This window comes from Bacillus sp. 22-7 (genome assembly GCF_010628845.1).
Lineage (GTDB): Bacteria > Bacillota > Bacilli > Bacillales > Cytobacillaceae > Cytobacillus > Cytobacillus firmus_B.
The window spans coordinates 1-43,067 of sequence record NZ_NJQY01000041.1 but is presented as its reverse complement, the minus strand read 5'-3'; the positions used below and the strand labels follow the sequence as shown (position 1 = coordinate 43,067).

The 43,067-nt window shown below is 44.3% G+C and carries 39 protein-coding genes and 1 riboswitch; of the genes, 31 read left to right on the top strand and 8 right to left on the bottom strand.

The annotated features are described in order from the left end of the window. The first annotated feature begins 589 nt into the window (after positions 1-589). The 14 genes from CE058_RS23270 to purD all read left to right on the top strand — a co-directional run bounded on the left by CE058_RS23270 (position 590) and on the right by purD (position 14,577). Complete coding sequence (locus tag CE058_RS23270) at positions 590-1,111, top strand: DUF2179 domain-containing protein (RefSeq protein ID WP_163145176.1); 522 nt, start codon at positions 590-592, stop codon at positions 1,109-1,111. Beyond that, a complete protein-coding gene (locus CE058_RS23265) occupies positions 1,108-1,314 on the top strand; it encodes an NETI motif-containing protein (RefSeq protein ID WP_163145175.1) in 207 nt (68 codons plus the stop codon). Before CE058_RS23270 ends, CE058_RS23265 begins: the two co-directional genes overlap by 4 nt. Before the next feature lie 88 nt (positions 1,315-1,402). Next, a riboswitch (purine riboswitch) is annotated at positions 1,403-1,504 on the top strand. Between the two features lie 139 nt (positions 1,505-1,643). Beyond that, positions 1,644-2,132 carry a 5-(carboxyamino)imidazole ribonucleotide mutase gene (purE, locus tag CE058_RS23255; RefSeq protein ID WP_163145173.1) on the top strand — a complete coding sequence of 163 codons (489 nt, stop codon included), beginning with the start codon at positions 1,644-1,646 and terminating at the stop codon, positions 2,130-2,132. After that, on the top strand, positions 2,125-3,273 hold the full coding sequence (gene purK, locus CE058_RS23250) for a 5-(carboxyamino)imidazole ribonucleotide synthase (protein ID WP_163145172.1): 1,149 nt from the start codon (positions 2,125-2,127) through the stop codon (positions 3,271-3,273). Before purE ends, purK begins: the two co-directional genes overlap by 8 nt. A 3-nt stretch (positions 3,274-3,276) precedes the next feature. Continuing rightward, positions 3,277-4,569: an adenylosuccinate lyase gene (gene purB, locus CE058_RS23245; RefSeq protein WP_048010482.1), complete on the top strand. Its 1,293-nt coding sequence runs from the start codon at positions 3,277-3,279 to the stop codon at positions 4,567-4,569. 102 nt (positions 4,570-4,671) lie between these two features. Beyond that, positions 4,672-5,397: a phosphoribosylaminoimidazolesuccinocarboxamide synthase gene (gene purC / locus CE058_RS23240; protein WP_163145171.1), complete on the top strand. Its 726-nt coding sequence runs from the start codon at positions 4,672-4,674 to the stop codon at positions 5,395-5,397. Further along, the gene (gene purS, locus CE058_RS23235; RefSeq protein WP_009336741.1) at positions 5,385-5,639 is read left to right on the top strand and encodes a phosphoribosylformylglycinamidine synthase subunit PurS; all 255 of its coding nucleotides are present in this window, start codon (positions 5,385-5,387) and stop codon (positions 5,637-5,639) included. Before purC ends, purS begins: the two co-directional genes overlap by 13 nt. Next, the gene (gene purQ, locus CE058_RS23230; protein ID WP_163145170.1) at positions 5,636-6,322 is read left to right on the top strand and encodes a phosphoribosylformylglycinamidine synthase subunit PurQ; all 687 of its coding nucleotides are present in this window, start codon (positions 5,636-5,638) and stop codon (positions 6,320-6,322) included. Before purS ends, purQ begins: the two co-directional genes overlap by 4 nt. Continuing rightward, complete coding sequence (purL, locus tag CE058_RS23225) at positions 6,306-8,522, top strand: phosphoribosylformylglycinamidine synthase subunit PurL (protein ID WP_163145169.1); 2,217 nt, start codon at positions 6,306-6,308, stop codon at positions 8,520-8,522. The genes purQ and purL overlap by 17 nt, the downstream gene beginning before the upstream one ends. Then, complete coding sequence (gene purF, locus CE058_RS23220) at positions 8,507-9,904, top strand: amidophosphoribosyltransferase (RefSeq protein WP_048010478.1); 1,398 nt, start codon at positions 8,507-8,509, stop codon at positions 9,902-9,904. Before purL ends, purF begins: the two co-directional genes overlap by 16 nt. Before the next feature lie 128 nt (positions 9,905-10,032). Next, positions 10,033-11,058: a phosphoribosylformylglycinamidine cyclo-ligase gene (gene purM / locus CE058_RS23215; protein ID WP_163145168.1), complete on the top strand. Its 1,026-nt coding sequence runs from the start codon at positions 10,033-10,035 to the stop codon at positions 11,056-11,058. 13 nt (positions 11,059-11,071) lie between these two features. Beyond that, on the top strand, positions 11,072-11,653 hold the full coding sequence (gene purN, locus CE058_RS23210; protein WP_048010476.1) for a phosphoribosylglycinamide formyltransferase: 582 nt from the start codon (positions 11,072-11,074) through the stop codon (positions 11,651-11,653). Positions 11,654-11,687: 34 nt separating this feature from the next. Beyond that, positions 11,688-13,223 (top strand): bifunctional phosphoribosylaminoimidazolecarboxamide formyltransferase/IMP cyclohydrolase, encoded by a 1,536-nt coding sequence (gene purH / locus CE058_RS23205; RefSeq protein WP_163145167.1) that lies wholly within the window; start codon positions 11,688-11,690, stop codon positions 13,221-13,223. An 85-nt stretch (positions 13,224-13,308) separates the two neighbouring features. Next, positions 13,309-14,577, top strand: coding sequence for a phosphoribosylamine--glycine ligase (gene purD / locus CE058_RS23200; protein ID WP_163145166.1), 1,269 nt, complete (start codon positions 13,309-13,311; stop codon positions 14,575-14,577). Here the strand turns inward: purD and CE058_RS25285 are convergent. Both CE058_RS25285 and CE058_RS23195 read right to left on the bottom strand, forming a co-directional pair. After that, a complete protein-coding gene (locus CE058_RS25285; protein WP_335582802.1) occupies positions 14,555-14,668 on the bottom strand; it encodes an EYxxD motif small membrane protein in 114 nt (37 codons plus the stop codon). The two genes, purD and CE058_RS25285, sit on opposite strands and share 23 nt — an antisense overlap. 209 nt (positions 14,669-14,877) lie before the next feature. Next, the gene (locus CE058_RS23195; protein WP_048010473.1) at positions 14,878-15,162 is read right to left on the bottom strand and encodes a YgaP family membrane protein; all 285 of its coding nucleotides are present in this window, start codon (positions 15,160-15,162) and stop codon (positions 14,878-14,880) included. 200 nt (positions 15,163-15,362) lie between these two features. Here CE058_RS23195 and CE058_RS23190 point away from each other — a divergent pair, with 200 nt between their 5' ends. From CE058_RS23190 to CE058_RS23150, 9 genes are all read left to right on the top strand, one after another. After that, positions 15,363-17,105, top strand: a complete 1,743-nt coding sequence (locus tag CE058_RS23190) for an adenine deaminase C-terminal domain-containing protein (RefSeq protein ID WP_197087719.1) — start codon at positions 15,363-15,365, stop codon at positions 17,103-17,105. Positions 17,106-17,198: 93 nt separating this feature from the next. After that, entirely contained in the window at positions 17,199-18,245 is a 1,047-nt protein-coding gene (locus CE058_RS23185; RefSeq protein ID WP_163145165.1) for a DUF3048 domain-containing protein, read from the top strand. Between the two features lie 40 nt (positions 18,246-18,285). Then, positions 18,286-18,594 carry a YerC/YecD family TrpR-related protein gene (locus CE058_RS23180; RefSeq protein WP_048010470.1) on the top strand — a complete coding sequence of 103 codons (309 nt, stop codon included), beginning with the start codon at positions 18,286-18,288 and terminating at the stop codon, positions 18,592-18,594. Between the two features lie 410 nt (positions 18,595-19,004). After that, positions 19,005-19,691, top strand: a complete 687-nt coding sequence (gene pcrB / locus CE058_RS23175; RefSeq protein ID WP_163145164.1) for a heptaprenylglyceryl phosphate synthase — start codon at positions 19,005-19,007, stop codon at positions 19,689-19,691. A 77-nt stretch (positions 19,692-19,768) separates the two neighbouring features. Beyond that, complete coding sequence (pcrA, locus tag CE058_RS23170; RefSeq protein WP_163145163.1) at positions 19,769-22,000, top strand: DNA helicase PcrA; 2,232 nt, start codon at positions 19,769-19,771, stop codon at positions 21,998-22,000. Positions 22,001-22,040: 40 nt separating this feature from the next. Next, positions 22,041-24,047 carry an NAD-dependent DNA ligase LigA gene (gene ligA, locus CE058_RS23165; protein ID WP_163145162.1) on the top strand — a complete coding sequence of 669 codons (2,007 nt, stop codon included), beginning with the start codon at positions 22,041-22,043 and terminating at the stop codon, positions 24,045-24,047. 15 nt (positions 24,048-24,062) lie between these two features. Beyond that, complete coding sequence (locus tag CE058_RS23160) at positions 24,063-25,232, top strand: CamS family sex pheromone protein (RefSeq protein WP_163145161.1); 1,170 nt, start codon at positions 24,063-24,065, stop codon at positions 25,230-25,232. A 365-nt stretch (positions 25,233-25,597) separates the two neighbouring features. Then, positions 25,598-27,145, top strand: coding sequence for an L-glutamate gamma-semialdehyde dehydrogenase (gene pruA, locus CE058_RS23155; protein ID WP_163145160.1), 1,548 nt, complete (start codon positions 25,598-25,600; stop codon positions 27,143-27,145). Positions 27,146-27,261: 116 nt separating this feature from the next. After that, on the top strand, positions 27,262-27,813 hold the full coding sequence (locus CE058_RS23150; protein WP_163145159.1) for a cysteine hydrolase family protein: 552 nt from the start codon (positions 27,262-27,264) through the stop codon (positions 27,811-27,813). Between the two features lie 68 nt (positions 27,814-27,881). Here the strand turns inward: CE058_RS23150 and putP are convergent, their stop codons facing one another. Together putP and CE058_RS23140 are read right to left on the bottom strand one after the other, a co-directional pair. Continuing rightward, on the bottom strand, positions 27,882-29,351 hold the full coding sequence (putP, locus tag CE058_RS23145; protein WP_163145158.1) for a sodium/proline symporter PutP: 1,470 nt from the start codon (positions 29,349-29,351) through the stop codon (positions 27,882-27,884). 441 nt (positions 29,352-29,792) lie between these two features. After that, positions 29,793-30,632: an STAS domain-containing protein gene (locus CE058_RS23140; RefSeq protein ID WP_163145157.1), complete on the bottom strand. Its 840-nt coding sequence runs from the start codon at positions 30,630-30,632 to the stop codon at positions 29,793-29,795. Positions 30,633-30,936: 304 nt separating this feature from the next. Here CE058_RS23140 and aceA point away from each other — a divergent pair, with 304 nt between their 5' ends. Both aceA and CE058_RS23130 read left to right on the top strand, forming a co-directional pair. Further along, positions 30,937-32,226 carry an isocitrate lyase gene (aceA, locus tag CE058_RS23135; RefSeq protein WP_163145156.1) on the top strand — a complete coding sequence of 430 codons (1,290 nt, stop codon included), beginning with the start codon at positions 30,937-30,939 and terminating at the stop codon, positions 32,224-32,226. 206 nt (positions 32,227-32,432) lie between these two features. After that, entirely contained in the window at positions 32,433-32,867 is a 435-nt protein-coding gene (locus tag CE058_RS23130; RefSeq protein ID WP_163145155.1) for a YueI family protein, read from the top strand. A 156-nt stretch (positions 32,868-33,023) separates the two neighbouring features. Here CE058_RS23130 and CE058_RS23125 read toward each other — a convergent pair whose 3' ends face one another. Next, positions 33,024-33,380, bottom strand: coding sequence for a cupin domain-containing protein (locus tag CE058_RS23125; RefSeq protein ID WP_163145154.1), 357 nt, complete (start codon positions 33,378-33,380; stop codon positions 33,024-33,026). A 223-nt stretch (positions 33,381-33,603) separates the two neighbouring features. Between CE058_RS23125 and gatC the strand changes: the two genes are divergently transcribed. The 5 genes from gatC to CE058_RS23100 all read left to right on the top strand — a co-directional run bounded on the left by gatC (position 33,604) and on the right by CE058_RS23100 (position 38,834). Further along, complete coding sequence (gene gatC / locus CE058_RS23120; protein WP_009335962.1) at positions 33,604-33,894, top strand: Asp-tRNA(Asn)/Glu-tRNA(Gln) amidotransferase subunit GatC; 291 nt, start codon at positions 33,604-33,606, stop codon at positions 33,892-33,894. Positions 33,895-33,907: 13 nt separating this feature from the next. Continuing rightward, positions 33,908-35,365, top strand: coding sequence for an Asp-tRNA(Asn)/Glu-tRNA(Gln) amidotransferase subunit GatA (gatA, locus tag CE058_RS23115; protein WP_163145153.1), 1,458 nt, complete (start codon positions 33,908-33,910; stop codon positions 35,363-35,365). A 12-nt stretch (positions 35,366-35,377) separates the two neighbouring features. Beyond that, a complete protein-coding gene (gene gatB, locus CE058_RS23110; protein WP_163145152.1) occupies positions 35,378-36,805 on the top strand; it encodes an Asp-tRNA(Asn)/Glu-tRNA(Gln) amidotransferase subunit GatB in 1,428 nt (475 codons plus the stop codon). A gap of 381 nt (positions 36,806-37,186) precedes the next feature. Further along, positions 37,187-37,747, top strand: a complete 561-nt coding sequence (locus CE058_RS23105) for a thioredoxin family protein (protein WP_163145151.1) — start codon at positions 37,187-37,189, stop codon at positions 37,745-37,747. A 19-nt stretch (positions 37,748-37,766) separates the two neighbouring features. Then, positions 37,767-38,834: an NAD(P)H-dependent flavin oxidoreductase gene (locus tag CE058_RS23100; RefSeq protein ID WP_163145150.1), complete on the top strand. Its 1,068-nt coding sequence runs from the start codon at positions 37,767-37,769 to the stop codon at positions 38,832-38,834. Positions 38,835-39,127: 293 nt separating this feature from the next. Here CE058_RS23100 and CE058_RS23095 read toward each other — a convergent pair whose 3' ends face one another. Continuing rightward, the gene (locus tag CE058_RS23095) at positions 39,128-40,060 is read right to left on the bottom strand and encodes a manganese-dependent inorganic pyrophosphatase (RefSeq protein WP_163145149.1); all 933 of its coding nucleotides are present in this window, start codon (positions 40,058-40,060) and stop codon (positions 39,128-39,130) included. Between the two features lie 165 nt (positions 40,061-40,225). Between CE058_RS23095 and CE058_RS23090 the strand changes: the two genes are divergently transcribed. Then, the gene (locus tag CE058_RS23090) at positions 40,226-40,990 is read left to right on the top strand and encodes a metallophosphoesterase family protein (protein WP_163145148.1); all 765 of its coding nucleotides are present in this window, start codon (positions 40,226-40,228) and stop codon (positions 40,988-40,990) included. Between the two features lie 127 nt (positions 40,991-41,117). Here CE058_RS23090 and CE058_RS23085 read toward each other — a convergent pair whose 3' ends face one another. Next, positions 41,118-42,143 carry an STAS domain-containing protein gene (locus tag CE058_RS23085; RefSeq protein WP_163145147.1) on the bottom strand — a complete coding sequence of 342 codons (1,026 nt, stop codon included), beginning with the start codon at positions 42,141-42,143 and terminating at the stop codon, positions 41,118-41,120. A 109-nt stretch (positions 42,144-42,252) separates the two neighbouring features. Further along, positions 42,253-42,912, bottom strand: coding sequence for a DUF421 domain-containing protein (locus tag CE058_RS23080; protein ID WP_163145146.1), 660 nt, complete (start codon positions 42,910-42,912; stop codon positions 42,253-42,255). Positions 42,913-43,067 lie beyond the last annotated feature (155 nt).

Here is a 43,067-nt window from a genome sequence, read left to right as displayed (position 1 = left end):
GAGTAGGACGCTGCCGGGCAATTGAAAGAGCACCTGATGGGTGCTCTTTTTTGTGTGTAATTATAGATATCTGAATCAACTGGCCTCTTCCTTTTATTGAAAAATGCAGATATGCGTCACTTTTTTCTGGTTATGCTTCACTTTGATACGTATTTGCATTACTTTTAGGCATATATACGTCAGGCTCAATTTTTATGCGCCACTCCTTATTCCGCCGACTGTTTTACAAGTTAAATCTGTTCTCTTCAAAGACAAATTACCCAAATGTAAGATAAACTTCACGATATGTTAGATAAAAATGAAAACTTGTTAGATAAAAGTCCATACATGCTAGATAATCTCCAAAACCTGCTAGATAAACCTGTTACGAACCTCTCTCCTTCATATAGCCTCAATAAGATCCATAAACAGATAAGCCGTTTCATTCCACTCGAAAAAGGATAACCTATACACAAAGAATCAATTTTTGAAAAAAGGTTATCAAAAGCCAATTTCTTTTGTACAATAGTGACTTAATGGGGAGAGGACACTCATTTGCCTCTTAATTCCCTATGAAGGAGGACTTGCATTGCTGGAAAACAGTTTTATTATGGTCGCTATTATTCTGATCATTAATATCGTATATGTATCATTTTTTACCATCAGGATGATTCTGACGCTTAAGGGGCAGCGTTACCTAGCAGCTTTTATAAGCACCATCGAAGTTGTTATCTATGTCATTGGACTGGGGCTGGTTCTGGATAACCTGAATGAAATACAAAATCTGATTGCTTATGCAGTCGGTTATGGAATCGGCGTTATTGTTGGCATGAAAATTGAAGAGAAGCTGGCTCTTGGCTATATTACCGTAAATGTAATTACAAAGGAATATGACAGAGACCTGCCAAAAGCTTTAAGAGATAAAGGGTATGGCGTCACAAACTGGGCTGCCAATGGACTTGAAGGCGATCGGATGGCCCTGCAGATCCTGACACCAAGAAAATATGAATTAAAGCTTTATCAGACGATTAAAGAACTGGATCCTAAGGCCTTCATCATCGCTTATGAGCCAAAAACAATTCATGGCGGCTTCTGGGTGAAATCTGTTAAGAGAGGAAAGTTATCTCAATGAGCAAAGGCAAGAACAAAATGTCATTCGAAGTTCAGGGGAATGAAACGATTGACCAGTGCCTGGAAAGAATTAAAAAGGCAGGATATATACCTGTTAGAAGGACTGAGAAGCCTATTTTTAAAGAAGTTAAGACAGGCGGAAAGGTCGATTATGAGCCGGCTGGCCGGCAGATTGTTTTTGAAGCAAAACTAGTAAAAGATTAAAACACGAACATTAATTGTCTGACTTTTAGTATTGTTCGATTTTTCAATTGACAGAGTATCAGGTATGTTGTTAATATGGTGGTAGTTAATAAAACGTGAATAAACCCCTCGTATAATAATGGGAATAGGGCCCATAAGTTTCTACCCGGCAACCGTAAATTGCTGGACTATGAGGGAAAGCTGATATGCCCGGCATGTAGAAGGAATGGTTCCTGCCGTTTGCAGGTGTCTTCCTTACGGTTCTTTTTAGCCCGGACAGATTACTTTCTCTCATATTAAGAGAAGGGTCTGTGCGGGTTTTTTATATTGGACGATTTGGAGGAGAAGGAATGAGCGCACAAGCAGCAGTCATAATGGGAAGCAAGTCAGATTGGGAGACAATGAAGCACGCTTGCGGAATTCTGGAAGAACTTGAAATCCCGTTTGAAAAGAAAGTTGTTTCAGCCCATCGGACTCCAGATCTTATGTTTGAATATGCTGAGCAGGCAAGGAACAGAGGCATTAAGGTTATTATTGCGGGTGCAGGCGGAGCGGCGCATCTGCCTGGAATGGTAGCAGCGAAAACAACACTTCCTGTCATTGGAGTACCAGTGCAATCAAAGGCTCTAAACGGACTGGATTCATTGCTGTCCATTGTTCAGATGCCTGGCGGTGTCCCGGTTGCAACGGTTGCGATTGGAAAAGCCGGAGCTACTAACGCCGGCTTGCTGGCAGCACAAATACTTGGCGCTTTTGATACAGCCATTGCAGAACGTCTTCAGTCAAAAAGAGATAAAACAAAACAGGAAGTACTAGAAAGCAGTGATGAACTTGTCTAATAAAACCATTTTACCAGGACAAACAATTGGAATTATTGGCGGGGGACAGCTTGGGAGAATGATGGCACTGGCAGCAAAAGCTAATGGCTTCAGGATTGCCGTTTTGGATCCGGCAGAAGACTCTCCTTGCGGTCAGGTTGCGGATATTAAAATCATTGGCGAATACGGTCATTTAGATTCTATAAAAGAGTTAGCTGACGTCAGTGACGTTGTGACATATGAATTTGAAAACATCAGTGCGGAAGCTCTTGAGTGGCTATGTGCAAATGCGCATGTCCCACAGGGAAGCGAGGTGCTGGAGATTACCCAGGACCGGACAAAGGAAAAAGCAGCCATTCAAAAAGCTGGCTGCGAGGTAGCGCCATATGCGGTCATTACGACTGAAAAAGACATTTATGATAATATAGAAAAGCTTGGCTATCCAGCCGTATTAAAGACTTCCAGAGGCGGATATGATGGAAAAGGGCAAGTTGTGATAAAGAGCGGGCAGGATATTAAGAAAGCTGCACAGCTCCTTGAGAATGGCGAGTGTGTCCTAGAAAAATGGATCGTTTTCGAAAAGGAAATATCGGTTATTATCTGCCGGAATATTTCGGGTGAAAAAGCGGTATTCCCAGTCGGGGAAAATGTCCATAAAGAAAACATTCTGCACCAGACCATTGTGCCGGCCATGATCACAGCTGATGCTGAGGAACGGGCAGTAAAGGCAGCAAACCGGCTGGCAGAAGCTTTAAGCCTTGTCGGTACACTGGCAGTCGAAATGTTTCTGACAAAAGACGGACAGATTTATATTAACGAACTTGCGCCTCGTCCGCATAACTCAGGCCATTATTCGATTGAAGCTTGCGAAACCTCCCAGTTTGAACAGCACATCCGTGCGGTTTGCAATTGGCCGCTTGGCAGTACGGAGCTATTAAAACCGGCTGTTATGGTAAACATACTAGGAGAGCACCAGGAGCCTTTAATTAAGAAAATTCCTGAATTGGATGACTGGAAGATACACTTGTACGGAAAAAAGGATGCCAAATATAAACGCAAGATGGGCCATGTCACGCTTTTGCGGAACTCAGCCGAAGAGGCAATTGAAGAAGCAGAAAAAAGCGGCATTTGGACCCCTGTGAAGGAAAAGATCGGAGGATAAAACATGATTGAACGTTATACGAGACCGGAAATGGGAGCTATCTGGACAGAAGAGAACCGCTTTCAGGCTTGGCTTGAGGTGGAAATTCTTGCCTGTGAAGCTTGGGCGGAATTAGGAGATATTCCGAAAGAAGATGTTCAGAAAATCCGTGAGAATGCTTCTTTTAATATTGACCGCATTAAAGAAATCGAAGAGGAAACACGACATGATGTTGTCGCTTTTACTCGCGCGGTATCTGAATCTCTTGGCGAGGAGCGCAAATGGGTTCATTACGGGCTTACTTCCACAGATGTGGTTGATACGGCGCTTTCCTACTTAATCAAGCAGGCGAATGATATTCTTCTAAAAGATATTGAACGCTTTGTGGAAATCCTGAAAAACAAAGCACAGGAACATAAGCATACAGTGATGATGGGCCGTACGCATGGTGTTCATGCAGAACCGACTACATTCGGTTTAAAGCTTGCACTATGGTATGAAGAAATGAAACGTAATCTTGACCGCTTTAAAGAAGCAGCCGCTGGTGTGGAATTCGGTAAAATCTCTGGTGCCGTCGGAACATATGCAAACATCGATCCGTTCGTTGAAAAATATGTGTGTGAAAAGCTGGGCATCCAGCCAGCGCCAATTTCTACACAAACACTTCAGCGTGACCGTCATGCACATTATATGGGTGCGCTTGCGCTTGTGGCCACTTCAATTGAAAAATTTGCGACGGAGATCCGCGGCCTGCAAAAAAGCGAAACGCGAGAAGTGGAAGAGTTTTTCGCCAAAGGCCAAAAGGGATCTTCAGCAATGCCGCATAAACGCAATCCAATTGGTTCAGAAAATATGACGGGTATGGCAAGAGTGATCCGCGGCTATATGATGACTGCGTATGAAAATGTAGCATTATGGCATGAGCGCGATATTTCCCACTCATCAGCTGAAAGAATCATCCTGCCTGATGCAACGATTGCGCTGAACTATATGCTGAATCGTTTTGGAAATATTGTTAAGAACTTAACCGTTTTCCCTGAAAACATGAAACGCAATATGGACCGTACACTGGGGCTGATTTACTCTCAGCGTGTTCTTCTTGCCTTGATTGACAAGGGTATGACTCGTGAAGAGGCATATGACACTGTTCAGCCGCGGGCCATGGAGGCATGGGAAAAGCAGGTACAGTTCCGCAGCCTGATCGAGCAGGACGAGACCATTACATCAAAGCTATCCGAAGCAGAAATAGATGACTGCTTTGACTATAACTACCACATCAAGCATGTGGATACCATTTTTGACCGTCTGGGTTTATAAAAAAATAAAGAGGTAAAGAGCAGTCTTTACCTCTTTATTAACGGGAAAATTCCCAATCTTCTTAAATTAAGTCCGGTATCTAAATAAGGGAGGCTCTCCGCAATGGAAAAAGGAGCATTGTTATACGAAGGCAAAGCCAAAAAGGTATATCAGACAAACGATGAAAATATTGTCTGGATTGAATATAAAGATTCTGCAACAGCCTTTAATGGGGAGAAAAAAGCGAGCATCAGCGGCAAGGGCCGGCTGAATAATGAGATTACCAGTTTGCTATTTTCAAAGCTTCAGGAGCTGGGGATTGATTCTCATTTTATTAAAAAGCTTTCGGAGACAGAACAGCTTGTGAAAAAAGTGGATATCATTCCGCTTGAAACAGTGGTCCGTAATGTTGCGGCGGGGAGCTTTTCTAAGAGATTGGGAGTTGAAGAAGGGAAAGAATTATCAAGACCGATTGTTGAGTTCTACTACAAAGATGATGAGCTTGGTGATCCGCTGCTGACAGAAGATCATATTGAAGTTCTTCAACTGGCTGATAAGCAGGAAGTAGAGCTTTTACAAGAAAAAGCACTACAAGTTAATGCCGTTTTAAAAGACTTTTTCAAAGACCTGGGCATTAAACTAGTAGATTTCAAGCTGGAGTTTGGTAAAGATGAATCAGGCCAAATTTTTCTGGCTGATGAGATTTCGCCAGATACCTGCAGGCTATGGGATATTGAAACAAATGAAAAGCTGGATAAAGATGTTTTTCGCAGGGACCTTGGAAATTTAACTGATGCATATGAAAATATTTTAGCGAGACTGGGAGGCCAAACAGTATGTACAAAGTAAAAGTTTTCGTCACATTAAGAGAAAGTGTTCTAGATCCTCAAGGAACAGTTGTAAAAAACTCTCTGCATTCCATGAACTACAGCGAAGTGTCTGATGTTCGCATTGGAAAATACATGGAGCTGACAGTGGAAAAAAGCGACCGTCCTGTTGAAGAAGCTGTAAAGGAAATGTGTGAGCGCTTATTGGCTAATGTTGTGATTGAAGATTATCGCTTTGAAATTGAGGAGGCTGTTGCTCAGTGAAGTTTGCTGTGATCGTATTTCCAGGGTCGAATTGTGACATCGATATGTATCATGCAGTAAAGGATGAGCTTGGAGCGGAAGCCGAATATGTCTGGCACGACGCGGAGAGCTTAGACGAATATGACGGAATTCTTCTTCCCGGCGGTTTCTCTTACGGAGATTATCTCCGTTCGGGTGCTGTTGCACGCTTCAGCAATGTCATGAGAGAAGTAGTGAAGGCCGCAGAAGCAGGCAAGCCAGTATTGGGGGTCTGCAATGGATTTCAAATTCTGCTTGAAGCTGGCCTTTTGCCTGGGGCAATGAGAAGAAACGACAGCCTGAAATTCATTTGCCGCACGGTCGAATTGAAGGTTGAAAACAATGGAACGATGTTTTCATCCTCATACGAAAAAGGCGAGGTAATCAATATCCCAATCGCCCATGGCGAAGGTAACTATTATTGTGACGAAGCAACTTTAGAGGCTTTAAAGGCAAATAATCAGATTGTCTTTACTTATAACGAAACAAACCCAAATGGCAGCCTGGAAAACATCGCAGGCATTGTCAATGAAAAGGGAAATGTACTCGGCATGATGCCGCACCCTGAAAGAGCCGTTGATGAGCTTTTAGGGGGAGCAGATGGTCTGAAACTTTTTCAATCAATCGTAAAACAATGGAGGGAAGCACATGTCGTTAATGCTTGAGCCAAGTCCGGAACAGTTAAAGGCACAGAAGGTATACAAAGAGATGGGATTGTCTGATGACGAATTTGCGATGATTGAAAAGATTATCGGGCGTTTGCCAAATTACACAGAAATCGGTTTGTTTTCGGTTATGTGGTCAGAGCATTGCAGCTACAAAAACTCAAAGCCCGTTTTAAGCAAGTTCCCGACAACAGGAGAGAAAGTACTTCAGGGACCAGGGGAAGGAGCTGGAATTGTTGATATCGGCGATGGGCAAGCAGTTGTTTTTAAAATCGAAAGCCATAACCATCCGTCTGCAATCGAGCCTTACCAGGGGGCAGCAACAGGTGTCGGCGGGATTATCCGCGATGTATTTTCAATGGGAGCAAGACCGGTCGCGCTCCTCAACTCTTTACGCTTTGGAGAATTGGATACTCCTCGTGTACGGTACCTTTTTAAAGAAGTAGTCGCAGGCATTGCGGGATACGGAAACTGCATCGGCATCCCAACTGTTGGGGGAGAAGTGCAGTTTGATTCTTCCTATGAAGGAAATCCGCTTGTAAACGCGATGTGTGTCGGCTTAATCGACCATAAGGATATCAAAAAAGGCCAGGCCCACGGAGTAGGCAACACAGTCATGTATGTTGGTGCAAAAACGGGCCGTGACGGTATCCATGGTGCTACTTTTGCATCTGAAGAATTAACAGACCAATCAGAATCAAAACGCCCGGCTGTCCAGGTTGGCGATCCATTCATGGAAAAGCTTCTGCTTGAAGCATGTCTTGAACTGGTCCAGTCTGACGCACTTGTCGGCATTCAGGATATGGGAGCTGCAGGCCTGACAAGCTCTTCTGCTGAAATGGCGAGCAAAGCGGGATCCGGAATTGAAATGAATCTTGACCTTGTTCCTCAAAGGGAAACAGGCATGACTGCATATGAAATGATGCTTTCCGAGTCTCAGGAGAGAATGCTGATTGTCGTGAAAAAAGGACGCGAGCAGGAGATCGTTGATTTATTTTCCAAATATGATCTGGAAGCCGTTTCTGTCGGTAAGGTAACCGATGATAAAATGCTCCGCCTGACTCATCAGGGAGAAGTGGTGGCAGAGCTGCCGGTAGATGCGCTTGCAGAGGATGCGCCGGTATATCATAAGCCATCAAGCGAGCCGGAATATTACCGTGAGTTCCAGGCAATGGAAAATGAAATTCCTGGGGTTGAAGATTATAAAGAAACATTAGTAAAGCTCCTCCAGCAGCCGACAATCGCCAGCAAGGAATGGGTTTATGACCAGTACGACTATATGGTCCGCACGAATACAGTAGTGGCACCTGGATCAGATGCTGCAGTCATCCGCATCCGCGGCACCCGCAAAGGATTGGCCATGACGACAGACTGTAATTCACGTTATATGTATCTTGATCCTGAAACAGGCGGAAAAATTGCTGTGGCTGAAGCAGCAAGAAATATCATTTGCTCCGGCGGTCAGCCTTTGGCAATCACAGATAATCTGAACTTCGGAAATCCGGAGAAGCCTGAAATCTTCTGGCAGATCGAAAAAGCGGCAGACGGAATCAGTGAAGCATGCCGCACATTAAATACACCAGTTATCGGCGGAAACGTCTCTTTATATAACGAAACAAACGGAACAGCTATTTACCCAACGCCTGTCATTGGAATGGTCGGGCTTGTAGATGACATTGATCATGTGACAACACAATCTTTTAAAGCAGCTGGGGACTTAATTTATCTGGTTGGCGAAACAAAGGACGAATTCGGCGGCAGTGAGCTGCAGAAGATGACATACGGCAGGATTTTCGGAAAAGCGCCTGAACTGGATCTTGAAAAAGAAGAAAAGGCACAGGAACAAATTTTAAATGCCATTCGTTCGGGAATTGTTGCATCTGCCCATGATGTGGCAGAAGGCGGGCTGGCTGTAGCTGCTGCGGAAAGCCTTATCGGATCAACAGGTCTGGGAGCGGATATCAAAGTATCAGGAAATGCGACTTCAGCTTTATTCAGTGAATCACAATCCCGTTTCTTGCTATCTGTTAAGAAAGAAAATCAGGAAGCTTTTGAAAGTTTAGTAGATGCGACACTAATTGGTGAAGTAACAGATGCACCTGTACTATATCTCTCCAACGAAGAGGGCCTATTGCTTGCCGAACAGGTTGATGTTCTGAAGCAGGCCTGGAAAGGAGCTATTCCATGCTTGCTGAAATAAGAGGACTGAACGAAGAGTGCGGTGTTTTTGGAATCTGGGGGCATCAGGATGCCTCCCAGATCACGTATTACGGGCTTCACAGTCTGCAGCACCGCGGCCAGGAAGGCACCGGGATGGTTGTTACGGATGGAAAGAAGCTGAAAGGCATGAAAGGTGAAGGCCTTGTTACGGAAATTTTCACATCAGATGCCATGAAGGAGATGGACGGGAAGGCGGCAATCGGACATGTACGCTATGCGACTGCCGGAGGGGGCGGATATGAAAATGTCCAGCCTCTCTTGTTCAACTCACAAAGCGGCAGTCTTGCTCTTTGCCATAACGGAAACCTGGTGAATGCGACTGCATTGAAGCATCAGCTTGAAGGGCAGGGCAGCATTTTTCAAACGAGCTCGGACACAGAGGTGCTGGCTCACTTGATTAAGCGTGCAGGGTTTTCATCCCTAAAGGACCGTGTCAAAAATGCGTTATCCATGATTAAAGGAGCTTATGCTTTTCTGATTATGACCGAGACAGAACTGATGGTTGCACTTGACCCGAACGGCATGAGGCCGCTCTCACTTGGCAAGATCGGCGATGCTTATGCAGTTGCATCTGAAACCTGTGCTTTTGATGTGGTCGGGGCAGAGTTTATCCGCGACATTCTGCCGGGAGAGCTGCTGATTATTGATGATAATGGATTCCGATCCGAAATGTTTGCCATGGCCTCTAATATTGCCATGTGTACGATGGAATATGTTTATTTCTCCCGTCCGGACAGCAATATCAACGGGATCAATGTGCATACTGCCCGGAAAAATCTTGGGAAGCAGCTGGCTCTTGAAGTGCCGATTGAAGGTGATGTTGTAACGGGTGTGCCGGATTCCAGCATTTCCGTTGCGATTGGATATGCTGAAGCGTCTGGCATTCCATACGAGATGGGGCTGATTAAAAATCGCTATGTGGGACGCACATTTATCCAGCCATCCCAGTCGCTGCGTGAGCAGGGTGTGAAAATGAAGCTGTCTCCGGTACGCGGTGTGGTAGAAGGCAAGAGAGTCATCATGGTGGATGACTCGATCGTCCGCGGAACAACAAGCAGACGGATCGTTACCATGCTGAAGGAAGCTGGTGCGACTGAGGTGCATGTGCTGATCAGCTCTCCGCCGATTAAGAATCCATGCTTCTATGGGATCGATACATCGACAAAGGAAGAATTGATCGCCGGCAATCATTCTGTTGAGGAAATTAGAGAAATCATTGGTGCAGATACCCTTACCTTCTTAAGTACAGAGGGAATGGTCAAAGCAATTGGACGAAAAGACGGACAATGCCTGGCATGCTTTACAGGACAGTATCCGACGGAGATTTATCCGAGTACATTGCATCCTTATGAAAAGGTATAGATATGAAACTTGGCCGGTATTTTGCTCTTTTTGTCCGGTAAATCATCATTTTTGACCGGTAAAAGCACAGTGTTGGCCGATAAAATACAAAATCGGCCTTTATTTTTCCAACCAAGAGGTGAAAAGGAATGGCAAATGCATATAAACAGGCCGGAGTAGATATTGAAGCTGGCTATGAAGCAGTTTCCCGCATGAAAAAACACGTACAGAAGACGATGCGTCCTGGTGTGCTTGGCGGTTTAGGCGGATTTGGCGGCATGTTCGATCTTTCAGAACTGAACCTGAAGGAACCGGTTTTAGTTTCGGGTACAGATGGTGTCGGTACGAAGCTGATGCTCGCTTTTATGATGGATAAGCATGACACGATTGGGGTTGATGCGGTCGCCATGTGTGTAAATGATATTGTCGTACAGGGAGCAGAGCCTCTTTACTTCCTGGATTATATCGCATGCGGAAAAGCAGCGCCTGAACGGATTGAAGCGATTGTGAAAGGCATTGCAGCTGGTTGCGAACAGGCTGGGTGTGCCCTCGTAGGCGGTGAAACAGCCGAAATGCCTGGCATGTACAGTGTGGAAGAATATGATCTTGCCGGCTTTGCTGTCGGTGCCTGTGAAAAATCGAACCTGATTAATGGTGCGGACATCAAGGCAGGAGATGTGCTGATCGGTCTTGCATCCAGCGGGATTCACAGCAATGGCTACTCACTTGTCAGAAAGCTGTTTTTTGAAAAAGCGAATATGTCCTTAACAGATCATGTAGAAGAATTAGGCTGTACTTTAGGGGAAGAGCTGCTTCGCCCGACAAAAATTTACGTAAAGCCGCTTCTGTCAGCTATGAAGCAGTTCAAGCTGAAGGGTATGGCACATATTACAGGCGGCGGATTTATTGAAAATATCCCGCGCATGCTGCCTGAAGGTCTTGGCGCCCAGCTTACTGAAAGCAATTGGGAAGTGCCGCCGGTATTTACGGTGATGGAGAAGATCGGTGGACTTGAGCGCAAGGAAATGTACAACATTTTTAATATGGGAACAGGCATGGTGATTGCAGCGGACAAAGATAATGCTGATGAACTGATCGCCTATTTTAATGAAATTGGTGAAACAGCCTATCTGATGGGGACAGTAACGGATCAGGAAGGAATTGAAATTCTGTAACTTGGAGGAAGTCATGAAAAAAATCGCAGTGTTTGCTTCCGGAAGCGGAACGAACTTTCAGGCTATTGCCGATGCTGTAAAAAAAGGTGATTTGCAGACTGAGATTGTCTTGTTCGTCTGTGATCGGCCAGGTGCATACAGCATTGAACGTGCAAAAAACGAGCAAGTTCCGCAGTTTGTTTTTTCAGCAAAAGACTATGCTGGCAAAGCAGAGTACGAAAGAGCGATTTTGCAAAGGCTGCAGGAGAGCGGTGCCGAGTATATTATTCTCGCAGGTTATATGAGGCTGATTGGCCCGACGCTTTTGAAACAGTTTGAAGGCAGGATCATTAATATCCATCCTTCTCTTCTTCCCGCTTTTCCAGGTAAGGATGCAATTGGCCAGGCGTTATCTGCCAATGTGAAGGTAAGCGGTGTGACGGTTCATTTTGTCGATGAAGGGATGGATACTGGGCCGATTATTGCTCAGGCGCCAGTTGAAATAAATGCGGGTGAATCGCTGGAAAGCCTTCAAAAGAAGATACATGAAGTCGAGCACAAACTATATCCGCAGGTTTTGCAAAATCTTTTCTATGCTAAAATGGTAGAGAGTTAAAGTATATCACTCAACAGAGTCAGGGGGAGCGAACATGAAGAAACGTGCATTAATCAGTGTTTCCGACAAAAATGGCATAACAGAATTTGCTCAGCAGTTAAGTGAACTGGGTTTTGAAATTATCTCAACTGGCGGTACAAAAAAAGCACTTGAAGAGAGTGGAGTCCCTGTTATCGGCGTAAGTGATGTGACAGGCTTTCCGGAAATTTTGGAAGGGCGTGTAAAAACATTAAATCCAATGATTCATGGCGGGCTGCTGGCTAAGCATGGCGAAACAGGCCATAAACAGCAGCTTGAGGAACATGGGATCCAGCCTATCCAGGTTGTGTGCGTGAATTTGTATCCGTTCCAGCAAACCATAGCTAAACCGGATGTGACAGTGGAGGATGCGATAGAGAATATTGATATCGGCGGCCCGGCCATGCTGCGTGCTTCCGCCAAGAATCATGAATATGTAACGGTGGTGGTGGATCCAGTCGATTATGAAACAGTTCTTTCACAGCTGAAAGAAACCGGAGAGGTTCAAAAGGAAATCCGCCGCAGACTTGCTGCAAAGGTATTCCGCCACACAGCTGCCTATGATGCGATGATCGCTGAATATATGACAGATTTGGCAAATGAAGAAACGCCTGAAAAATTAACGGTTACGTATGAACTAAAGCAAACCTTGAGATATGGGGAGAATCCGCATCAAAAGGCTGCTTTTTACCGTAAACCGCTTGGTTCTGAATTTTCGATTGCGAACGCTGAACAGCTTCACGGCAAGGAGTTGTCTTACAACAATATCAACGATGCAGATGCAGCTCTCCAAATCGTAAAGGAATTCTCAGAGCCGGCAGCAGTTGCTGTTAAGCATATGAATCCTTGTGGAGTGGGAACCGGAGAAAATGTTTTTGATGCTTTTTCAAAAGCTTTCGCAGCTGACCCTGTTTCAATTTTCGGCGGAATCATTGCCTTAAACAGAGAAGTGGATGCAGAAACAGCTAAAAAGCTTTATGAGATCTTCCTTGAGATCATTATTGCGCCATCCTTCTCAGAGGAAGCGCTTGAAATTTTAAAAGGGAAAAAGAATCTGCGCCTGCTGACCATTCCTTTTGAAGGCAAAAAGAAAGCGGAGATGAGATTGTCCGCTATTGAAGGCGGCTTGCTGACGCAGGAGTATGATCTATTCACTCTTAAAGATGCCGAAGTAAAAGTAGCAACAAAGAGGGAGCCGACAGAAGAAGAGTGGAAAGCACTGAAGCTGGGCTGGAAAGTCGTCAAGCATGTGAAATCCAATGCGATAGTCGTCAATGATTCAAACATGACACTTGGAGTTGGTGCCGGGCAGATGAACCGCGTAGGCTCTGCCAAAATTGCGCTTGAACAGGCAGGAGACAAAGCGAACGGAGCTGTAATGGCATCGGATGCCTTTTTCCCAATGAACGATACCGTTGAAGTCGCAGCCAAAGCAGGCATTACAGCCATCATTCAACCGGGGGGCTCCATCCGTGATGAAGACTCCATCAAAAAGGCCGACGAGTACGGAATTGCCATGGTCTTTACAGGCGTACGGCATTTTAAGCATTAAACGAAAAGCGGAAGCGCCTCGACAGGAAGGCGCTGAGCTAAACATTACGAAAAGCGGAAGCTGACATTTTACGGAGGTGGGCGTAATGAAGGTATTGGTTATTGGAAGAGGCGGACGTGAACATGCAATTTGCTGGAAGATGAATCAAAGCCCTTCAGTTGAACAGGTTTTTGCGGCTCCGGGAAATCCGGGAATGGAAGATTCAGCACAGCTGGCTGCCATCCAGGAAAACGATCAGGAAAAGCTTGTGCAATTTGCTCAGGAAAATGAAATTGACTTGACTGTAATCGGTCCGGAAGTGCCGCTGCTAGAGGGACTGGCAGACCGATTTGAAGAAGTCGGCTTAAAGGTATTTGGACCAAAAAAAGCTGCAGCTGAAATAGAAGGCAGTAAGTCTTTTGCCAAAGAGCTTATGAAGAAATATGCTATCCCTACTGCCGAATATGGAGTATTCAGCAACTATGAAGAAGCGAAAGCCTATATAGAAGCAAAGGGCGCTCCCATTGTTCTGAAAGCAGATGGGCTAGCAGCCGGAAAAGGCGTAATAGTGGCCATGACTATGCAGGAAGCATTGTCCGGGATTGAGGAGCTATTATTAAATGAGAAGTTTGGCCAGGCTTCTTCTACAGTTGTAATTGAAGAATTCCTTGAAGGGGAAGAATTCTCTTTAATGGCCTTCGTGAACGGAGAAACCGTCGTTCCGCTGGAAATTGCCCAGGATCACAAGCGCGCTTTTGATGGAGATCAGGGCCCGAATACAGGCGGAATGGGTGCTTATTCACCCGTACCGCATATTGGTGATGAAACAATTGCAAAGGCTGTTGAACAAGTTTTGAAGCCGGCAGCGAAAGCAATGGTTCAGGAAGGCCGAAGTTTTACCGGAATTTTATATGCAGGTCTGATTAAAACAACAGCAGGCCCGAAGGTAATCGAATTTAATGCCCGCTTTGGAGATCCTGAAACACAGGTGATTTTACCGCGCATGAATTCGGATCTGGCGGGGGTAATGCTGGCAGTCCTAAATGGGGAGCAGCCTGAAATCGAGTGGGGTGAGGAAGCAATCGTCGGAGTGGTTGCTGCTTCAAAGGGCTACCCTGAAGCATACGAAAAAGGAGCTGTTCTTCATGGACTGCATTCGCTTAAAGATGTTTTTGTCTTCCATGCCGGCACTGATCGAAACAGCTCAGGTGAGTATGTGACAAATGGAGGCCGCGTGCTGCTGGCAGGCGCCAAAGCGTCTACACTGAAAGAAGCGCAGCAAAAAGTATACTCTGAAATGGAAAACCTTCACTGCGAAGGTGTCTTCTACCGCAAGGATATTGCCGATAAAGCTATCGCGCACGTCCTTTCTTAGTCTTCCGGATATACACAAACAGAAGTGCTACAATGCTTCCGATTATGGCAGCCAGCACAAATGTCATATCCATTACGTATTCCCAGAACATATAGTCAGCTCCTTTCTATAGTACAGCCCCCAAATAGGGGGCTGAATTTTTTATAACATTGAATTTATATCTTTGCACTTCGAGAACTGTCTAGCTCCAGCGCCTACCCCCTCGAGGTCACAAGCCACTCCTCCCAAAAAGGCAAAGGACGCCTTTCCGGGAGGATCGTCTTGTGCTTGTCGGGGGTGGGCAAGGCGCTTCCGCTTTTCTTAAGACGGGTTATAAGGCAGTATCTCCTCAACAGCCTCATCATTATTATTGTGATTTACTCTCTTTTCCTGAACCATGTCCTGGCCTCTTTCAAAAAGTGCTGTCAATGGGCAAAAGCGGACAATCCCCTCAGCCACTTTCATGCCTCCCAGCATGGCCATTACAAGATAAGAGTCCCGCCAAGGTCTCTTTACAAGCTTTGAGGTGCTCCAGGCCAGTACGGTTAATCCGACTGTTATGCGTATTAAGGCATTTACAATGCCGATATTTGATTTTACATGCATAGGTCCCACCACTTTCACGAAATTTTTACAATCTTTTACTGATTCTTTAATGCGTTAAACAGTGAAATATGTTACTATAGTAAAACAAGAGAAAATGAAAGGGCTTTCTTTATTGATATAAAGCCATTTAACTCATTGTGTTCATACTAAAAACAGAATCTTTATATATAGATATAGATATCAACAAGGGAGGGAGTATAGTGCTGGAACAGCGTTACCGTTGGAAAAACAGGCACTTGCGTGAACATGTTTCCGTATTGGACGGAAAACTTTCACCGACGATATTACTTAAGAACGCGCGTTATCTGAATCAGGCGCTTCGCAAATGGATAACAGCAAATATATGGATTCATGGCGACCGTATTGTTTATGTGGGCGAAAAGCTGCCGGAAAAAACAGATCAGTGTGAGGTCATTGATTGTACAGGACTTACGCTCGTACCCGGATATATTGAGCCGCATGCCCATCCATTTCAATTATATAATCCCCATTCCCTGGCGAGCTATGCATCGCAGTTTGGGACAACAACCCTGATTAATGATAATATGGTGCTTGCTTTACAGCAGGATAAAAAGAAAGCGTTTTCTTTTTTGAAGGAAATGAGAAACATGCCTGCAACAACCTATTGGTGGTGCCGATTTGATGCACAAACAGAAATTCAGCACGAAGAATCTGTTTTTTCCCATGGAAACGTTAAATCGTGGCTGGAACATGATGCGGTGCTTCAGGGAGGTGAGCTGACAGGCTGGCCGAAGCTATTGGATGGCGACGATATGATGCTCCATTGGATTCAGGAAACAAAGCGGATGAGGAAAAAGATTGAAGGCCATTTTCCGGGTGCATCCGAAAAGACGCTGGCAAAGCTTATGCTGCTTGGTGCTGATTGTGACCATGAGTCAATGACAGGTAAAGATGTCTATAATCGCCTTTTACAGGGATATACTGTATCTCTCAGATATTCTTCCATCCGTCCGGATCTGCCAGTTTTATTGGAGGAAATGCATGAAATGGGCATTGATCAATATGATCGGATGGTCTTCACTACAGACGGTTCCTTTTCTTCCTTTTATGAGCAGGGAATTATTGACCATATGATCCGCATTGCCATAGATAAAGGAGTGCCGGTAATTGATGCGTATAATATGGCAACCATTAATGCGGCCCGTCATTATGGAATCGATTATTTACATGGCTCCATCGCGACAGGAAGGGTTGCCAATATCAATTTCCTCTCAGATGAAAACGAACCAACTCCTATATCCGTTATTGCCAAAGGGGAATGGGTGAAGAGAGACGGTGAAAACCAGCATGCCTATAAGCCTGTAGCATGGGAAGATTACGGCTTTGAACCACTGGAGATTGATTGGGAGCTGACGGCAGATGATATGCAATTCTCCATGCCTTTCGGGATAAAACTCGAGAATGCTGTTATTACGAAGCCATACTCCATCACGATTGACGTATCATCCGAAGAGCTGGAGAAAGATCATGATGAATGTTTCTTCATGCTTGTTGACCGGAATGGAAAATGGCGAATAAATACCATTCTTAAAGGCTTCTCGCAAAGCCTGGATGGAATGGCAAGTTCATTTTCCAATACCGGTGACATCATCTTAATCGGCAAAAGCAAACAGGAAATGCTGAATGCTTTTAACCGGCTGAAAGAAATTGGCGGAGGCATTGTCATATCTGAAGGGGGAAGGATTGTCCAGGAGATGGAGCTCCGCTTAAAAGGTGTAATGTCCCATAAAAATGTGGAGGAATTAATGCAGGAAGAGAAACAGCTTGTGCATTATTTGCGTGATCAAGGATACAGACATGAAGATCCAATGTACACGCTGCTCTTTTTCTCTTCAACCCATCTGCCTTATATCAGGATTACCCAGCAGGGAATGTATGATGTCATGAATAAAACGGTACTCTTTCCAACGATAATGCGTTAAAATATGAAAGAGGTGTAATAGATAGAGATTAAAACTGCTCAAGGGAGCTAACATAGAATCCGCATCAAAAGCTAAAATCACACGGGGTGAAAAATGTTAAAAAGATGGATAGCTGTATCAGCAGCGGCAATGCTTCTCGTTTCTGGATGCAGTAAAGAAAAAGCAGAGGAGCCGGCAAAGCAGGAGGCGGAAGAAGCCACAAAAGGTGTCAGCTCTGAAAAAGAACTTCCATTTCAATATCCGCTCACAGGCTCCGGATCGGAAACCGAAGTAAATGGAAGAGCTGTAGCGGTGATGATTAATAATCATCCAAAAGCCCGTCCGCAATCAGGGCTTAACCAGGCTGATGTCGTCTATGAAATGCTGGCAGAAGGGGACGTGACTCGTTTTCTTGCTATTTTTCAAAGTGAGCGGCCCGAAATGATAGGGCCTGTCAGAAGTTCCAGGGATTATTATATTGAGCTGGCCAAAGGCTATGACAGCCTCTACATTGCCCACGGCTACAGTCCGGAGGCCAAAGAATTGCTCGATCAGGGGTATGTTGATAACCTGAACGGAATGCAGTATGACGGTACATTGTTTAAAAGGGAAAGCTTCAGACAGGCTCCGCATAATTCCTATATTTCTTTTGACAATGTGCTGAAAGGGGCAAAGGAAAAAAATTATGCGATGGAGGATGAGCCGAAATCTCTTGAATTCCTTACGAAGGAAGAGGTGAAGGCAATTCAGGGAGAGAAAGCAGACTCTGCCATGATCTCCTACCTGGACAATGAATTATTCAATGTCATCTATGAATATGATGCAGGACTTGAGAAATACAAAAGATATTCCAATGGCGGGCTTACAGCTGACTACAAATCAGGGGAACCTGTATTACTCGATAACATTTTCATTGCAGAAGCAGACCATCAAGTGGTTGACAGCGCAGGCCGCCGTGATATTAACTTAACTTCTGGAGGAAAAGGATATCTCCTTCAAAAAGGAAAAGTGACAGAATTGCAGTGGGAAAATATTGACGGGCGAATTCTTCCTGTCTTGAATGGCCAGCAGGCTGGCCTGGTTCCGGGGAAAACATGGATCAACATCGTTCCATCAAACCCGGGCCTGGAGCAAACGGTTTCCTTTGAAGCGAAACAATAATGATTGAAAATACTATTTAAACAAAGGGGTATGCAAATATATGCAAATTGATAAGCTAAGAGGCAAAGAACTGGATCAGTTATTTAAGTCTGTTTTATCTTTAAATGACCTGGAAGAGTGCTACCGATTCTTTGACGACTTATGTACAGTGAATGAAATTCAATCCCTGGCACAGCGCCTTGAAGTGGCACGCATGCTTCGTGAAGGAAAAACGTATCATAAAATCGAAACAGATACGGGTGCCAGCACGGCAACCATTTCACGTGTAAAACGCTGCCTCAACTATGGAAATGATGCCTATGAAATGGCTTTGGAAAGAATCAAAGAAGAAGAAGCTGAAAAGGCGTAAATATTCGTTTTGCTTAAACCGATGGGGCTGGATCCCGCGGTTTTTTTCTTTGTCTTCTATTAATTTTTCCCACCCAATAAAACATCCTTTATTTATTTTATCCAGATTCAGCGCCCAGCCCCTCCCGGTCGCTTCAGGCCAGTTGCTGAAGTCAAAAAAACGACTTCATTCACTGGCCTTCCGACGCACAGGATGTACTAGTGCCGACGTTGCCACAGGACGTGGCGTTTTTAGTCGGCCAACGCTTGTCGGACTTGTACAGGACGTGCTTGCGTCAACGTTCGCCACAGGGCGTGGGCGGCTTTTAGTTGATGTTCATCCCTTCAAAAGGCGCTTCAGCTTTTATTTTTTATTCCCAATCTTAAATGATATAATGATGAAATGGAATGATAGAATGGAGGCATTTTTGCATGTATGATGTTCGCGAATGGAGCCATGTATTCAAGCTCGATCCGGATAAAAATATATCAGATGAAGACCTGGAGAAAATTTGCGAGTCTGGGACCGATGCGATTATTGTGGGCGGAACAGACGGGGTCACATTGGAGAAAGTGCTGGATTTAATGGCCCGCATCCGCAGATACACGGTTCCCTGTGTGCTGGAGGTTTCGTCCATTGATTCAGTTACACCGGGCTTTGACCTGTATTTTATCCCGACAGTCCTTAACAGCCGGGATGTAAAGTGGGTTACAGGCCTTCATCAGGAAGCTGTAAAAGAATATGGGGATATTATGAATTGGGAAGAAATCCTTGTTCAGGGCTATTGCATTCTGAATGAAGAATGTAAAGCCGCGCAAGTCACCAATTCACGCACAAATCTATCTCTTGATGAGGTTAGGGCATATGCAATGATGGCCGAGAAAATGTTCCGCCTGCCAATCTTCTATCTCGAATACAGCGGAAAGTACGGAGATCCAGAAGTGGTTGCAGAGGTGAAAAATACGCTTGAAGATACCGTATTATTTTACGGAGGCGGCATCCTGAGTGCAGACCAGGCAAAAGAAATGGCTGAGCATGCAGACGTCATTGTGGTCGGAAATGTTATTTATGATGATCTGCAGGCTGCATTGGCCACAGTCGAAGCTGCTCGTGCTTAATTCAGGTTGCTGATGGTTAGAAAACAAGATAAGATAGAATATAAGAACATACGTTTCTATGGTGGTGAAGAGAAGGAATGCAATTTTTAACAGATAAATTATTGAACGGACTAAATCCGCAGCAGCAAAATGCGGTAAAAGCAACTGACGGACCACTTCTTATAATGGCAGGAGCGGGAAGCGGAAAGACAAGAGTTCTTACGCACAGAATTGCTTACTTAATGGTAGAAAAGGGTGTGAACCCCTACAATATTCTGGCAATCACTTTTACAAACAAAGCCGCCCGTGAAATGCGTGACCGTATCCATAACATGATGGGCGGAGCAGCAGATGATATCTGGATTTCTACGTTCCACTCGATGTGTGTGCGGATCTTAAGAAGAGATATTGACCGGATTGGCTATAACCGCAATTTCACGATTCTGGATTCAACGGACCAGCAATCAGTTATTAAATCGATCCTAAAGGATAAAAATCTGGATCCCAAGAAATTTGACCCACGTGCAATTTTGGGTTCAATCAGCTCGGCAAAGAATGAATTGATCACTCCTGAAGAGTATGCGAAAACAGCTGGAGATTATATTCAGCAGGTTGCCAGTGATGTATATACAGAATACCAAAAGAGATTAAGACGCAATCAGGCGCTTGATTTCGATGATCTTATTATGATCACGATTCAGCTGTTCCAGCGGGTTCCGGAAGTGCTGGAATATTATCAGAGAAAATTCCAATATATTCATGTGGATGAGTATCAGGACACAAACAGAGCCCAGTATATGCTTGTAAAGCTAATGGCAAGCCGATTTAAGAATCTTTGTGTAGTCGGTGACTCGGACCAGTCCATTTATAAATGGCGCGGTGCGGACATTGCCAACATTCTTTCCTTTGAAAAGGATTATCCTAATGCGCAAACCATCATGCTTGAACAAAATTACCGCTCAACAAAAAGGATCCTGCTGGCTGCGAACGAAGTCATCAGCAAGAACCTGAACAGAAAGCCGAAAAATCTTTGGACCGAAAACGCAGAAGGCAATAAGATTTTCTACTATCGTGCCGATAGCGAACAGGGAGAAGCTCAGTTTGTTGCAGGTAAAATCAAGGAATACATCAGCACCGGCAAGCGAAGCGCTTCGGATATTGCGATCCTGTACCGCACCAATGCACAATCCCGTGTAATGGAGGAAGTGCTGTTAAAGTCGAACATAGAATATTCCATTGTCGGCGGCATCAAGTTCTACGACCGCAAAGAAATCAAGGACATCCTTGCTTATCTGCGCCTGATTGCCAATCCGGATGATGATATCAGTCTTCAGCGTGTAATTAATGTGCCAAAGCGAGGAATCGGCTCCGGTTCGGTTGATAAGATCGCCAACTTTGCACAGCTTCATGAAATGAGCATGTTTGAAGCACTTGAGTCCATTGAACTGATTGGCTTGAGCCCGAAAATTACAAAAGGGGCCATTGAATTCAGGGACCTGGTTAAAAACTATACACAAATGCAGGAATACCTTTCTGTGACAGAACTTGTGGAAGAGCTTTTGGAGAAATCAGGCTACCGTGATATGCTGATTGCCGAGAAATCCATTGAAGCACAGAGCCGTCTGGAAAACATTGATGAATTCCTGTCCGTTACCAAAAACTTTGAAGAAGCAAGCGAAGACAAAACGCTTATCGCATTTTTGACTGATTTGGCTCTTGTAGCTGACATTGATAAGTTGGATGATGATGGAGAAAAAGCCGAATCTGTTGTTCTTATGACACTTCACTCAGCAAAAGGCCTTGAATTCCCTGTTGTCTTTTTACTGGGTCTTGAGGAAGGTGTATTCCCGCACAGCCGTTCTTTAATGGAAGAGTCTGAAATGGAAGAGGAGCGGCGCCTTGCTTATGTGGGAATCACGAGGGCAGAAGAGGAGCTTTTCATTACGAATGCTCAAATGCGTACTTTATTCGGACGCACGAATATGAATCCGCCATCCAGGTTTATTAAAGAAATACCTGCTGATTTGCTGGACGGCCTTGAACCTGCTAAAAAACCGTCACCATTTGGATCATCACCATTTGGTTCTCCGTCTGCTTCAAGAGGAGCACAGCCTCAGCGGAAAGCGGTGATTCGTCCATCTGCATCGAACACAGGAGGAGACGATATAGCCTGGAAGGTCGGCGACAAAGCCCAGCACGGAAAATGGGGAACAGGTACTGTTGTTAGTGTGAAAGGATCCGGCGAAGGAACAGAGCTGGATATTGCGTTCCCAAAACCAGTTGGCATTAAGCGTCTGCTGGCCAAATTTGCACCGATTACAAAGGCATAACCCGCTGCATTTTCAATGGATTATAGAAAGGGTTGAATGTATGGACCTTCAATTGGCAGAAAAAAAGGTGAAAGATCTGCACAACCTTTTGAATCAGTATAATTATGAGTATCATGTTCTTGATCAGCCTTCTGTTCCAGATGCTGAATATGATAGGCTGATGAGGGACCTTATTGAGCTTGAAGAACAATTCCCTGAACTGAAAACAGAGGATTCTCCCACACAGAGGGTAGGAGGGGAAATTCTTGATATGTTTGAAAAAGTGGAGCATCAGTCGCAGATGCTCAGTTTGGGAAATGCCTTCAACGAACAGGATTTAAGAGACTTTGACCGCCGTGTCCGCCAGGGTGCCGGAGAAAATGTTTCTTATGTATGTGAATTGAAAATTGATGGGCTGGCTGTCTCCCTCCGCTATGAGAATGGATTATTTATTCTCGGTGCCACACGCGGCGACGGCTCCATTGGCGAGAATATCACTGCTAATCTAAAGACTATCCGTTCGATACCTCTCCGGCTGAAAGAGAACGTCACGATGGAAGTCCGGGGTGAGGCCTTCATGCCAAGACGCTCTTTTGAGAAATTGAATAAAGCAAAAGAAGAGAATGGGGAGGAGCCGTTTGCTAATCCAAGGAATGCCGCAGCAGGTTCCTTAAGGCAGCTGGATCCGCGCCTTGCAGCAAAGCGCAATCTCGATATTTTTGTCTATGGCATAGCGAATGCGGGGAATACAGGGATTGTATCCCATAGTGAAGGTCTGGATTTTCTGGATAGCCTCGGATTTAAAACAAATAAAGAACGCAAAAGATGTGAAAGCATTGAGGAAGTAATTGAATATGTACAGGGATGGACCGACAAACGTCCGGATCTGTCCTATGACATTGATGGTATTGTAATCAAAGTCGATTCACTGGAGGAGCAGGAGCAGCTGGGCGCTACGGCGAAAAGCCCACGCTGGGCTATAGCTTATAAATTCCCTGCAGAAGAGGTTGTTACCACACTAAGGGATATAGAATTGAGCGTTGGGCGAACGGGCGTAGTTACGCCAACTGCGCTTCTGGAGCCTGTCCGTGTTGCCGGGACGACTGTCCAGAGGGCTTCACTTCATAACGAAGATTTGATCCGCGAAAAAGATATTAAGATTGGCGATCAGGTGGTTGTGAAAAAAGCGGGAGATATTATCCCCGAAGTTGTGAATGTACTGGCAGACAGGAGAACGGGTGAGGAGCAGGATTTTAATATGCCGACCCATTGTCCGGAATGTGAGAGCGAACTGGTCCGTCTTGATGGTGAAGTGGCTTTGCGCTGCATCAATCCAAAGTGCCCGGCACAAATCAGGGAAGGCCTTATTCATTTTGTTTCCCGCAACGCCATGAACATTGATGGCCTTGGTGAAAAGGTGATCAGCCAATTATTTGCCGAAAATCTAATTAAAGATGTGGCAGATATCTACAAATTAAATTATGAACAGCTTATCCAGCTCGAACGGATGGGTGAAAAATCTGTAAACAATCTTCTTCAGGCGATTCAAAACTCCAAAGGGAATTCTCTTGAAAAGTTGTTATTTGGCCTGGGAATCCGCCATGTGGGAGCGAAGGCAGCCAAAACGCTTGCCCAGGAGTTTAGCCATATGGAGGCACTTGAAAAAGCATCCCGGGACGATTTAACAGCAATAAATGAAATTGGTGAAAAAATGGCGGACTCCATTGTTTCCTTCTTTGAACAAGAGGAAGCCCATGAACTGATTGCCGAGCTGAAAGCAGCCGGAGTCAACATGGCTTATAATGGGCCAAAGCCAGTTTCTGCCGAAAGCTCAGATAGCTTTTTTGCAGGGAAAACGGTCGTTCTGACAGGAAAGCTTGAAATCATGAGCCGAAATGAAGCAAAAGATAAAATAGAGGCGCTTGGCGGCAAAGTATCCGGAAGCGTCAGCAAGAAAACTGATGTTGTAATCGCCGGAGAAGAAGCCGGATCTAAACTGACGAAGGCCCAGGAGCTGGGTGTAGAGGTTTGGAACGAGGAGAGACTGGTTGAAGAATTAAATAAGTAAGAAGGTGTAAGCTCCGTGAAAAAACTCTTAATGCTTGCTTTTACCTTAACCCTTCTGCTTGCAGGCTGTGCGCCTAATTTTAATAAGCAGGAGGAAGTCGTTCAGGAAGACAAGAACGAAAAGGATAAGGCAATCATTCCGAACTATAAAATTTCAGACAAGTATTATCGAACGCTGCTGCCATTTGAACCAAGTGAGTCCAGAGGTCTTGTGGTCAACAATATTAGCACTAAATATGACATTAATGAATTTGAGACCGGATTAATGCGTGTGGCACAAAACTCATTTGATCCGGATAAATACTTATTCCAGGAAGGCCAGTATTTAAAAAGAGGAACAGTCCAGGCCTGGCTTAACCGCAAATTTACTGACGATCAGCTGAAGGAACGCGAGCTGAAAGCCGAAGACAACATTGGCTTAAATCCAATGATTGCAGATGGCGGAGATATTGATAAAAATAATGAAAAAAGCCCGATATACCTGGCACATATACTTGAGCACAACTATCTGCTGAAAAACGATGATGGAAAAGTGGGTCTTGGCGGAGTTGTGATAGGTCTTGCCATGAACTCTGTTCATTATTATCAGAAAGAACAATATGGCGCGACTTTTGAAACCGATATTAAACGGGATGTTCTTGAACGGGAAGGCAAAAAGATGGCTGAAGAAGTCCTTCAGAGAATACGGCAAATCAAGGGTCTGAAGGATGTGCCGGTAACCATTGCTTTGTTTGAACAGCAGGCAAGAACTTCGGTTGTGCCGGGAAGCTTTTTTGCATATGCTAAGGCAGACAAAGGAAGCAATAAGCTGGGCGGATGGGAAGAGATCAGCGAGAAATATGTCCTGTTCCCTTCAGGCGCAGCTGAAAAAAATCATCGTGATGATTTAACCGCTTTTCTTAACTTTAAACAGGATGTGGAAACATACTTCCCTAACTTTAATGGAGTTATCGGGAAAGCTTTCTATGCCCAAGACCAATTGCAGGAAATCAACATTGATATCCCAATCCAATTCTATGGGAAAGCAGAAGGTATTGGATTTACCCAATATGTAACAGGTCTTGTTGTCAAGCACTTCCCTGAATACATCTCAGTCCAGGTAAACATCTCATCAGTCAACGGCCCGGAAGCGGTTGTAGTCCGGAAAGCAGACCAAAGCGAGCCTTTTGTCCATATTTATCATTAGAACAAGGTACCCAGAAGTGCATGAGAAGCACCTTCTGGGTTTTTTTGTTTTGAGAGCGATGGCTTTGTTGTGATGAAAAATATGTATTATGCCCAATACAGTACTAAAAAAAATATATAACAGTTTTATCCAACCCTGCCCAATAGGGCTTCAACTCCTTATCCTTCTAAGTGAAACCGCAACTCTGCCCTGTAGATGTTAATATATAACATCTAGGGAGAATGTTTGAAGATAATGTTATTTTCGTGTTAATATAGTCTTTGGATGAAAACGTTTTAAGAGAATAGCAGACCTTGTTCCAGCATGTACAGAGCGGGGCGCTAGTATCTGACGTTTGATATTTGTACACTCAGGAGGCGGTAAAAATGGTACAACCTTATAAGCATGAGCCATTCACGAATTTTAAAGAAGAAGAACATCGTGAAGCATATTTAAAGGGTTTACAAACTGTAGAAAGCTATTTGGGCCAGGATTATGATCTATTAATTGGCGGAGAGCGCATTTCTACTGAAGATAAAATTGTATCAATCAATCCTTCTAATAAAGAAGAAGTCGTTGGCCGTGTTTCAAAGGCAAACCGCGATCATGCGGAAAAAGCGATGCAGGCTGCTGTTGAAGCATTCAAAACATGGAGAAAAGTAAAGCCGGAAACACGCGCAGATGTTTTATTCAAAGCTGCTGCGATTATCCGCCGCCGCAAGCATGAGTTCTCTGCTCTTTTAACAAAAGAAGCAGGAAAGCCTTGGAACGAGGCAGATGCTGATACTGCGGAAGCGATTGACTTCCTTGAGTACTATGCACGCCAAATCTTAGAAATCAAAGACGGAGTTCCAGTCAACAGCCGTCCGAATGAATATAACCGTTATGACTACATTCCATTGGGAGTGGGCATCATCATCTCTCCTTGGAACTTCCCGCTGGCGATCATGGCCGGCACAACTGTTGCTGCGATCGTAGCAGGGAACACAGTTCTATTAAAACCAGCTTCTACAACACCGGTTGTGGCTGCGAAATTTGTTGAAGTAATGGAAGAAGCAGGCCTTCCAAAGGGCGTTCTAAACTTCGTGCCGGGAAGCGGTGCAGAAGTGGGCGACTACCTGGTTGACCATAAAGACACCCGCTTTATTTCCTTCACAGGTTCACGTGATGTTGGTCTTCGCATCAACGAGCGTGCATCTAAATTAAACGAAGGCCAAATCTGGCTGAAGCGTGTCATCGCTGAAATGGGCGGTAAGGACACAATCGTTGTCGACAAAGAAGCAGACCTTGAATTGGCGGCGACTTCCATCGTGGCTTCTGCATTCGGATTCTCCGGCCAGAAGTGTTCAGCATGTTCACGTGCGGTTATCGTAGAAGATGTATACGATCAGGTTCTGAACCGTGTGGTTGAACTGACTAACGAATTAACGCAGGGCAACCCTGAAGACCAAAGCAATTACATGGGTCCAGTCATCGACCAGGGTGCATTTGACAAGATTATGAGCTACATTGAAATCGGCAAAGAAGAAGGCAAGCTGATGACAGGCGGAGAAGGGGACAATTCTAAGGGTTTCTTTATCAAACCGACTGTATTCGCTGACCTTGCACCAGACGCGCGCTTAATGCAGGAAGAAATCTTTGGGCCTGTCGTTGGTTTCACAAAGGCAAAAGATTTTGACCATGCGCTTGAAATTGCCAACAACACGGAGTACGGCTTAACAGGAGCAGTGATCACACAGAACCGTGAGCACATCCAAAAAGCGCGTGAAGATTTCCATGTTGGAAACCTATACTTCAACCGCGGCTGTACAGGTGCGATTGTTGGATACCAGCCATTCGGCGGATTTAACATGTCAGGAACTGACTCCAAAGCGGGCGGCCCTGACTACATTCTTCTGCACATGCAGGCGAAGACTACTTCTGAAATGTACTAATAGATCTCCACTCGGAGGCGGGGACAGCAACTTGGTTGCTGTTCCTTTTTTAGTTGGATATTCAGTCCGCTGAGGTATATGATGAAAGAAGAACTGCAGATTGGAGTGATGAAAAAATGTCAATTAAAGCCCTGATCAATATTGATTACACAAATGATTTTGTTGCTGAAGACGGTGCCCTGACATGCGGCGGGCCTGGACAGCTATTGGAAAAGAAAATCTCAGAGCTCACACAAGAGTATATCGCTAGCGGGCATTACACTGTTTTTGCCATTGATGTTCATGATAAAGGAGACATCCATCACCCGGAAACAAATTTATTCCCGCCACATAATATCAGAAACACGGAAGGAAGAAATCTTTATGGCTCATTGCAGGAGGTTTATGAAACGAACAAGGAAGCTGAAAATGTTTATTTCATGAACAAAACCAGGTATTCTGCATTTGCAGGAACCGACCTGGAGATAAAATTGAGAGAACGTGGTATAGAGGAAGTGCACCTGGTAGGTGTATGTACGGACATATGCGTCCTGCATACAGCTGTTGATGCTTATAATAAGGGCTTTAGAATTGTGGTTTATAAAGATGCTGTCGCTTCCTTTGACCAGGAGGGACATGAGTGGGCTTTAAGGCATTTTGAAAAGACCCTTGGAGCGGAAGTAATTTAAATATGCTTTCTTTATAATTATGGGAAAATACAAAAAACCCTCTCCACATAGGAAGAGGGTTTTTGCAATTATTTTTTAAGGACTGATTTATATCGATCGTACTGTTCCTGAACTACTGCTGATGGTGCCTTATCCAGAAGACTGACAACGATAATCGCCAGAGCTGCAAATAGGAAGCCGGGCGCTAACTCATAAAGATCAAATAGTCCGCCGGTAAGCTGTGCCCAAACAATTACTGTTACAGCACCAACAATAATACCGGCTAGAGCGCCATTACGAGTCATGCGCTTCCAGAACAGGCTCAGGATGATGACAGGTCCAAAGGCTGCACCAAATCCGGCCCATGCATAACTGACAAGTTCCAATACCTTGCTTTCGGGGTTATACCCTAAGAAGATAGCGATAATGGCAATACCCAATACAGCAATTCTGCCAACAATCATTTCTTCCTTTTTGGAAGCATTTCTTCTAAAGATGGATTTATAGAAATCCTGTGCCAGCGCACTTGAAGAAACGAGCAATTGTGAGTCAACTGTGCTCATGATTGCTGAGAGAATGGCTGCTAATAGGAATCCGGCTACCCATGGATTAAAGAGTACTTGGGAAAACATAATGAACACTGTTTCAGAATTGGCAAGCGGTGCATCTGCAAAGTACGCTATTCCGGCAAAACCTACAAACAGAGCTCCGAACAGTGAAAGTACCATCCAGGTCATACCGATCAAACGGGCTTTAGGAACATCATTTGTTGATTTTAATCCCATAAAGCGGACAAGAATATGTGGCTGCCCAAAGTAGCCCAGCCCCCATGCCAGCAGGGAAACTACGCCCACAAACGTGGCTCCTGAAGCAACATCCAAATGAGTTGGATCTATTGCACTGATCTGATTTAATGTTTCATTCCATCCGCCAAGTTCCTGAATCGCGACAATTGGAATAATAATTAAAGCTAAGAACATTAGTATACCTTGGATAAAGTCAGTCCAGCTGGCTGCCAGGAACCCGCCAAATAATGTGTAGGACAAAATGACTGCAGCTCCGACCCAAAGCGCGAGTGTATAATCCATTCCAAATGAATTCTCTAATAGAATAGCACCGCCCACTAGACTTGAAGAAGTATAGAAAGTAAAAAAGATTAATGTAACAATTGCCGAAACAACACGCAATATTTTTGAAGTATCATGGAATCGGTTTTCAAAATATCCGGGTACCGTAATAGAATCATTGGCTACTTCCGTGTATACACGCAGTGGCTTGGCCACAAACTGCCAATTTAAATATGCGCCGACAGCCAATCCGATTGGAAGCCAAATTTCTCCCATACCGCCTAGATATACGGCACCAGGCAATCCGAGCATCAGCCATCCGCTCATATCGGATGCCCCTGCACTCAAGGCTGCAACACCAGGTCCCAGCCCTCGGCCGCCTAATACATAATCAGATAAATCTTTAGTCATTCTGGCTGCAAGCACGCCAATCAGCAGCATGCCGACCAGATACACAATAATCGCAATTAACGTTGGTATATTTATATCCATACTTACTTATTCTCTCCTTTCAGCAAAATATGAGATGCCTGATAGTACGATTAATAATGGCATTGGAATAAGAAGCCAAAGCCACGTCGCCATAGTGAGATCCATTTGTTCACCTCCATTTTTCTCTTAGTATCCCCATAAAATTATTCGTGGAAAAATCACCTTTTATACAGTAACATACAGTTTTGTGTTTGTTAAAAAAATAGTTTGGGGAAAGGTTCACTTCGGAAAGACGTTTATTATCATAACATAATAAAGGTTGAAGGACAAAAAATCTAAAAAACTATAAAGATACAAATGTATAAAAATTCGATATTTCGCATTAATTTGCTGTTATATCTTATATAACAACATAACTATACATCAAAATTAATAAAATTAAGTTGGTGACCTGAAGGGTTTATAAAAAAAAAGACCTAATTGTCATAGGCCCCAGTAAAATTACAGATCTAATTTTCTGAACACTTTCTCTAAAGAATTTTCCGTTGTTATATCCTTAAATTCAATTCCAAGCTGGATGGCTGTCTGTGCGACTTCAGGACGGATGCCGAGCAAGGTTGACTGAACACCGATAAGTTTTAATGAGCTGATAACCTGGAAAATTTGGTGCGCAACCATTGTGTCGACCATGATGACACCCGAAAGGTCAATGATTAAATGAGTAATCCCCAGCTTTACACTCTGCTGCAAAGTAGATTCCATAATAAACTTGGCCCGTTCTGTATCAATATCCCCAATAAGCGGCAGCAGCCCAACTTCTGAGGATAGCGGGATAACCGGCGTGCTTAGTTCTTTTATTAATATAGATTGCGCGCTTAATCGGCTCAGCAATATATCCATAAAGTTTTCGGTGAAGGTTTCCATTACATAATCCAGCGTATAATCAATAACTTCCTGCCAATGAAATATATCCCCTGCTTGAATATCCAAGTCGGCAGTTTCAGCAAAACGTTTTATATGCATCCAATAAACCTTTCGGAATATGGAAAGATTTCTCTGAACATCGACAAGGGAGGTTCTGGATTTAACCCGATCAGCGGACGTCTGCTTTGTCCAGTTGGCTATCGTTTCCTTCATTTCTTCTTCTGTCTGAAGCAGCGATTTTGCTACAGTCCTGAAATACTTTGTATTTTGCTCCTCAACTTTCCTTGCCCTTTCCAGCGGGGCATCGGCGGAATAGTCGGAACCAGCCTTTACGACCTGAAAACTTCTCCAATCCCTCGTCATATCAGGGGCTTTTTCAACTAGATAATTATATAAAGATCGATTTTTATCTTCCATAAATTCTCCTTCATCCATCAGAATGATCAAAAAAACAACTAATCTCTATATCATAACACAGAGGGTGAAGGTGAAAAGGAGCGGGGTGTTATATTCAGTAAATTTTAAATTTTTTAATTAAGGGGTTCCCATTCCGGATTAACTGTTATATAATACAAAACATAGATATTTAATTGTCTTATAACAACACAGAGTAATAATATAACAGGATTATATTTTTAGTGCTGTTATGTTACAGAGGGTTTTGCAGCCGGGATCTTGCTGAAATGATGATTTTTCTAAATTAAAAGGAGGATTTAATCAAATGGCAGATGAAAGAGTGCGTCAGTTGCAGGAAAGCTGGGAAATGGATGAACGCTGGAATGGAGTAGAAAGACCGTACACCGCTGAGGAAGTCATTAAGTTAAGAGGATCAATTGATATCGAGCATACATTAGCTCGCCGTGGTGCAGAGAAGCTATGGAAGCTTGTGAATGAAGAAGATTTCGTCAATGCATTAGGGGCGTTAACGGGAAACCAGGCTGTACAGCAGGTTAAGGCTGGGCTGAAGGCCATTTACTTAAGCGGCTGGCAGGTTGCTGCCGATGCGAATCTGTCCGGAAATATGTACCCGGACCAAAGCCTGTATCCAGCCAACAGTGTTCCGAGTGTTGTAAAAAGAATTAATCAGGCCCTTCAGCGTGCTGATCAGATTCATCATATGGAAGGGAATCATTCTATTGATTGGTTCGCTCCAATTGTAGCAGATGCTGAAGCAGGGTTCGGCGGCCAGCTTAATGTATTTGAACTTATGAAAGGCATGATTGAATCGGGTGCCGGCGGAGTACACTTCGAGGACCAGCTTTCTTCTGAGAAGAAATGCGGCCATCTTGGCGGAAAGGTATTGCTACCAACGCAGACTGCTGTTAAGAATTTAATTTCTGCAAGGCTGGCAGCAGATGTTATGGGAGTGCCGACTGTTATTGTCGCCCGGACTGATGCTAACGCAGCTGACTTGATTACCAGCGATGTAGATCCATATGATGCACCTTTTATTACAGGGGAGCGCACTCCAGAAGGATTCTTCCGGACAAAGGCAGGACTCGACCAAGCGATCGCTCGGGGATTGGCGTATGCTCCTTATGCAGATCTGGTATGGTGTGAAACATCTGAACCTGATCTTGATGAGGCCAGGCGTTTTGCTGAAGCCATTCATGAAAAATTCCCTGGCAAGCTGTTAGCGTATAACTGCTCTCCATCATTTAACTGGAAGAAAAAGCTCGATGACGAAACGATTGCAAAATTCCAGGTGGAGCTCGGCAAAATGGGCTACAAGTTCCAGTTCGTTACTTTAGCTGGATTCCATGCGCTGAACCACAGCATGTTTGAATTGGCACGAGGCTATAAAGACCGTGGCATGGCTGCGTATTCTGAACTGCAGCAGGCCGAATTTGCCAGCGAAACACATGGCTACACGGCGACAAGACATCAGCGGGAAGTAGGCACCGGCTATTTCGACCAGGTTTCCATGGTCATCACTGGCGGGACTTCCTCGACAACCGCTTTAAAGGGATCAACCGAGGAAGACCAGTTCACTGAAAAGCAGGAAGCTTAGTTTCTGCCCTATGTAACTTGATTTTTTATCTTGTATATTCTCCTAATTTACACCTCTCTTCCTTGGAAGGGAGGTATTTTTTGCTTATCAGGCAAGCACAGTACCTCTTTCGAAAACATACATATTATATAGGCTAAATTTGAAATAGGGCATAATACTGAATACAATGAAAGCACTGAGGTCAAATAAGGACGGAGGATGCACAATTGGCTGAAAATATAGATGATTATCTTCAACAGGGGATTCATGGACAGAAACAGACCAAGCCTGATGAGCGCCGCAAATTTCTTGGCTCGCTTCGGGAGAGGGTTATCATTGCCTTGAAGCAGCCGCAGATGAGGGAGGATGGAATCTATCCGCAGGTGGAAGAGGCCCTTAAAGACAACAGCAAAGCTCATCTTTATCTGAATGGAAATATGAGCTACTCCTATTTATCAAAATATATTAAACTGGCTTCAGGCTATAAGGTCGAATATACAATCGTTACCAACAAAGAACATAATTCTGAGATCGGGCTGGTTCTAGCCTATGACTATGCAATTGATAAACCGGAAATATTTGTGGATAGGAAAACAGTCAAAGCAGAAGCGAAAAAGGCGAAAAAGGGCGGCCTATTTGCCAAACTATTTAAGCGGAAATGAGCAGCGTCTGGCGCGCTGCTCTATTTTTGGGGGTAAAGCATCACAATACCGGCCGAAATGTGGAGTTTACGGGCCAAAATTAAAAAATACCGGCTAAATATAATAAAATACCGGCCAAACTTAAGCTTTTACCGGCCAATGCCAGGTTTCCGCTTTCTATTCCAATGGTTTCAGATACTTATGAGGGTCCAAATCAGGACCTTCAATCACAATTGCAGTCATGCCAAGGTAAGAACCTGATTCATGTTCCTCGCCTTCAGCCCAGTAAACAGCGGTTCCTTTTTGGACTGCAACCTGCTCACCGCCAGCTGTTTTAACCCATCCTTCGCCGTCAACGATGAGAAATAGCTGGGGACATGCTGCCGGATGCATCCCTAAAACACTATTATCGTTAAGATGGATACACCCAACTGTAGCTGTTTTGTTTCTGATAATCGGGCTGATGCTGGCATTGTGGCTGCTGAATTGACTAATTTCCCTGCTGACATCCAAATCAAATCGGAAAAATTCCATAATCTTACCTCCTGTACTTATAGTCGCATCCCCATTAATTCGGTTTTACTTTTCATATATCCTCTAGAGAAAGACACAAACACACATTTCTCCCTCAACTCATGGTAAAATAAGCAGAAGATTGCTGAAACAGCCCGCTCTCGCGTGTTGCTTTAACGCGTGAAAGTTTGGTATGATCATAATAATTGTGCATAGACAGTATTCATTTTTGGAGGTGGCATTAATGTCGAGAATTTCAATAGATCAGGTTAAGCATGTTGCGCACTTGGCGCGACTTGCCATGACTGAAGAGGAAGCTGTAGCTTATACGGAACAGCTGGACAAAATGATTTCATTTGCAGAACTTTTGAATGAGCTTGATACAGATCATGTTGAACCAACATCCCATGTTCTTGATATGAAAAATGTATTGAGAGAAGATAAGGCGAATAAAGGGCTTCCACAGGAAGAAGTTTTGAAAAATGCGCCGGAACATCAGGATGGCTATATAAAAGTGCCGTCTATCATTGAGTAGGGAGGGGAAAATGGTGAGTTTATTTGATCATAAGGTATCTGAGCTTCATCAGCTTTTACATAAAAAAGAAATAACGGTTACTGATCTTGTCAGTGAATCGTACAAGCGAATCGGTGAAGTAGAGGACAAAGTACAGGCTTTCTTGACGCTTGATGAGGAAAGAGCCCGAGAAGCAGCAAAAAAAATGGATGGCAAAATCGGAACGGACGAAGCAAAAGGCCTTTTGTTCGGAATGCCGATCGGAGTTAAGGATAACATCGTAACGAAGGGACTGCGGACCACAAGTGCCAGTAAAATACTTGAGAACTTTGACCCGATTTATGATGCAACGGCTGCATCCAAATTACATAATGCTGAGACCATTACAATCGGCAAGCTGAATATGGATGAATTTGCAATGGGATCCTCCAATGAAAACTCAGGCTTTCAGGTAACCCGCAATCCCTGGAATCTTGAAAGAGTTCCCGGGGGATCTTCTGGCGGATCTGCTGCTTCTGTAGCTGCAGGAGAAGTTTTATTTTCTCTTGGATCGGACACAGGAGGTTCAATCAGACAGCCTGCTTCATACTGCGGAGTTGTTGGTTTAAAGCCTACATATGGAAGAGTATCCCGTTTCGGACTGATTGCATTTGCCTCATCTTTGGACCAGATTGGACCAATTACCCGCACAGTTGAAGATAACGCCTATCTGCTTCAGGCTATTTCAGGTGTGGACCCAATGGATTCTACTTCAGCAAATGTAGATGTCCCAAGCTACGCTGAAAGCTTAACTGGCGATATTAAAGGGTTGAGAATCGCCGTACCAAAAGAATATTTGGCTGAAGGTGTAGATGAAGATGTACGCCAGTCAGTGCTGGAATCCCTGAAGGTGTTAGAAAAACTCGGGGCATCATGGGAGGAAGTTTCCCTGCCGCACTCCAAATATGCACTGGCAACGTATTATCTGCTGTCCTCCTCAGAGGCCTCGGCAAATCTGGCTCGCTTTGATGGCGTACGCTATGGCTATAGAACAGCAGATCCTGAGAGTTTAATCGATTTATACAAAAAGACCCGTGCAGAAGGCTTCGGGGATGAAGTAAAACGCCGTATTATGCTTGGAACATTTGCTTTAAGCTCTGGCTACTATGATGCTTACTACAAAAAGGCACAAAAGGTGCGCACACTGATTAAACAGGACTTTGAAAATGTTTTTGAAAAGTATGATGTCATCATTGGGCCAACAGCACCAACTCCTGCCTTTAAGATTGGTGAAAATATGTCTGATCCTCTGACTATGTATGCAAATGATATTCTGACAATCCCAGTTAACCTTGCCGGGGTTCCTGCAATCAGTGTACCTTGCGGATTTTCGGATGGAATGCCGCTTGGCCTTCAGATTATCGGTAAGCATTTTGATGAAGGCACTGTTTACCGCGTAGCACATGCATTTGAGCAGGCTACAGAATTTAATAAGCAAAAACCGGGACTGTAAGGGGGGAAATTCATGAAATACGAAACGGTTATCGGACTAGAAGTACATGTTGAGCTTAAAACAGATTCAAAAATATTCTCGGCAAGCCCGAACCATTTTGGGGCGGAGCCAAACTCCAACACAACAGTAGTCGATCTCGGCTACCCCGGAGTGCTGCCTGTCATTAATAAAAAAGCAGTTGAATTCGGAATGAAAGCTGCGATGGCGCTGAACTGTGAAATCGCACCAGTTACAAAATTTGACCGGAAGAATTACTTTTACCCGGATAACCCTAAAGCCTACCAGATTTCGCAATTCGATAAGCCAATTGGTGAACATGGCTGGATTGAGATCGAAGTCGATGGCTATAAGAAAAAAATCGGCATTACGCGTATTCATCTTGAAGAGGATGCAGGCAAGCTGTCTCATGCTAAAGGTTATTCTCTTGTAGACTATAATCGCCAGGGTACTCCTCTGGTCGAGATTGTTTCTGAGCCGGATATCCGCACGCCAAATGAAGCATACGCATATTTGGAGAAGCTAAAGTCCATCATCCAGTATACTGGCGTTTCTGACTGTAAAATGGAGGAAGGTTCACTTCGCTGTGATGCGAATATCTCCCTTCGTCCTGTCGGCCAGGAGGAATTTGGCACAAAGACAGAGCTGAAGAACCTGAACTCGTTTAACTTTGTCCGCAAAGGGCTTGAGTACGAGGAGAAGCGGCAGGAAGAGATTCTAAGTTCTGGCGGAACAATCCAGCAGGAAACATTGCGCTATGATGAAGCCACCAATAAAACGATCCTAATGAGGGTAAAAGAAGGTTCGGATGATTATCGTTATTTCCCAGAACCTGATTTACTTGATATCCATATTGATGAAGAGTGGAAAGAGCGTATTCGTGCAGAAATCCCTGAGCTTCCGGATCAGAGAAAGAACCGCTATATTGAAGAACTTGGGCTGCCGGCTTATGATGCAGCTGTCCTGACAGTCACAAAAGAAACTTCTGATTTCTTTGAAGCGGCTGTGAATCAAGGAGCTGATGCCAAACAGGCTTCCAACTGGGTAATGGGTGAATTGTCAGCTTACTTGAATGCTGAACAGAAGGAACTGACAGATATAGCTTTGACACCTGAAGGACTTGCCGGCATGATTAAGCTGATCGAAAACGGCACCATCTCTTCCAAAATTGCCAAAACAGTTTTCAAAGAGCTGGTTGAAAATGGCGGTGATCCGGAAACAATCGTAAAAGAAAAAGGCCTTGTCCAAATTTCGGATGAAGGAGCACTTCTTAAGATTATCGGTGAAACGCTTGATGCGAACCCGCAATCCATCGAGGATTTCAAAAATGGAAAGCAAAAAGCAATCGGCTTCCTAGTCGGCCAAATTATGAAAGCCACAAAAGGACAGGCCAACCCGCCGCTTGTTAACAAATTATTGCAGCAGGAAATACAGAAAAGATAAAAGGTGAGCTGATGGGAATCCATCAGCTTTTCTTGTAAAAAAGTATAAACTTTTGAATATCGACAACTGTCTAGCTCCAGCGCCCACCCCCTCGAGGTCACAAGCCAATCCTTCCAAAAAGGCAAAGAGCGCCTTTCCGGAAGGCTCGACTTGTGCTTGAGGTCCCCAGGATGGGGGTCATGCAGACGTTGCCACAGGACGTGGCGCTCCTAGTCTGCTTTCCTTAGTGAACAAGGCGCTTCCGCTTTTCCTGTATTCGACAAAAATAATCTCAATTTCCCAGGAAAAGATTTCGTTTTACAAAGTGCTGCAGCAAATGCAGGAATGAAAGCGGATAATAAAGAATAAACACTAAAGATATCGAAAAAAGGGAGTGGGTTTATGGAATTAATGGATTGGTTTGCGAAGGGTCTAAGTACGCAGAATTATATAGAAGCGATGCAAGTTAACAAAGAAGAGATGAAAAAAATTTATAATCTATTTTCATTATCCGATGACGAAAAAACAAAATTGGCAGAGCTTAAGGATGCTGGCATGAAAGTAATTGCCCTCACTGAGGATTGGTGCGGTGATGCGATGCTGAATAATCCGATTCTATTAAAAATCACAGAGGAAACCGGCATGGAAGTCCGTTTTGTTTTGAGGGATCAGAACCTTGAGCTTATGGACCAGTATTTGACTAACGGAACATCCAGAGCGATACCGATTTATATCTTTATAGATAAAGAAGGGGATGAATTTGCTGTTTGGGGACCGCGTGCCAAACAGATTCAGGAATTGGTGGATAGTGAAAGAAGCAAGCTTCCTGCACAGGAAGCTGAGGACTTTAAGGAAAAACAAATGAGCATGTACAGGAAACTAACCGCTTCCTATCAGGAGGATTCTAAGATTTGGCATACAGTTGCTGATAGTATAATAGATGTTCTTGTTTCGGGAAAATAAAGGGGGAAGGGTGTTTTAAATGGGCTGGAACCGAAATTCCATCACTGCGAAACTGGATATAAAATACCCTGTTTTCCAGGCTCCCATGGCTGGAGGGATGACAACGCCGCAATTAATCAGCGAGGTATCAAATTGCGGAGGGCTTGGAAATATGGGTGCCGGCTATATGAGTCCGGATGAAATAAGAGAGAGCATAAAACAGATTCGGAAATTGACTGATCGTCCGTTTGGCGTCAATCTCTTTGTTCCGGATAGTGAGGCATCGGCGGATACAGAGGACATCAGCAGCATGGGGGATGTGCTTGAACGATACAGCAGTGAGCTTGGCATGGCGGGCAAACCAGCTCTTCCGGATAAGGATTATGCTGCTTTATACAAAAAACAGCTTGATGTTTTGATGGAAGAACGTGTGCCTGCTTGCAGCTTTACGTTTGGCTTACCCGATTCGGCCATCATTTCTGAATTGAAGAAACAGGGTACGCTGATTTTTGGAACTGCAACGAATGTCAATGAGGCAGTGGAATGGGAAGAGGCGGGTGCAGATATCATTGTTGTTCAGGGGTCAGAAGCAGGGGGGCACCGCGGAACTTTTCACAAGGAAGAAAGCGGGATGATCGGTTCCATGGTTCTCATACCGCAGGCGGCAGATGCAGTAAGCTGTCCTGTGGCTGCAGCAGGGGGAATCATGGATGCCCGGGGTATAGCTGCGGCCATGATCCTTGGGGCAGAAGGAGTCCAGCTTGGAACGGCCTTTCTTACATGCAGGGAAAGCGGGGCTCACCGGTTGTATAAGCGAGCTCTATTAAATGCAGGGAATGACCAGACAGCTGTGACGAAAGCATTCTCAGGAAAGCCTGCAAGAGGGATTCGCAACAGGTTCATGGAAGAAATGAAAGGCAGGCAGGTGTTGCCTTATCCATTGCAGAATGATATGACAGCTCCTATCCGGAAGCATGCAGCAAAGCTGGAGCGGACGGAGTTTATGTCCTTATGGGCCGGACAGGGAGTGGGAATGGCTGAAGAGGTGACAGTGAAGGAACTGATGACCAGGCTTGTTAAGGGGACAGAATTATTATTGGATAAGTAAAAAGCAGTGCCAAGTGTGGCACTGCTTTTATCTTATCGCAGTCTAACGGGCAGTAAGACCCCCACTTCAAGACTCAGAGGAATCAAAGGAGGATAAGTGGGGGTCAAACTGCCCGTAAAGGCCCGATTGGTGAGATACAGTGAAACTTGCCGACGCGCAGGCAGAGGCTTAGTTGAACCAATCGGGTTCGTAGTGTCGATTGATCGAAGCGCTAGCGGAGATCTTAGCGACACTAGAACGCGACTAACAATCAGTGGGGGATAAGGAAAACCCCCACTGATTGAAGTTTCACTTTATTTGCCGGCCAATACGTTTGTAAGAGGCGGTACAATTTGCTTTTTGCGTGAAACAACGCCCTTCAATACGGCACTGTTGTTTTCAAGTGTTACATCATAAGCTTTTTCAACTGCTTCAGCTTCTTTGCCAAGAGAAATGGCAACTGAGTCGTTGTTAAGGATATCAGTTAAAACAAAAACAAAAAGATCCAGCTCTTTGTTGTTAATGTTTTCAGTAATTACAGCTTCCAATTCTTCTTGGCGGCTTAGTACGTCATTCAGGTCCACAGCATTAACCTGAGCGATTTCTGTTTTATAGCTTCCCATTTGGAATTCCTTTGCGTCAAGGGAGATTAGCTCTTTCACACTCTTCTTGCTTAAGTCTGCTCCTGCTTTCAACATTTCCAGACCATATTCTTCAGCGTTTACTCCCGCAATTTCAGCAAGTTCGCGTGCTGCTGCAACGTCCTGGTCTGTGCATGTTGGAGATTTGAACAGCAGGGAATCGGAAATGATGGCAGAAAGCATAAGGCCAGCAGTTTCCTTGCTGATTTCCACTCCGTTTTCTTTGTACATTTTGTTCAGAATGGTTGCTGTACAGCCAACAGGCTCTGCACGGTAGTAAAGCGGATCGCTTGTTTCGAAATTCGCAATGCGGTGGTGGTCAATAACCTCCAGGATTTTCACATCTCTGATATCATCAGCGCTTTGCTGGAACTCGTTGTGGTCTACAAGGATTACTTCGCCCGCTTCCTTGGATACTGCTTCAACAAGCCGGGGAGCTTCAGTCTTAAAATAATCCAGGGCATATTGTGTTTCCTCATTTACCTTGCCCAGGCGGATTGGCTCTGCATCAACACCTAATTTGTTTTTTAATTCTGCATAAGCAAGTGCTGAACAGATTGAGTCAGTGTCAGGATTTTTGTGTCCGAATACAAATACTTTTGACATAATTCCTACTCCTTCTATATGTAATGTTGGTTTTTGCATGCTGTTATTTTACCATATTTCTAATGTAATGGCGGTACGGGGAAAAATCAAATTTTGTTTTTTTCAATTGTTGGAGGAAGCTTGAGTGTTTTGGAGAAATATAAAAAAAGTAAGGAGGAGACAAACATGGGAAAAGTAGCCGTAATATCTGATATTCATGGAAATATCACAGCTCTGGAGGCTGTTCTGGACAATATCCGTGAACGCGGAATAGAGAATATTTTTTGCCTTGGTGACTTAATAGGAAAAGGACCCAATTCTCTTAAAGCTGTTGAACGGATTAAAGAGACCTGTGAAATGGTTCTCCTTGGAAATTGGGATGACTTTATGCAAAAGCCGCTGGATTTTGAAGAGGGGCAGTGGCATCAGAGACAGCTGGGTGAAGAGGCCCTGTCCTACTTAGGCACGCTTCCGTTCCATCACGATTTTTATATGAGCGGAAAATATATCAGACTCTACCATGCTTCAGCCAAAAGCATTTATCACCGGGTTGTGCCGATGAGGGATTCGTATGAAGAAAAACTGGCTATGTTCGAGAATACGGAAAATATTACTGCCGTAGAGGAAGGCAGGATTCCGGATGTTATCGGGTACGGGGATATTCATGCAGCCCTGGTTGAACCGATTCATCCGCAAAAGACACTATTCAATGCAGGAAGCGTCGGGAACTCCCTGGATATCCCTCAGGCTACCTATGCAATTTTGCATGGGGAATACTTATCAAAAGAGGCTGCGCCTTTCTCCATCGAGATTGTCAGAGTTCCATATGATATTGAGAAAGAAATCAGTATTGCCAAAGAAATGGGAATGCCGAATCTTGAGGCCTACGCGCTGGAGCTGCGCGAAGCGAAATATAGGGGGGCGCCGAAGAAAGTGCAGGCAGAGAAATAGTAGCCACCGGTCCTGAAAAATGCTGAGCGAACATAAAAATCTAAACCTCACTGAATTTACGAATGCAGCCATAAAAACAACCAAAAAAGCTGACTTACGTCCAATACGAAGTCAGCTTTTTGTATGATTAAAAGATTTTCCTGCCTTTTTTGGAAAGAGCGTAATAAATGCCGTGCTGCAGGTTTGTGAAGCAGTTAAATTTAGAGAGGTTAAAATTCGTTTCCGTAATTTTAGTGCCAAGTTCCGGAGAAATGCCAACCAGAATCGTTTCGGTGCCAATCAGATTAGCTGCAGCAGCCAATTTGCTTAAGAATTCCACCGTGTAGGCACTGATGGACTGATTTAACCCGGTCAAGTCCAGGATTAGGCAATCTGCCTGGTGCTTCGGAAGGCTATGAAGAGTTTTATCGACAAGTTCTTCAGAGCGGAATTCATCATATCTTCCCAACAGAGGGACAACAACAATTCCATCGAGGACAGGAATAACGGGTGAAGAGATTTCTTTAACAAGCTGTTTAAGTTCTAACGTGCGTACTTCCACCAATTTCTCAAGCTCGCTGATTTTTTTGGATTCTTCGCGTCTGGCTAAAGCGTGGATATTTTCCTCAACCGTAACGCTTGAAGGGAAGAAATCCAGCTCTGAATAATCCTGGCCGGCTAACTGGTCAGATACTTTTTTATACCATATGCTTGTCCCAAACACAGATGAAAAGATTCCCGCAAAATGTCCAGGCAGAAAGGTTCCGGATTCATTTTTCCCCTGTTTCCTGTTAATCTTATATTCCCAGCTGTCAATAGTTCTTACCCTGGCAGTCTTGGCAGCGGGATCTACGTTAGTGATGATGAATTTCCCCCAGCCGGCAGACGCGTAAATTCTGGGGATGATGTTAGCTACTTCGGCTACAGGCAGATTCATGTCTTTAAAAAACTTTCCTACAACTAGTCCCTGCCTGAAGCCGGCTGTCTCAAGTACAAGGCTGGAGGTTTCTTTTCCTGAAATCTCCTCAATCGTATCAAAAAAGCTTTTCATGGCTGAACTTATCCAAAATAGGACAGAGTCTTCACCTTCAAAATTAAACATACCTTTTTCCAGGTCCCAATTAAAATTAAAACCATCAATTTTTGTTTCAAGCACAAGGCCTGCTTCTTTCATACCATTACCCCCTGATATTGATATGTATAGTTTAATTAACTTTATATTTTCTGGTGTGCAACTCATATTAAATACCCTATATTTCAATCAATAAACCTGTTTTAATAAATTATCTGCGTCTGTTTATATTCAATTTCTTTGACTTTTCATTCACATAAGCGTACATAATCTCTTTCTCATTCAACTGGTTTTGTCGAAGCTGATCTAAAAGCCAATCCTTAGTCTGACCGAGCAGCTCGAGATTACGCGCTTGAATCCTGCCATCCACAATCACTGCAATCGGGAGCCCCTCATCCTGAATGGGGATCTTTAAATGCTCAACTGTTACAGGCGTATTGGCTACTTTCGGTATGATGCTCACTTCACCGATTGGCTCGAGAATAGCGTAATCAACATCCGCAATCTTGGGGTAGCCTTTGCTTCTTAGGATGGACAGCAGCTGAGACATGGAAAGATGGGACTTCTCCAGATTGTCTTCAAGGATTTCCCCATTTTTAATCAGCATTGTCGGCTCACCAAGAAAAAAACGGTTGCCAATCTGGTTTAAAGTCAGATATGAGAAGAGAATGTGAAGGCCCACAAGAATGGCCAATGCTATTAATGTTGGCAAGTATTCTGTGCTAATGAGAGGCTCAGAAGCAACTGTGCCAACGATAATAATGGCGACAAGGTCATAAGGAGTCATCTGGATAATCGTAGATTTCCCCATCAGTCTCATAATCATGATTGTAATTAAGTAAAGACTCGCTATTTTTAAGATCAAGAACATATGTAAGCTCCTTTGAACGCACTTTATCGCAGTCTAACGGGCAGTAAGACCCCCACTTCAAGACTCAGAGGAATCAAAGGAGGATAAGTGGGGGTCAAACTGCCCGTAAAGGCCCGATTGGTGAGATACAGTGAAACTTGCCGACGCGCAGGCAG

Bases quoted from the DNA above. Each gene is read 5' to 3' on its own strand.
- gatB (WP_163145152.1), top strand. From the start codon at position 35,378: ATGAAATACGAAACGGTTATCGGACTAGAAGTACATGTTGAGCTTAAA.
- CE058_RS23195 (WP_048010473.1), bottom strand. From the start codon at position 15,162: ATGCATGTAAAATCAAATATCGGCATTGTAAATGCCTTAATACGCATA.
- CE058_RS23085 (WP_163145147.1), bottom strand. From the start codon at position 42,143: ATGAAAGAAGCAGGCCTTGTGCTTGAAACAAAAATTGATGGTTTTAAT.
- purL (WP_163145169.1), top strand. From the start codon at position 6,306: ATGTCGTTAATGCTTGAGCCAAGTCCGGAACAGTTAAAGGCACAGAAG.
- CE058_RS23105 (WP_163145151.1), top strand. From the start codon at position 37,187: ATGGAATTAATGGATTGGTTTGCGAAGGGTCTAAGTACGCAGAATTAT.
- purN (WP_048010476.1), top strand. From the start codon at position 11,072: ATGAAAAAAATCGCAGTGTTTGCTTCCGGAAGCGGAACGAACTTTCAG.
- aceA (WP_163145156.1), top strand. From the start codon at position 30,937: ATGGCAGATGAAAGAGTGCGTCAGTTGCAGGAAAGCTGGGAAATGGAT.
- purS (WP_009336741.1), top strand. From the start codon at position 5,385: ATGTACAAAGTAAAAGTTTTCGTCACATTAAGAGAAAGTGTTCTAGAT.
- CE058_RS23270 (WP_163145176.1), top strand. From the start codon at position 590: ATGGTCGCTATTATTCTGATCATTAATATCGTATATGTATCATTTTTT.
- CE058_RS23100 (WP_163145150.1), top strand. From the start codon at position 37,767: ATGGGCTGGAACCGAAATTCCATCACTGCGAAACTGGATATAAAATAC.
- ligA (WP_163145162.1), top strand. From the start codon at position 22,041: ATGGACCTTCAATTGGCAGAAAAAAAGGTGAAAGATCTGCACAACCTT.
- putP (WP_163145158.1), bottom strand. From the start codon at position 29,351: ATGGATATAAATATACCAACGTTAATTGCGATTATTGTGTATCTGGTC.
- purB (WP_048010482.1), top strand. From the start codon at position 3,277: ATGATTGAACGTTATACGAGACCGGAAATGGGAGCTATCTGGACAGAA.
- CE058_RS23140 (WP_163145157.1), bottom strand. From the start codon at position 30,632: ATGGAAGATAAAAATCGATCTTTATATAATTATCTAGTTGAAAAAGCC.
- purC (WP_163145171.1), top strand. From the start codon at position 4,672: ATGGAAAAAGGAGCATTGTTATACGAAGGCAAAGCCAAAAAGGTATAT.
- CE058_RS23185 (WP_163145165.1), top strand. From the start codon at position 17,199: ATGTTAAAAAGATGGATAGCTGTATCAGCAGCGGCAATGCTTCTCGTT.
- purM (WP_163145168.1), top strand. From the start codon at position 10,033: ATGGCAAATGCATATAAACAGGCCGGAGTAGATATTGAAGCTGGCTAT.
- CE058_RS23080 (WP_163145146.1), bottom strand. From the start codon at position 42,912: ATGTTCTTGATCTTAAAAATAGCGAGTCTTTACTTAATTACAATCATG.
- CE058_RS23265 (WP_163145175.1), top strand. From the start codon at position 1,108: ATGAGCAAAGGCAAGAACAAAATGTCATTCGAAGTTCAGGGGAATGAA.
- purE (WP_163145173.1), top strand. From the start codon at position 1,644: ATGAGCGCACAAGCAGCAGTCATAATGGGAAGCAAGTCAGATTGGGAG.
- gatC (WP_009335962.1), top strand. From the start codon at position 33,604: ATGTCGAGAATTTCAATAGATCAGGTTAAGCATGTTGCGCACTTGGCG.
- CE058_RS23125 (WP_163145154.1), bottom strand. From the start codon at position 33,380: ATGGAATTTTTCCGATTTGATTTGGATGTCAGCAGGGAAATTAGTCAA.
- CE058_RS23180 (WP_048010470.1), top strand. From the start codon at position 18,286: ATGCAAATTGATAAGCTAAGAGGCAAAGAACTGGATCAGTTATTTAAG.
- CE058_RS23090 (WP_163145148.1), top strand. From the start codon at position 40,226: ATGGGAAAAGTAGCCGTAATATCTGATATTCATGGAAATATCACAGCT.
- purH (WP_163145167.1), top strand. From the start codon at position 11,688: ATGAAGAAACGTGCATTAATCAGTGTTTCCGACAAAAATGGCATAACA.
- CE058_RS23095 (WP_163145149.1), bottom strand. From the start codon at position 40,060: ATGTCAAAAGTATTTGTATTCGGACACAAAAATCCTGACACTGACTCA.
- pruA (WP_163145160.1), top strand. From the start codon at position 25,598: ATGGTACAACCTTATAAGCATGAGCCATTCACGAATTTTAAAGAAGAA.
- purF (WP_048010478.1), top strand. From the start codon at position 8,507: ATGCTTGCTGAAATAAGAGGACTGAACGAAGAGTGCGGTGTTTTTGGA.
- CE058_RS23150 (WP_163145159.1), top strand. From the start codon at position 27,262: ATGTCAATTAAAGCCCTGATCAATATTGATTACACAAATGATTTTGTT.
- pcrB (WP_163145164.1), top strand. From the start codon at position 19,005: ATGTATGATGTTCGCGAATGGAGCCATGTATTCAAGCTCGATCCGGAT.
- purD (WP_163145166.1), top strand. From the start codon at position 13,309: ATGAAGGTATTGGTTATTGGAAGAGGCGGACGTGAACATGCAATTTGC.
- pcrA (WP_163145163.1), top strand. From the start codon at position 19,769: ATGCAATTTTTAACAGATAAATTATTGAACGGACTAAATCCGCAGCAG.
- CE058_RS25285 (WP_335582802.1), bottom strand. From the start codon at position 14,668: ATGTTCTGGGAATACGTAATGGATATGACATTTGTGCTGGCTGCCATA.